General features: G+C 71.9%; 48 protein-coding genes (2 of these 48 running past the window's edge). 27 read left to right on the top strand and 21 right to left on the bottom strand.

Annotated features, from left to right (window positions below; genetic code table 11):
* Positions 1-1,401, bottom strand: the 5' portion of a protein-coding gene (locus ACWDGI_RS08540) for a S1 family peptidase (protein WP_450756716.1). Its footprint begins 6 nt before the window's first position; the window shows 1,401 of its 1,407 coding nt (coding positions 1-1,401); it begins with the start codon at positions 1,399-1,401; the stop codon falls past the left edge of the window.
* 212 nt (positions 1,402-1,613) lie between these two features.
* On the opposite strand from ACWDGI_RS08540, the gene ACWDGI_RS08535 reads away from it, so the two are divergent.
* From ACWDGI_RS08535 to ACWDGI_RS08515, 5 genes are all read left to right on the top strand, one after another.
* On the top strand, positions 1,614-2,021 hold the full coding sequence (locus ACWDGI_RS08535; RefSeq protein ID WP_450756714.1) for a thioesterase: 408 nt from the start codon (positions 1,614-1,616) through the stop codon (positions 2,019-2,021).
* Between the two features lie 483 nt (positions 2,022-2,504).
* On the top strand, positions 2,505-2,720 hold the full coding sequence (locus ACWDGI_RS08530) for a type A2 lantipeptide (protein ID WP_450756712.1): 216 nt from the start codon (positions 2,505-2,507) through the stop codon (positions 2,718-2,720).
* 121 nt (positions 2,721-2,841) lie between these two features.
* Positions 2,842-3,648, top strand: a complete 807-nt coding sequence (locus tag ACWDGI_RS08525) for an HlyD family efflux transporter periplasmic adaptor subunit (protein ID WP_450756711.1) — start codon at positions 2,842-2,844, stop codon at positions 3,646-3,648.
* Positions 3,645-5,876, top strand: coding sequence for an NHLP family bacteriocin export ABC transporter peptidase/permease/ATPase subunit (locus ACWDGI_RS08520; protein ID WP_450756709.1), 2,232 nt, complete (start codon positions 3,645-3,647; stop codon positions 5,874-5,876). Before ACWDGI_RS08525 ends, ACWDGI_RS08520 begins: the two co-directional genes overlap by 4 nt.
* A gap of 1 nt (position 5,877) precedes the next feature.
* On the top strand, positions 5,878-8,694 hold the full coding sequence (locus ACWDGI_RS08515; protein WP_450756707.1) for an NHLP bacteriocin export ABC transporter permease/ATPase subunit: 2,817 nt from the start codon (positions 5,878-5,880) through the stop codon (positions 8,692-8,694).
* Between the two features lie 4 nt (positions 8,695-8,698).
* On the opposite strand, the gene ACWDGI_RS08510 is transcribed toward ACWDGI_RS08515, so the two are convergent.
* A complete protein-coding gene (locus ACWDGI_RS08510; protein ID WP_450756706.1) occupies positions 8,699-9,229 on the bottom strand; it encodes an SRPBCC family protein in 531 nt (176 codons plus the stop codon).
* A gap of 154 nt (positions 9,230-9,383) precedes the next feature.
* On the opposite strand from ACWDGI_RS08510, the gene ACWDGI_RS08505 reads away from it, so the two are divergent.
* Both ACWDGI_RS08505 and ACWDGI_RS08500 read left to right on the top strand, forming a co-directional pair.
* A complete protein-coding gene (locus ACWDGI_RS08505) occupies positions 9,384-10,142 on the top strand; it encodes an IclR family transcriptional regulator (protein ID WP_450756704.1) in 759 nt (252 codons plus the stop codon).
* A gap of 92 nt (positions 10,143-10,234) precedes the next feature.
* A complete protein-coding gene (locus ACWDGI_RS08500) occupies positions 10,235-11,416 on the top strand; it encodes a PP2C family protein-serine/threonine phosphatase (protein WP_450756702.1) in 1,182 nt (393 codons plus the stop codon).
* Positions 11,417-11,481: 65 nt separating this feature from the next.
* Here the strand turns inward: ACWDGI_RS08500 and ACWDGI_RS08495 are convergent, their stop codons facing one another.
* A complete protein-coding gene (locus tag ACWDGI_RS08495) occupies positions 11,482-11,916 on the bottom strand; it encodes an ATP-binding protein (RefSeq protein WP_450756700.1) in 435 nt (144 codons plus the stop codon).
* Positions 11,917-12,109: 193 nt separating this feature from the next.
* On the opposite strand from ACWDGI_RS08495, the gene ACWDGI_RS08490 reads away from it, so the two are divergent.
* From ACWDGI_RS08490 to ACWDGI_RS08470, 5 genes are all read left to right on the top strand, one after another.
* Entirely contained in the window at positions 12,110-12,877 is a 768-nt protein-coding gene (locus ACWDGI_RS08490) for an IclR family transcriptional regulator (RefSeq protein ID WP_450756698.1), read from the top strand.
* Between the two features lie 45 nt (positions 12,878-12,922).
* Positions 12,923-14,452 (top strand): glycerol kinase GlpK, encoded by a 1,530-nt coding sequence (gene glpK, locus ACWDGI_RS08485; protein ID WP_450756696.1) that lies wholly within the window; start codon positions 12,923-12,925, stop codon positions 14,450-14,452.
* A gap of 110 nt (positions 14,453-14,562) precedes the next feature.
* Positions 14,563-15,171 (top strand): flavin reductase family protein, encoded by a 609-nt coding sequence (locus ACWDGI_RS08480; RefSeq protein WP_450756694.1) that lies wholly within the window; start codon positions 14,563-14,565, stop codon positions 15,169-15,171.
* Between the two features lie 308 nt (positions 15,172-15,479).
* Complete coding sequence (locus ACWDGI_RS08475; RefSeq protein WP_450756692.1) at positions 15,480-16,985, top strand: MFS transporter; 1,506 nt, start codon at positions 15,480-15,482, stop codon at positions 16,983-16,985.
* A 214-nt stretch (positions 16,986-17,199) separates the two neighbouring features.
* Positions 17,200-17,583: an STAS domain-containing protein gene (locus ACWDGI_RS08470; RefSeq protein ID WP_450756690.1), complete on the top strand. Its 384-nt coding sequence runs from the start codon at positions 17,200-17,202 to the stop codon at positions 17,581-17,583.
* 133 nt (positions 17,584-17,716) lie between these two features.
* Here ACWDGI_RS08470 and ACWDGI_RS08465 read toward each other — a convergent pair whose 3' ends face one another.
* Positions 17,717-18,139 (bottom strand): subtilase-type protease inhibitor, encoded by a 423-nt coding sequence (locus ACWDGI_RS08465; RefSeq protein WP_450756688.1) that lies wholly within the window; start codon positions 18,137-18,139, stop codon positions 17,717-17,719.
* A gap of 323 nt (positions 18,140-18,462) precedes the next feature.
* On the opposite strand from ACWDGI_RS08465, the gene ACWDGI_RS08460 reads away from it, so the two are divergent.
* Positions 18,463-18,993 carry a hypothetical protein gene (locus ACWDGI_RS08460; RefSeq protein ID WP_450756686.1) on the top strand — a complete coding sequence of 177 codons (531 nt, stop codon included), beginning with the start codon at positions 18,463-18,465 and terminating at the stop codon, positions 18,991-18,993.
* Between the two features lie 292 nt (positions 18,994-19,285).
* Here the strand turns inward: ACWDGI_RS08460 and ACWDGI_RS08455 are convergent, their stop codons facing one another.
* From ACWDGI_RS08455 to ACWDGI_RS08440, 4 genes are all read right to left on the bottom strand, one after another.
* A complete protein-coding gene (locus tag ACWDGI_RS08455; RefSeq protein WP_450756684.1) occupies positions 19,286-20,917 on the bottom strand; it encodes an RICIN domain-containing protein in 1,632 nt (543 codons plus the stop codon).
* Between the two features lie 467 nt (positions 20,918-21,384).
* Positions 21,385-21,762 carry a toxin Doc gene (locus ACWDGI_RS08450; protein WP_365558782.1) on the bottom strand — a complete coding sequence of 126 codons (378 nt, stop codon included), beginning with the start codon at positions 21,760-21,762 and terminating at the stop codon, positions 21,385-21,387.
* 3 nt (positions 21,763-21,765) lie between these two features.
* Entirely contained in the window at positions 21,766-22,005 is a 240-nt protein-coding gene (locus ACWDGI_RS08445; protein WP_360494007.1) for a hypothetical protein, read from the bottom strand.
* A 121-nt stretch (positions 22,006-22,126) separates the two neighbouring features.
* A complete protein-coding gene (locus tag ACWDGI_RS08440; RefSeq protein ID WP_450756681.1) occupies positions 22,127-25,252 on the bottom strand; it encodes a glycoside hydrolase family 2 TIM barrel-domain containing protein in 3,126 nt (1,041 codons plus the stop codon).
* Between the two features lie 272 nt (positions 25,253-25,524).
* On the opposite strand from ACWDGI_RS08440, the gene ACWDGI_RS08435 reads away from it, so the two are divergent.
* A complete protein-coding gene (locus ACWDGI_RS08435; protein ID WP_450756679.1) occupies positions 25,525-27,906 on the top strand; it encodes a SpoIIE family protein phosphatase in 2,382 nt (793 codons plus the stop codon).
* Here the strand turns inward: ACWDGI_RS08435 and helR are convergent.
* From helR to ACWDGI_RS08420, 3 genes are all read right to left on the bottom strand, one after another.
* The gene (gene helR, locus ACWDGI_RS08430; protein WP_450756677.1) at positions 27,903-30,077 is read right to left on the bottom strand and encodes an RNA polymerase recycling motor ATPase HelR; all 2,175 of its coding nucleotides are present in this window, start codon (positions 30,075-30,077) and stop codon (positions 27,903-27,905) included. The genes ACWDGI_RS08435 and helR overlap by 4 nt on opposite strands.
* Before the next feature lie 69 nt (positions 30,078-30,146).
* The gene (locus tag ACWDGI_RS08425; protein ID WP_450756675.1) at positions 30,147-31,376 is read right to left on the bottom strand and encodes a glycosyltransferase; all 1,230 of its coding nucleotides are present in this window, start codon (positions 31,374-31,376) and stop codon (positions 30,147-30,149) included.
* A gap of 197 nt (positions 31,377-31,573) precedes the next feature.
* On the bottom strand, positions 31,574-32,122 hold the full coding sequence (locus tag ACWDGI_RS08420) for an RNA polymerase sigma factor (protein WP_450756673.1): 549 nt from the start codon (positions 32,120-32,122) through the stop codon (positions 31,574-31,576).
* 46 nt (positions 32,123-32,168) lie between these two features.
* Here ACWDGI_RS08420 and ACWDGI_RS08415 point away from each other — a divergent pair, with 46 nt between their 5' ends.
* The 5 genes from ACWDGI_RS08415 (at position 32,169) to ACWDGI_RS08395 (ending at position 37,700) form a co-directional block, all read left to right on the top strand.
* On the top strand, positions 32,169-33,566 hold the full coding sequence (locus tag ACWDGI_RS08415) for a serine/threonine-protein kinase (RefSeq protein ID WP_450756671.1): 1,398 nt from the start codon (positions 32,169-32,171) through the stop codon (positions 33,564-33,566).
* A 126-nt stretch (positions 33,567-33,692) separates the two neighbouring features.
* Entirely contained in the window at positions 33,693-34,403 is a 711-nt protein-coding gene (locus ACWDGI_RS08410; RefSeq protein ID WP_450756669.1) for a DUF4232 domain-containing protein, read from the top strand.
* A 221-nt stretch (positions 34,404-34,624) separates the two neighbouring features.
* A complete protein-coding gene (locus tag ACWDGI_RS08405; RefSeq protein WP_450756668.1) occupies positions 34,625-35,875 on the top strand; it encodes a hypothetical protein in 1,251 nt (416 codons plus the stop codon).
* Between the two features lie 58 nt (positions 35,876-35,933).
* Positions 35,934-37,193 carry an arsenic transporter gene (locus tag ACWDGI_RS08400; protein WP_450757451.1) on the top strand — a complete coding sequence of 420 codons (1,260 nt, stop codon included), beginning with the start codon at positions 35,934-35,936 and terminating at the stop codon, positions 37,191-37,193.
* A 15-nt stretch (positions 37,194-37,208) separates the two neighbouring features.
* A complete protein-coding gene (locus tag ACWDGI_RS08395; protein ID WP_450757449.1) occupies positions 37,209-37,700 on the top strand; it encodes a universal stress protein in 492 nt (163 codons plus the stop codon).
* Between the two features lie 12 nt (positions 37,701-37,712).
* On the opposite strand, the gene ACWDGI_RS08390 is transcribed toward ACWDGI_RS08395, so the two are convergent.
* The 4 genes from ACWDGI_RS08390 to ACWDGI_RS08375 all read right to left on the bottom strand — a co-directional run bounded on the left by ACWDGI_RS08390 (position 37,713) and on the right by ACWDGI_RS08375 (position 42,477).
* Positions 37,713-39,587: a ricin-type beta-trefoil lectin domain protein gene (locus ACWDGI_RS08390; RefSeq protein WP_450756666.1), complete on the bottom strand. Its 1,875-nt coding sequence runs from the start codon at positions 39,585-39,587 to the stop codon at positions 37,713-37,715.
* Positions 39,588-40,403: 816 nt separating this feature from the next.
* Positions 40,404-41,372 (bottom strand): aldo/keto reductase, encoded by a 969-nt coding sequence (locus ACWDGI_RS08385; RefSeq protein WP_450756664.1) that lies wholly within the window; start codon positions 41,370-41,372, stop codon positions 40,404-40,406.
* Positions 41,373-41,464: 92 nt separating this feature from the next.
* Complete coding sequence (locus tag ACWDGI_RS08380; protein WP_450756662.1) at positions 41,465-41,998, bottom strand: flavoprotein; 534 nt, start codon at positions 41,996-41,998, stop codon at positions 41,465-41,467.
* Positions 41,999-42,018: 20 nt separating this feature from the next.
* A complete protein-coding gene (locus ACWDGI_RS08375) occupies positions 42,019-42,477 on the bottom strand; it encodes a nuclear transport factor 2 family protein (protein WP_450756660.1) in 459 nt (152 codons plus the stop codon).
* Between the two features lie 94 nt (positions 42,478-42,571).
* On the opposite strand from ACWDGI_RS08375, the gene ACWDGI_RS08370 reads away from it, so the two are divergent.
* Positions 42,572-43,123: a TetR/AcrR family transcriptional regulator gene (locus ACWDGI_RS08370; protein ID WP_450756658.1), complete on the top strand. Its 552-nt coding sequence runs from the start codon at positions 42,572-42,574 to the stop codon at positions 43,121-43,123.
* A 215-nt stretch (positions 43,124-43,338) separates the two neighbouring features.
* Here ACWDGI_RS08370 and ACWDGI_RS08365 read toward each other — a convergent pair whose 3' ends face one another.
* The gene (locus tag ACWDGI_RS08365; protein ID WP_362579320.1) at positions 43,339-43,539 is read right to left on the bottom strand and encodes a ferredoxin; all 201 of its coding nucleotides are present in this window, start codon (positions 43,537-43,539) and stop codon (positions 43,339-43,341) included.
* A gap of 12 nt (positions 43,540-43,551) precedes the next feature.
* Positions 43,552-44,793: a cytochrome P450 gene (locus ACWDGI_RS08360; protein WP_450756656.1), complete on the bottom strand. Its 1,242-nt coding sequence runs from the start codon at positions 44,791-44,793 to the stop codon at positions 43,552-43,554.
* Positions 44,794-45,086: 293 nt separating this feature from the next.
* Between ACWDGI_RS08360 and ACWDGI_RS08355 the strand changes: the two genes are divergently transcribed.
* Positions 45,087-45,719 carry a LysE family transporter gene (locus ACWDGI_RS08355; protein WP_450756654.1) on the top strand — a complete coding sequence of 211 codons (633 nt, stop codon included), beginning with the start codon at positions 45,087-45,089 and terminating at the stop codon, positions 45,717-45,719.
* A gap of 314 nt (positions 45,720-46,033) precedes the next feature.
* Entirely contained in the window at positions 46,034-46,483 is a 450-nt protein-coding gene (locus ACWDGI_RS08350; protein ID WP_450756652.1) for a nitroreductase family deazaflavin-dependent oxidoreductase, read from the top strand.
* A gap of 95 nt (positions 46,484-46,578) precedes the next feature.
* Here ACWDGI_RS08350 and ACWDGI_RS08345 read toward each other — a convergent pair whose 3' ends face one another.
* Complete coding sequence (locus ACWDGI_RS08345; protein ID WP_450756650.1) at positions 46,579-47,592, bottom strand: cation diffusion facilitator family transporter; 1,014 nt, start codon at positions 47,590-47,592, stop codon at positions 46,579-46,581.
* A 225-nt stretch (positions 47,593-47,817) separates the two neighbouring features.
* Between ACWDGI_RS08345 and ACWDGI_RS08340 the strand changes: the two genes are divergently transcribed.
* Positions 47,818-48,834, top strand: coding sequence for a glutathione S-transferase family protein (locus tag ACWDGI_RS08340; RefSeq protein ID WP_450756648.1), 1,017 nt, complete (start codon positions 47,818-47,820; stop codon positions 48,832-48,834).
* 16 nt (positions 48,835-48,850) lie between these two features.
* Complete coding sequence (locus ACWDGI_RS08335; RefSeq protein ID WP_450756646.1) at positions 48,851-49,156, top strand: DUF4235 domain-containing protein; 306 nt, start codon at positions 48,851-48,853, stop codon at positions 49,154-49,156.
* A gap of 6 nt (positions 49,157-49,162) precedes the next feature.
* Here ACWDGI_RS08335 and ACWDGI_RS08330 read toward each other — a convergent pair whose 3' ends face one another.
* Positions 49,163-49,552, bottom strand: a complete 390-nt coding sequence (locus ACWDGI_RS08330) for a VOC family protein (protein ID WP_450756644.1) — start codon at positions 49,550-49,552, stop codon at positions 49,163-49,165.
* A 79-nt stretch (positions 49,553-49,631) separates the two neighbouring features.
* Positions 49,632-50,357, bottom strand: coding sequence for a TetR/AcrR family transcriptional regulator (locus tag ACWDGI_RS08325; RefSeq protein WP_450756642.1), 726 nt, complete (start codon positions 50,355-50,357; stop codon positions 49,632-49,634).
* 126 nt (positions 50,358-50,483) lie between these two features.
* On the opposite strand from ACWDGI_RS08325, the gene ACWDGI_RS08320 reads away from it, so the two are divergent.
* From ACWDGI_RS08320 to ACWDGI_RS08310, 3 genes are all read left to right on the top strand, one after another.
* Positions 50,484-51,977 carry an APC family permease gene (locus ACWDGI_RS08320; RefSeq protein WP_450756641.1) on the top strand — a complete coding sequence of 498 codons (1,494 nt, stop codon included), beginning with the start codon at positions 50,484-50,486 and terminating at the stop codon, positions 51,975-51,977.
* A 12-nt stretch (positions 51,978-51,989) separates the two neighbouring features.
* Positions 51,990-53,624: an amidohydrolase gene (locus ACWDGI_RS08315; protein ID WP_450756640.1), complete on the top strand. Its 1,635-nt coding sequence runs from the start codon at positions 51,990-51,992 to the stop codon at positions 53,622-53,624.
* 862 nt (positions 53,625-54,486) lie between these two features.
* On the top strand, positions 54,487-56,217 hold the full coding sequence (locus ACWDGI_RS08310) for a hypothetical protein (RefSeq protein ID WP_450756638.1): 1,731 nt from the start codon (positions 54,487-54,489) through the stop codon (positions 56,215-56,217).
* A 70-nt stretch (positions 56,218-56,287) separates the two neighbouring features.
* Here ACWDGI_RS08310 and ACWDGI_RS08305 read toward each other — a convergent pair whose 3' ends face one another.
* Positions 56,288-56,745: the 3' end of a cytochrome P450 gene (locus ACWDGI_RS08305; RefSeq protein ID WP_450756636.1), read on the bottom strand. It continues 790 nt past the right edge of the window; 458 of the gene's 1,248 nt are visible here — the last part of the coding sequence; the start codon falls outside the window, past its right edge; it ends in the stop codon at positions 56,288-56,290.

Genomic DNA, 56,745 nt, shown 5'->3' with positions numbered 1-56,745 from the left:
GGACGACGAACCGTCGTTGACCGACGAGCCGTCGTTCGCACCGGTCCCGGACTGGTCACCGGTGCCGGTCTCGTCGCCGGTGCCCGTCTGGTCGCCCGTGCCGGTCTGGTCGCCCACGCCGCTCTGGTCACCGGCCGTCGCGGACGGGTCGGCGGTGCCGCCGACCTGGTCGCCGCCGGCCTGGTCGCCGGCGCCGGCCGTGGCGGACGGGTCGGCGGTGGCACCGGCGTCACCGGCGCCCGCGCCCGCGCCCGCGTCACCGAGGGTCGCGCCGGTCGCCTGGAGGGCGGTGGTCACCGGCTGGAAGAAGGTCTCGCCGCCGGAGGTGCAGTCGCCGCTGCCGCCGGAGGTCATGCCGACCGCGCCGCCGTCCTGGGTGAACAGCGAGCCGCCGCTGTCGCCGGCCTCGGCGCAGACGTTGGTCTGGATGAGACCGGTGACGGTGTCGACGCCGTTGGGGTCGGTCTCGCTCTGGAAGTTCACGGTGGCGTCGAGGCCGGTGACCTGACCGTCGTGCAGACCGGTCGTGGAGCCCATCCGGAACACGGTCTCGCCGACGGTGGCGTCGACGGCCTGGTTGATGGCGACGGTCTGGCCGTTGCCGACGTTGACCTCGCTCGGCGCCTGGGTGGTGGCGTCGTTGTACTTGACGAGCGAGAAGTCGCCGTTGCCGGGGAACTGGGCCTGGTCCACGGTGGCGATCGGCTGGCCGGTCTCGGAGTCGGACCAGTCCTTGGCCGCGACACCGCAGTGACCGGCCGTCAGGAAGGCGGGACTGCCGTCCGAGGCGGTCACGTTGAAGCCGAGGGAGCAGCGCACGGTGCCGTCGGCGACCTGGGAGAAGATGGCGTCGCCGCCGGAGACGAGGGGCTTGAAGGTGCCCGACGACTTCTTGAGGGTCGCCATGTTCGAGCCGAGGCTCTGCACCGTCGACTCCAGCGTGTCCCACTTGGTGCCGGTGACGGTGCTGTCGGCGGTGACCACGACCTTGTTGGTCTTCGGGTCGACGGCCCAGGCGGTGCCCGGGATGGTCGCCTTGGTCTTCAGGGTGCCGGCGACCGCCGCCAGCTCGGAGTTGCTGTTCTGCACCTGGCGGACGACCGCGCCGGCCTTCTCCGCCTGGACGGCTATGTTGTCGTCGCCGTTGACGACGTTGACGACGAGCTGCTGCTTGCCACTGTCGTAGTAGGAACCGGCGAAGGCCTGACCGAGCAGGCCCTTGAGCTGCGTGGCAAGATCCGAGGCGTCGGTCGCCGACTTGAGCGTCTTGGGAGCGGTGGCGCCGGAGGCGTTGTCCTGGGACGCGTTGGCCATCGGCAGCAGAAAGGCCGCGGCTCCGAGCGCCGCGACACCGCCCACCGCGATAGCGGCCTTGCGCTTCGGAATTCGCTTGTGACTCAAACTTCTCGACCTCCAAGGACGGAGTGTCTGCCCTGTTCGGGCAGTCGTTCGTGAGCGGCGCCTGGATGGCCATAGGTACGGGCGGGTCACGTGGTGCGTTCAATTCCGTTTCTTGACTTCCTTTGACCGAAGGCGAATCGGCCACGCCGCGCGGGTCCCGGGCCGGTGGCGCGTGCCGTGCCGCGGGCCCGGGAACAATCCCTCATACGGCGATGACCACCACCGAAGCCGACAGGATCCTCTCCGTCGGCTTCGCCCCCCGGGTGTTCGGTCCGGGGCTGTTCGTCGAGGCGGTGGGCGAGGACCGGGCAGTACTGCGTCTGCCCTGGTCGGACCGGTTGTCCCGGGAGGGCGGCGGCCTGTCGGGGCAGGCGCTGACGGCGGCGGCCGACACGGCGACGGCGATCGCGGCCCCGGTGAACCGGTGCGACTCCGTGCCGGTGACGACGGTTCAGCAGTCGACGTCGTTCCAGCGCGCGGTGACCGGTTCGGATGTCCTGATCGAAGCGGTGCTCGCCGAACCCGGGCACCGGACGGCGTTCGCCGGCATCACGATGAGCGACGGGCGGTCGGGGGCGCCGGCGGTCCGGGCGAGCACGGTCTACGCACTCCTGGGGTGAACACCCGCACCCCGAACCGACACGATCGGCGTTCGATCACTCACGGTCCGTAGCGATCACGTACCGGAATCCTTGCTTCAGGGAATCTGCACATCCAATACCCAAGCAAGTCACGGGGAGCGGCATATCTGCACAATCCCGCGCCCCCTACCGTGCCTTTGGGGCGGAGTGCCGGATTCGCCGCCGACCGGGCAAGCCGTGCGGCAGCGGTGAAGTCGTGCGGTGTGTGAAGGAGTCGCCGACAAGACGTGCCCGCGCCTGCACGGATAAGCCCCTGTGGGACACAAGTGCCCAGGTGAGACGCATGGTTGATTGGATGCGTGGACCGCGGGCGTGCTTTGATCCATCGCACCGCGGGGTCGCCACGGTCTCCCGGAGACGGGCGCCCGGCGCCTGCGGTCGCGGCCATCCGTACTGTCCCCATAGGGCCGTTGGGGGGCCGCTCTCCCCCTTGTGAATATCCATATGAAGGGAAGTTCCATCATGAACTCCACCCCCCAGGTTGAGACCGTCGAGATCTCCGACGCCGAGCTCGACAACGTCTCCGGCGGTCTGGCCCTGAACGCCGTCGGCACCGTCACCGGCCTGGTGGACGGCGTTGCCCCGGTTTCCGGCCTGGTCAACACGGTTGTCGGCACCGTCGAGGGTGTCACCGGCCTCAACACCCAGCCGGTCACCAACCTGGTCGCCGGTCTCTGACCGCACCTCGTTGCCGCTGAGTCCCGGAGCCGTACCCCGGCCCCGGGGCTCTCGGGTGTTTTGAGGCACCCCCCGAGACACCCCTTTCACCAGCGTCTCTCCCACAGGTGAGGGAAGTTCCGTGCAGTTCCGCCAACAGGCCCTCGCCAAGCTCCAGTCGCCGGAGGAGCTCGATCTTCCGGTGCGTTTCGCCCGTCCGCAGGGCTGGCTCGCGCTGTCCGTCTCGGTCGTCGTGATGGCGGCCGCCTCGGTGTGGGCGGTGACCGGTTCGGTCGCCTCCACGGTGAGCGCGCAGGCCATCCTGACCCATGGTCAGGGCAGCTACATCCTGCAGAGCCCGGTCGCCGGGCAGGTCACGGCCGTCCTCGCACGACAGGGCGAACGCCTGCCGGCCGACGCCCCCGTCCTGAAGGTCCACACCAGCCAGGGCGACTCGGTGGTGCGCACCGTCGCCGCGGGCCGCATCAGCGCACTCGCGGCCACCATCGGGCAGATCATCCAGACCGGCGCGAACGTCGCCGCCGTGGAGAAGATCGCACACACCTCGGACCCGCTCTACGCGACGGTCTACGTCCCCGCCGAGAACGCCTCCGCCATCCCCGCGAACGCCCCGGTCGACCTGACCGTGTCCTCGGTGTCGACACAGGAGTACGGAGTGCTGCGCGGCCATGTGAAGTCGGTGGACCGCGCCGCCCAGTCGGCCCAGTCGATCTCCGCGTTCCTCGGCGACAGCCAGCTCGGCGAACAGTTCAGCAAGAAGGGCCGCCCGGTGGCGGTCCTGGTCCGGCTGGACCCGTCGAGGAAGACGAAGAGCGGCTACAAGTGGTCCTCGGCGGACGGACCGCCGTTCACGCTCGACTCCATGACCCTGGCCTCGGGTGCGATCCGGCTGGCCGACCAGCACCCCGTCGATTGGCTGCTCCCGTGACCACCGCCCAGGAGACCCAGGAGACCCGCGGCCGCCGGCGCGCCGCGCCGCCCAAGCGACCGGTGCCCAAGGGCCGCGGCCGCACGGTCCGCACCCCCAGCGTGCTGCAGATGGAGGCCGTCGAGTGCGGCGCCGCCTCTCTCGCCATGGTCCTCGGCCACTACGGCCGCCATGTCCCGCTGGAGGAGCTGCGGATCGCCTGCGGTGTCTCCCGCGACGGCTCGCGCGCCAGCAACCTGCTGAAGGCGGCGCGCAGTTACGGCCTCACCGCCAAGGGCATGCAGATGGACCTGGCCGCCCTCGCCGACGTGCAGGCCCCGGCGATCCTGTTCTGGGAGTTCAACCACTACGTCGTCTACGACGGCATGGGCCGCCGCTTCGGCCGCCGCGGCGTCTTCGTCAACGACCCCGCCAAGGGCCGCCGGTTCGTGCCCATGGAGGAGTTCGACGGCAGCTTCACCGGCGTCGTGCTGGTCCTGGAGCCGGGCGACGGCTTCGAGCGGGGCGGCCGCAAGCCCGGTGTCCTCGGCGCGATGCCGGCCCGGCTGCGCGGCACCGCGGGCACCATGCCGGCGGCGGTGCTGGCCAGCCTGCTGCTGGTGGTCGTGGGCGCGGCGGTGCCCGCGCTCAGCCGCCAGTACATCGACATGTTCCTCATCGGCGGCCAGACCTCGCTGCTCGGCGTGCTGTTCGCCGCGATGGGCACCTGTGTCCTGCTCACCCTGGCCCTGACCTGGCTGCAACAGGCGAACCTGCTGCACGGCCGGATCGTCTCCTCCACCCTGTCCAGCGCCCGCTTCCTGCGCCATCTGCTGCGGCTGCCGGTGACCTTCTTCTCCCAGCGCAGCCCGGCCGACCTGGTCCAGCGCCTGCAGTCCAACGACCAGGTCGCCGAGACCCTGGCCCGTGACCTCGCGGCGGCCGGCGTGGACGCGGTGGTCGTCATCCTCTACGCGGTGCTCCTCTACACCTACGACGCCCAGCTCACCTACCTCGGCATCGGTGTGGCCCTGCTGAACATCGTGGCGATGCGGTTCGTCGTACGGCTGCGCGCGACCCGGACCGCCAAGCTGCGCGCGGACACCGCCCGGCTCACCAACACCTCCTACACCGGCCTCCAGCTGATCGAGACGATGAAGGCGACCGGCGGCGAGGACGGCTACTTCCGCAAGTGGGCCGGGCAGCACGCGAGCACGCTGGAGGAACAGCAGCGGCTCGGGGTGCCCAGCGCCTGGCTCGGGGTGGTGGCCCCGACGCTCGCCACCCTCAACAGCGCGCTGATCCTGTGGATCGGCGGCATGCGCGCGGTCGAGGGCGGTATCTCGGTCGGCCTCCTGGTCGCCTTCCAGTCCCTGGTCACCCGCTTCACCGCACCGCTCACCCGGCTGAACGGCGTCGCGGGCCGGATCCAGGACTTCGCGGCGGACGTGGCCCGTCTGAAGGACGTGGAGAGCTTCCAGGCCGACCCGATCTACGCCCGTCCCGGCGCCGGCGACTCCACCCGGCGGCTGCACGGCCACGTCGAGCTGGAGAACATCACCTTCGGCTACAGCCCACTCGACAAGCCGCTGCTCACCGGCTTCGACCTGACCGTCGGCCCCGGCCGCCAGGTGGCCCTGGTGGGCGGCTCGGGCAGCGGCAAGTCGACGGTCTCCCGGCTGATCTCGGGCCTGTACGCCCCCTGGGAGGGCGTGATCCGCATCGACGGGCAGCGCCTGGAGGACATCCCGCGCGGCGCGCTCGCCGCCTCCGTCTCCTTCGTCGACCAGGACGTCTTCCTCTTCGAGGGCTCGGTGCGCGACAACGTGGCGCTGTGGGACCCGTCGATCCCGGACGAGGCGGTGGTGGAGGCGCTGCGGGACGCGGCCCTGTACGACGTGGTGACGCGCCGGCCCGGCGGCATCCACAGCAGGGTCGAGCAGGACGGCCGTAACTTCTCCGGCGGCCAGCGCCAACGCCTGGAGATCGCGCGGGCGCTGGTGCGCAGGCCCAGCATCCTCGTGCTCGACGAGGTGACCAGCGCGCTGGACGCGGAGACCGAGCTGACCGTCATGGACAACCTGCGCCGGCGCGGCTGTGCCTGTGTGGTGATCGCGCACCGGCTGAGCACGGTCCGCGACAGCGACGAGATCGTCGTGCTCCAGCACGGCACGATCGTGGAGCGCGGGCGGCACGACGCGTTGGTGGCACACGGCGGGGCGTACGCCGCGCTGGTCAGGGAGCGATGAGATGACGACCGCAGACGACGGCGACCTCGTGCTCGGCGCGCTCGGCTCACTGGGCGCCCGGATCGACTGCACCGGTTTCAACCGGCTGGACCTCGAAGGGCCGCAGGTGCTGTGGCTGGTGGTGTCCGGCGCCCTGGACCTGTTCGCGGTGGACGCCGAACAGCAGGGCCAGTGGCACCACCTGGGCCGGCTGGAGGCGGGCGCGCTGCTGCTCGGTCCGGTCGCCGGACCCCAGCACACCCTGGTGGCCCGCCCGTTGCGGGACTGCGTGGTCCACCGCATCGGCCTGCGCGAGCTGTACCAGCCCGCCGCCACCCAGACCTGGTCCTACGACGAGTACGGCAACCCGCAGTACGTGCCGCCGACCACCAGCCCCCTGGAGTACGCGCTGGCACTGGGCGTCGGCCGCGGCCTGTCGATCCTCTTCCAGGCCCCGATGGCCGCCGGCGAGCGCGCCGCGGCCCCCACCGACGACGACGTCTTCTGGATGCAGGTGCCGCCGGGCAGCGTGCAGTACGGATCGCAGTACGGCGCGGAGGCGGCCGCCGACCTGCTGATGGACCCCGCCCTGTGGCAGAGCATGGTCGACCAGCAGTACCGGCTGCTCACCACCCTTGACCGGTGGATCGAGCAGCTGGAGCGCACCCACGAGACCCGCACCGCGGCCGGCATCAAGGCCGGTGAGGCGGTCCGCGCCCAGGCCGACCGGACGCTGCTGGCCTCCATCGGCAAGGCGGCCAAGCGTACGACCGCCGCCGATGCCGACGCTTCCTACGCGGCCTGCAGGCTCGTCGCCCAGGCGGCGGGCATCACCCTCGCCGAGCCCGCGCAGAGCGGCACCGAGAGCGACCGTGTCGATCCGGTCGAGCGGGTGGCCCTGGCGTCCCGGGTGCGTGTCCGGGCGGTACGCCTGGACGGTCGCTGGTGGCGGGAGAACGTGGGACCGCTCGTCGGTCATCGCGCGCTGTCCGGCGCCCCGGTCGCGTTGCTGTGGCGGCGCGGCGGCTATGTCGCCGTGCATCCGGCGACCGGCCGGGAGACGCCGATCGAGAAGGCGAACGCGGCGGAGTTCGAGCCGCGCGCGGTGATGTTCTACCGCCCGCTGCCCGACAAGGCGCTCACCCCGCTCGGCCTGCTCCGGTTCAGCCTGCGCGGCACCCGCGGCGACCTCGGCGGTCTGCTCCTGGCGGGGCTGGTGACCGTCGCGATCGGCTCACTGGTGCCGATCGCGACCGGCAAGGTGCTGGGCGAGTACGTACCGAAGGCCCAGACGAACCTGATCGTGCAGGTCTGTCTGGCGGTGATGATCAGCGCGGTGGTGTCGGCCGCGTTCACGCTTCTGGAGAACCTCACCATCCTCCGCCTGGAGGGCCGGATCGAGGCGACCCTCCAGCCGGCCGTGTGGGACCGGCTGCTGCGGCTGCCCACGAAGTTCTTCACCCAGCGCTCGACCGGTGAGCTGGCCAGCGCGGCGATGGGTATCAGCGCGATCCGCCGGCTGCTGGCGGGCGTCGGCCCGGTGGTCGCCCAGTCGGTGACGGTCGGCGCGATGAACCTGGGCCTGCTGTTCTGGTTCAGCGTCCCGATGGCGCTGGCGGCGCTCGGCATGCTCGTCGTCATCGGCGCGCTGTTCCTCGGGCTCGGGCTGTGGCAGGTGCGCTGGCAGCGCAAGCTCGTGGTGCTCGGCAACAAGCTGAACAACCAGGCCTTCCAGACCCTGCGGGGCCTGCCCAAGCTGCGGGTGGCGGCGGCCGAGAACTACGCGTACGCGGCCTGGGCGGGCGAGTTCGCGCGCAGTCGTGAGCTCCAGCAGAAGGTGGGAAGGATCAAGAACCTCACCAGCGTGCTGGGTTCGGTCTACCTCCCGGTCTGCACCCTGCTGATGTTCATGCTGCTCGCGGGCCCGGCGAAGGGCGCCATGGACGCGGCGGCCTTCCTCACCTTCAACACGTCGGTGACGATGCTGCTCACCGCGGTCACCCAGCTGACCGGTTCCTTCGTGTCGGCGGTGGCCGCGCTGCCGCTGTTCGAGGAGATCAAGCCGGTCCTGGAGGCCGCCCCCGAGGTGCGCACCGCCAGCACCCGCCCCGGCCCGCTGTCCGGCGGCATCGAGGCCCGCCGGCTCTCGTTCCGGTACTCCGACGACGGTCCGCTCGTCCTCGACGACGTCTCCTTCGAGGTACGGCCGGGCGAGTTCGTGGCGGTCGTCGGCCCCAGCGGCTGCGGCAAGTCGACGCTGCTGCGGCTGCTGATCGGCTTCGACAAGCCGGTCTCGGGGAGCGTGCTGTACGACGGCCAGGACCTGGGCGCGCTCGACCAGTCCGCGGTGCGCCGGCAGTGCGGGGTGGTGCTCCAGCACGCGCAGCCGTTCACCGGCTCGATCCTGGACGTCATCTGCGGCACCGAGCCGTACACGCCCGAGGAGGCGATGGCGGCGGCCGAGATGGCGGGCCTCGCCGAGGACATCAAGCGGATGCCGATGGGGCTGCACACGATCGTCGCCGGGAGCGGGGCGATCTCGGGCGGCCAGCGGCAGCGGCTGATGATCGCCCAGGCGCTGATCCGGCGGCCCCGCATCCTCTTCTTCGACGAGGCCACCAGCGCCCTGGACAACGACACCCAGCGCACGGTCATCGAGAGCACTCGCAAGCTGAACGCCACCCGGATCGTGATCGCCCACCGGTTGTCGACGGTCATGGACGCCGACCGGGTGGTCGTGATGGAGGACGGCAAGGTCGCCCAGCAGGGCCCGCCGGCCCAGCTGCTCGCCGACACCGGCGGGCGGCTGCACGAGCTGGTGCGGCGGCAGCTGGCGTGACCGGTCAGGCGTCGAGGCCGGGGATGGGGGCGCCGGAGGGGATCCCGGCGTCCAGATAGGCGTCGTAGAACTCCCGCCAGTCGGCGGCGTCCTCGGAGTGCGGACCCGCGTGTCCCTCGCCGCGGGCCAGGGCGTCCAGGGCGAGCAGGCACACCTCCCAGCCGGCGCCGTTGCGGGCGGCCGCGTTCTCCTCGGCCAGCACCTGGGTCAGGGTGAAGCGGGTGCGCTTCTCGTCCAGCGCCTTCAGGTCGAAGCGCAGCTCGTCGCCGCCCCAGGTGAAGGACAGGTGCCGCGGCTGGTCGGCGGCGAGCACCGTGCCCGTGGCGTTCGCCTGGCGGGGGTCGCCGCTGAACCGGACGGTGCCGCCGTCGCGCGGCTCGATGTCCAGGCGCGACGGGAACCAGTGGGCGGACTCGTCCGGGTCGGTGACGAACCACCAGACGCGCTCGGCGGGGTGGTCGTAGGTACGGGTGAATCGGACGGCGGGCCTGCCGTCGTCGAGGGTGACATAGGTGCCGGTGAGTTCGGCGGCCATGGGGATCAGTCCTTCGAGGAGTGTGCGCTCGCTTCCGTATTCCCGCTCTGACCTGCGGGTAACATCCCCGGTCCGGACCGCGTGCGGGGCCTCGCCGCCGCCGCGTGGGAATCCCTGCCTTGCCCGTGCCACGTGCCCGGCGCAGTCTGGTCCCATGGGCGCTCAGGACGGCCCCACTCTCATCGCGTCCGTGCAGCGGGCTCTGCGCCTGCTGGAGGCGGTGAGTGCGCACGAGAACGGCGCGCCGGCGAAACAGCTGGCACGCGAGACGGAGCTGCCCCTGGCCACCGCCTACCACCTGCTGCGCACGCTGGTGCACGACGGGTATGTGCGGAAACTGGACGACGGCGGCTTCATCCTGGGCGACAAGGTGGAGTCCCTGTATTCGGCGGGCCACGTGCAGACGCTGCTGAGCCGGGTCCGTCCGGCGCTCGCCGCCCTGCGGGACGAGCTGTCCGCCGCCGCCTATCTCACCTTCTACGAGGACGGTGAGATCCGGGTCGCCGAGATCGTGGACGGCCCCCGTACTCCGCGGGTGGATCTGTGGGTGGGGTTCGAGGACGCCGGACATGCCACCGCGCTCGGCAAGTCCGTGCTGCGCGAGCTGGGCACGGACGCCCGCCGGGACTATCTGGCCCGGCACCATCTCCCCGATCTCACACCGCGCACGATCACCAGTGTTCCGGAGCTGCTGCGCCGGATCGAGTCGTCCCCCTCGGCGCCGGCCGTCACGGACCTCGAGGAGTACGCGCTGGGCACGGTGTGCGTCGCCGTGCCCGTGTACTGCGGGGACATACTGGGTTCGCTCGGCGTCTCTCTGCCGGTGGAGCGGCAGGCCCAGCTGCGGGAGATTCCGGCACGCCTGCTCCCGATCGCGAGCCGTGTGACCAGAAGTCTCTCGCTCACTATCTGAAATTCCGCTCCTTGTGGCTGCCACGCCCAGCCCGTTTGCTTGATGAAACGGACATTCCGGATGTAACTCAGGCGAGGACTGCGGACGAAAACATGAGCCAGCCCCCCCATCACGACGGCGAACACACGTCGAGGCGGCTGTTCGGGAACCGTGTGCCCGGTGCCCGGCGACCGGGGCGCCGATGTGCCACCGGGCAGCCGGTCCCGGGACTGTCCCTGCTGCCGGTTCTGGTCGTCGCGCTCGTCGTGCTCGTCGACAACACCGGAGGGGCGGGGATGATCTGGCTGCCCCTGCTGGCGGCGGGACCTGCGCTGGCCGCCGCCACCAACGGGCCGAGCGGTGTGCTCGGCGTCGGGTTCCTCGCCGTGGCACTGGGCTCGACGCTGGGCATGGAGCAGGACGTTCCGGCTGGTGAGGTGGCTGCCGTACTGTCCGCCCTGCTGGCCGTCACCGCGGCGAGCGCCCTGGCCAGCGGGCTGCGTCGCCGTCGGGAGCGCGTGCTCGCCGCCGTACGCTCGGTCGCCGAGGCCGCCCAGCACGCACTGCTCCAGCCCGTCCCGGAGACCGTCGGTCCGTTCCAGGTGGCGGTCCGGTACAGTGCCGCGGCCGCGGAGGCCCGGATCGGCGGGGACCTCTACGCCCTGGTGTCCACCCCGCACGGCATCAGGCTGATCGTCGGCGACGTGCGCGGCAAGGGGCTGCCCGCGGTGGGGACCGCCGCACTCGTGCTCGGGGTGTTCCGCGAGGCCGCCTACGACGAGCCCGACCTGCTGGCCGTCGTCGGCAGGATCGAGCGCAGCCTGGCCCGCAACCTCGGCCCGGACGACTTCGTCACCGCCGTGGTCGCCGGATGCCCCGGGTCGGGCGACCTGGAGGTCGTCAACTGCGGACACGCTCCTCCGCTGCTGATATCCGCCGCCGGAGACGTCGCGGCGGTGGAACCCGCTCATCCCGCGCCGCCGCTCGGGCTGCGCGCCCTTTCGGGTGAGGCGCCCCGCCTCCAGCACCTGTCCTTCACGGTGGGAGACCAGCTGCTGCTCTACACCGACGGGGTCACCGAGGCCCGCGATCACGCTCGCGAGTTCTATCCGCTGGCCGAAGGCGTGGCGCGCCATGTGTCGGAGGACCCGGCGCACATGCTCACGGCGCTCCACAACGAGCTGCTGACCCACGTGGGCGGCCGCCTGCACGACGATGCCGCCCTGCTTCTGCTCCGAAAGCAGACCGCGGACGGCCAGATTTCCGTGCCGGCCCCGGTGGAGGCCGCGCTCTAGAGGCCCTGCCGGGGGCGATGTCGGTGCAGGCCCTGCCCGGGGGCGATGTCGGTGGAGGCCGCGGTCTAGAGGCCCTGCCCGGGGGCGATGTCGGCCCACCGGGTGATCCCGCCGGGGTGGACATGTATCCCGTGACGGGCCGCCAGGGCGTGGACGATCGTCTCGCCCCGGCCGTGCTCGTCCGGGTCGATCCCGGCAGGGCACCACCCCGAGGGGAGCGCGGGCCCCGCGTCGGACACCTCGATACGCAGGGTGCGCTCACCGTCACCGGGTACCCAGGACAGCCGCAGCACGGCCGGGGGGCAGGCGTGGATGATCGCGTTGGTCACCAGTTCGGACACCACGAGCAGTGCGTCCTCGACGATCTCGGCGGACACGTTCCAGTCGGCGAGTACGGCCGCCGCGCGTCGGCGCACGGTCGAGACGGCCCCGGCGACGGGCGGTACCGGACACACGTGTTCGTATACCGGCCGAAGGGGCGCCTTGAGTTGTACCGCCATGGTCTCTCCCGGTGGTCTGTCTACCGGTACGGCGTCATATGTCACGCATTCCGGCCTCATTGCAAGCTAAGGACTCAAACCAGGGCGGTCAATGAACGGCGGTCGCCATTACCGAACGCGGATCTTCCCGATGCCTCGGCGGCGGCCTCCCGCACGTGAAGCGAAGCGTCCGTGACGGTAATAGGCTCGCTTCATGGCCGGCCCAGTCCAGTCGATCGAACGGGCGGCGGCGATTCTGCGCCTGCTCGCCGGTGGGCCCCGTCGACTGGGGCTCGGCGAGGTGGCGGCCTCGCTCGGACTGGCCAAGGGCACAGCCCACGGCATTCTGCGCACGCTCCAGCACGTCGACTTCGTCGAGCAGGACGCGGCGACCGGGAAATACCAGCTCGGAGCCGCCCTGCTGCACCTCGGCACCAGCTATCTGGACATCAACGAGCTGCGCTCCCGCTCCCTGAACTGGGCCGATGCGCTCGCCGCCCGCAGCGGGGAGTCGGTTCGCCTGGGGACGCCCCTGGAAGGCAGCGTGCTCGTCGTGCACCACGTGTTCCGGCCGGACGACACCTTCCAGACCCTGGACGTGGGCTCTCTGCTGCCCCTGCACGCCTCCTCCCTCGGCAAGGTGCTGCTGGCCTACGGGACGGCGACGATCGACCCCGACCGGCATCCGGAGCTGGAGACCTACACCCGGCACACCCTGGCCGATCGCGAGCAGCTCGGCCGCGCTCTCGCCGAGGTCCGGGAACTCGGCTGGGCCGCCGAGGTCCAGGAGATGACCATGGGCGAGGCCGGACTCGCCGCGCCGATCCGGGGGCACGGCGGCCTCGTCGTCGGCGCCATCGGGCTGTCCGGGCCGGTCGATCGGATCTGCGACAGCCAGGGCCGGCCCCGGCAGAGCCTGATCAACCTGACCCGTGATGCCGCGCGGGCGATCTCCAAGGATCTGGGAGCCGCCCGCTGGTAGGCCTGGCCGGCCGCCCCATCGCCCCGTCGGAAGGCAGACCCGATCATGGCTGAACGGTATGTAATGTCCATCGATCAGGGCACCAACTCGACCCGATGCATTCTGTTCGACCACCGCGGCCGACTGGTCTCGGTCGCGCAGAAGGAGCATCAGCAGCATTTCCCCAGGCCCGGCTGGGTCGAGCACGACGCCGTCGAGATCTGGCAGAACCTGCGGCGCATCGGGCCCGAGGCGCTGGGCGGCGCGGGTGTCGACACGGGACAGATCGCCGCCATCGGCCTGGCCAACCAGCGTGAGACGACCGTGCTCTGGGACCGGCGGACCGGGGCCCCGCTCGGCCGGGCGATCGTCTGGCAGGACACCCGCACGGCGTCACTGGTCGAGGAGCTGAGACAGCGCCCCGGCGAGGAGTTCTTCCTGGAACGGTGCGGTCTGCCGCCGTCGACCTACTTCTCCGCGCTGCGCATCCGCTGGCTGTTCGACCATGTCAAGGGTCTCGAGCAGCGCGCCGCGAACGGCGAGGTGCTGTGCGGAACGATGGAGAGCTGGCTGATCTGGAACCTCACCGGAGGGGCCGACGGCGGCCTGCACATCACCGACGTCACCAATGCCAGCCGCACGATGCTGATGAACATCCGCACGCTCACCTGGGACGACGAGCTGCTGGCCTTCTTCGGGGTGCCCCGCTCGATGCTGCCCGAGATCAGGTCTTCCGCCGAGACCTACGGCGAAGCCCGCTCGCTCTTCCCGGGTGTCGCCATCACGGCCACGCTCGGCGACCAGCAGGCCGCGCTCTTCGGCCAGACCTGCTTCTCCCCGGGCGAGGCGAAGTGCACGTACGGTACGGGCAGCTTCCTGCTGCTCAACACCGGCAGCGACATCGTGCGGTCCCGGCACGGACTCCTCACCACCGTCGCCTACAAGATCGACGACCAGCAGCCGGCCTACGCCCTGGAAGGGTCGATCGCCGTCACCGGAGCACTCGTCCAGTGGTTCCGTGACCGCCTGGGTCTGATCAGCAGCGCTCCGGAGATCGAGACCCTGGCGCGGACGGTCGAGGACAACGGCGGCTGCTACATCGTCCCCGCCTTCTCAGGCCTGTTCGCGCCGCACTGGCGCAGCGACGCGCGCGGGGTCATCGTCGGACTCACCTCGTACATCACCAAGGGACACCTGGCGCGCGCGGTCCTGGAGGCCACCGGATGGCAGACACGGGAGGTCGTCGACGCCATGAACGCCGACTTCCCGGTCCCCCTCCGGCAGCTCAAGGTGGACGGCGGCATGACCGCGGACAACCTGCTCATGCAGTTCGTGGCGGACGTGCTCGACGTGCCCGTGGTGAGGCCCATGGTCGCCGAGACGGTCTCCCTGGGCGCGGCCTACGCCGCCGGGCTCGCCGCGGGCTACTGGCCGGACCTGGAAGTCCTGCGCCGCAACTGGCACCGGGCCGCGCAGTGGCTGCCCGACATGGACCCCGAGCGGCGGGAGGCGGAGTACGCCGACTGGCTGCGGGCCGTCGAACGGTCCCTGGGGTGGGCCCGGCCGCCGCGATCCGCCGACCCGGACCCGCCGTGAGCGCCGGTCCCGGCGTGCTGTCGCCACGCGACCCGGTAGCCGTCGTATGTCCCGCGACACGCGCATCCCGGCTGCGCCGCCCCCGGGCCCGCCGGTTCGATACTCGCTGCATGCGCGTGGAATACACCCCCGAGGCGATGAGCAGCGCGGAGTTCTACAGGTTCCTGACTTCGGTCGTCATCCCGCGGCCGATCGCCTGGGTGTCCACGATCACACCGGACGGAAGCACCGAGAACCTGGCCCCGCACTCCTTCTTCAGCATCGCCAGCACCGATCCCCCGATCGTCCAGTTCACCTCGATCGGCCGGAAGGACTCCCTGCGAAACGTCGAGGACACCGGGGAGTTCGTCGTCAACTTCTCGTCCGAACCGCTCCTGCCGCTGATCAACGCCACCGCCACCGACTTCCCCCGCTCCGTCAGCGAATTCGACACGGTCGGCATCGAGCGCGAGGCCAGCAGGTATGTGCGTCCGCCGAGAGTGGCAGCGGCCCATGTGGCTCTGGAGTGCCGTTCGCACACCACCCTGCGCATGGGCAACTGCACCCTGGTCTTCGGCCGGGTGCTGCATGCCGCGGTGGACGAGGACTATCTCGCCGACGGCCGCCCCAGCAGTGAGTTGCTGCGCCCGCTGACCAAACTCGGCGGCGACGAATGGGGCACCCTCGGCGAGGTCCTGCACCGGAACCGCATCCCCTACGAGGAGCCCGGCACCGACTGAGCGGGGGGACGACGAACGGAGCCGGGTGGCGCGGGGGCGCCGTCCCGGCCGGTGCTTCCGCGCGCGTCGCCGGTCATGAGCAGCGCCGGGCCGACGCCCCCTTGCCTCGCGGGACAGCTCCACGGCGGCCATCGCGAGCCTGCCGCAATCCATGATCGACTTGCGCCCCCAACGAAACGTTGCCGTTTCGCTGGAACTGGTCTAGTCTCGATGTGTACGAAACCGTTTCGTTCGCGGCCGGGGGACGGTCGTCGCGCCGAAGCGCTTTCCCGGTAGATCCCGAACGACTTCCCTGGAGTGGTTCCCCCATGTCTGAGAAGACCCTGACCGACGACGTCCGCGTCGGTGCCCCGGCGGCACCGCCCGCCGACGCCTCCTCCAAGCGGTGGTGGATCCTCGCGGTCATCGCCGTCGCCCAGCTGATGGTGGTGCTCGACGCCACCATCGTGAACATCGCCCTGCCGTCCGCCCAGGCCGACCTCGGGTTCTCCGACGGCAACCGGCAGTGGATCGTCACCGCGTACGCCCTCAGCTTCGCCTCCCTGCTGCTGCTCGGCGGACGCATCGCCGACCTGTTCGGCCGCAAGACCGCCTTCCTCGTGGGAGTCGTCGGCTTCGCCGCCGTGTCGGCGCTGGGCGGTGCCGCGAACGGCTTCGGCATGCTGGTCACCGCCCGCGCCCTGCAGGGCGCATTCGGCGCGCTGCTCGCCCCGACCGCCCTCTCCCTGCTCAACACCACGTTCACCGACGCCCGCGAGCGGGCCCGGGCGTTCAGCGTCTACGGCGCCATCGCCGGCGCCGGCGGCGCGGTGGGCCTGCTGCTCGGCGGTGTCCTGACCGACACGTTCGACTGGCGCTCGACGCTGTACGTGAACGTCGCGATCGCCGTCGTCGCCTTCGCGGGCGGCATGGCACTGCTCCACAACCACCGCGACGCCGGGAACTCCAAGCTGGACGTGCCGGGCACGGTCCTGGTCGCCGCCGGTCTGTTCTCGCTGGTCTACGGCTTCTCCAACGCCGAGACGCATGACTGGGGTTCGCCGCTGACCTGGGGCTTCCTGCTCGCCGGTGTCATACTCCTGGCGGCCTTCGCCTGGTGGCAGACCAAGGCCAAGTACCCGCTGCTGCCGCTGGGCATCCTGCTGGAGCGCAACCGGGCCGCCTCGTTCCTCGCCGTGCTGATCTCCGCGGGCGGCATGTTCGGCGTGTTCCTCTTCCTCACCTACTACCTGCAGCTGAACCTCGGCTTCAGCCCGACGAAGACCGGTCTGGCGTTCCTGCCGATGATCGGCGCCCTGATGGTGACCGCGCAGGTCGGCACCCAGGTGCTGGTGCCGCGGATCGGCCCGAAGGCCGTCGTCCCGCTGGGCTTCGCGGTCTCCGCGCTCGGCATGGCCTGGCTGACCGGGATCGGCGTCGGCTCCAGCTACGTCAGCGCGGTACTGCCGCAGCTGATCGTAACCGGCCTCGGTCTCGGCCTGGTGATGCCGGCGTCCATGCAGCTGGCCACGGGCGGGGTGACGGCCGACGAGGCGGGCGTCGCCTCCGCGACGGTCAACGCCATGCAGCAGGTGGGCGGTTCGATCGGTACGGCGCTGCTCAACACGCTCGCAGCGAGCGCGGCGACGGACTACCTGGCCGGGCGGGACGCGACCAGTAAGCTGGTACAGGCCCGGGCGACGATCGAGAGCTACACGACCGCGTTCTGGTGGTCGGCCGGCATGTTCGCGGCGGGCGCGGTGATCGCCTTCCTGCTGTTCCGCAAGGGAGTACCGCAGCAGGACGCGGACGCGGCACCGGTCGTTCACATGTGACGTGAACTTCGCGCAGCCGCCGAAGACCGAGGGGTCGCCGTCAGCAGGGAGACGGCGGCCCTTCGCTTTGCATGAAGTGCTTCCAGTCAAGTCATTTGAGAGAAATTCACCGGGTCGAGTGAACCTGATCTTGCGCCGCCCGCATCAGGGATGGCAGGCGTCCCCGACGGGTACCAACCGGTCCCGTACGCGCCCTGTGCCAGGGGGAGCAGAGATGACGCCGGAAGCGGACGAACCCGGGCTGCCCGCCGCCAACTCCTGCGCGCGGAGCCGTCGGTACGGGAGGTATCTGGTCGTCGAGGTCTTCGGCGAGGTGGACATCGCCACCGAGGATCTGGTCGCCGAGCATCTGCTCGCGGCCACCGCCGGGGCCGAGCCGGATGTCCTCGTCGATCTGCGGCGGCTGGGCTTTCTCGACTGCTCGGGGCTGCGGGTGCTGTGCCGGGCCGAGGCGCGGGCCAGGGAGCGGGGCGGGCGGCTGCGGCTGGTGTGCGAGGGGCCCCGCGTTCCGCGGCTGCTCAGGGCCTCGGGTCTGCTGGGGCGATTTCCGCCGCTCCCCGGGCTTCCCCGGGACGGGAGCGCCGGGGAGCGGCGGTGATGCCGGGGGTCGGCGGGCAGCCCCACACTGCCCGCCGGCCCCCGGTGCGAGATCGCAGGTTCCCCGTTCCAGGGGCCGCACTCCCCAGTTGCGGACCTGTTCCGGCAGTCACGAGGACCGTGCGATCCCGGGCTCAGAAGGAGAAGACGCTGACGCCGTAGGCGTCCCTCATGCACTGGTTGCCGAAGGTGCGTTCGTAGGAGACGCGCTTGCCCTGCCAGACACCCTCGACCGTGACCACGACGGGGTCGTAGAGCTTGGTACACCACACGTCGGTCCTGGGCGCCAGGGCGTCGAAGTCGCCGCCGGCGCCGCTCAGTTCGGCGCAGGCCTGGGCGGCCGCCGGGTGGGTGCCGGACGCGGCGGGGGCGCAGTTCAGGGTGACGGCGCGCTCGGGCGTGGCGGTGGCCGCGTCAGTGCCGTGGCCGGTGGTGAGCACCAGGGCCGAGGGCGCGTAGAGCGAGCTCGGGGCGGCGACGGCGGCCCCCGTCAGGGGTCCGCAGACGGCGGCGGCCGTGAGGCCGAGGGTCGCTGCCCAGCGCGCGGTGGTTCGCATTGTGTGCATCCTTCCGCTTGATTCGACGGGTGCCGCCCACGACCCGGTGGGTGCCGGGGCGGCGGGCGCCACTCTGCCGAGTCCGTCGGCGAAACACACATCGACCCCACAGGTTTCAGTAACCTTGCGTATTGAATCAGTGGCGTGAAGTCACGGAGTTCACGCGCGTCGACCGCCCAACGGAGCGGTTCTTGATCGCTCGAAACGGCCCGATGGCCGGTTCTCAGCGCCTCGTTAATCGTCCTGAAACATTCCGCTTCCGCTGTCGGCGGACTTCTCCGCAAGCCCTTGCCTTTGCGATGCAACGGAGTAATGGTCATTACATGATTACTCAGGAGCAACGAGAGAAGCTGCGCGGCTGGTTCGCCGGCCGGCTGCCCGACGACCTGTTCGAGGAACTGATCGAGGTGACGGTGGACCGCGAGGAGATCACCGTCGTCGGGCGCATCCCCGGACCCAAGCTGGCGGAGGGCGTCTCGGACGCCGAACGGGACGCCGCCGTGGAGGGCCGGATCCAGGAGTTCCGGGAGCGCACCCGGGAGACCCGGATCGGGGTGGCCCAGGAGGCCGAGCACCAGTTCCGCCGCAAGGTGGCCTGGGGCGTGGAGTGCGCCGGGCAGCGGGCGCTGTTCACGCACGTGGCCGCGCCGGTGATGACCCGGCTGCGCCAGCCCGAGCGCCAGGTACTGGACACGCTGATCGCCGGGGGTGTGGCACGCAGCCGCAGCGAGGCACTGGCCTGGTGCGTACGGCTGGTCCAGAAGCACACCGACGACTGGCTGGCCGAGCTCCGCGACTCCCTGGAGCACGTCGAACGGGTCCGGGCCCAGGGGCCGGACGCCGATCAGGACTGAGACCGTCCGGCGATGGCCGAATCATCCACGGCGGCCGCGAAAGCCGGACGAACAGCCCGCCGGCCCGGCCCGGCGCGGCCCGGGCTCCGGCATCGGCGTCGGCGTCGGCGGAACCCCTCGGGGACGGCCTCCGGTCCGTCGCCCACCCCGCGCCACGGAACCGCCGGCCGCCCCGCGTTCCACCGCCGTCCCCCGTCGCAGCCCTCTCGTCCTCGCGGCACACGCGGCCCGCCTCGCCGCGCCACCGGGCGGTCGGGGCCGCGTTCCGCTCACGGATCCCGGCGCGAGGCGTCTAGTTGCCGGACAGTTGCGCCGGCCGGGCCGAAGGACCGCCGGTTCCGGCGATGGAGAGGGAGCCGGTGCTCTGGGACGGGGCGGGCGGGTCGGTGAGCCAGTGCTGGGCGCTGGAGCGGTCGCGGACCTTCACGACGATGTCGGCGCCCGCGTCCTCGCCGGCCGTGGCGAGGGCGAGGGTCCGGTCCCAGCGGGGCAGCAGCTCGCCCTGGACGGTGAGGTCGTAGCGCACGTCGTCACCGCGCCCGGTACCGGCGTCCGCGCAGGTGCCGAGGATGACCACCCCGCCGTCCGCGTGCGAGTCCAGGCACAGCCCGCGGTCGGCCACGCTGCGCAGCTCGCCGTCGTTCTGGTAGGTCCACTCCTGGGTCGAGGAGGAGGAGCACACCGCCAGCACGACACTCGCCCCGGCCTTCGGCGCGCCGTTGATGTCCAGGCACAGCTGGGCGGCGACGTTGCGCAGTCTGGTCTCGTGGTCGGCGGCGGGCAGCCCGGCGGCCGTACCGGAGGTGGGCGTCGCCTCGGGGTCGGAGTCGCCGGGCACCAGGCCGGCGGAGGCCACGGCGTCGCTGCCGTCGCCGCCGCCCGACAGCGCGCTGACCGCGAGGACGGAGGCCAGCAGGCCCGCCCCGGCGACGCCGACGCTGGTCAGCAGCGTCTTCGACGACCAGGACCCCGGTGGACGGCGTACCGGCACGGTGATGCGGGCCAGGATCCGGTTCCGCGCCGTCGCGCGGCGGCGGCCGCCTCCGGAGCGCCGGGAGGAGGAACGGCTCCGGGACTCTCCCCCGCCGCCATTGCGTCCCGGACGGGAGTCGAGGTAGCGGCGGGCTCCCCAGCCGAGCACCGCTTCGACGAGCAACGCCCCCAGACCACCCTCGACCTGGCCCAGTTGTTCGGCGGCGGCCCGGCAGTACGGGCACTCCGCGAGATGCTGCTGGACATCCGGCAGCAGCGCGCCGCCCCGGCGCAGCGGAACGTCCAGCAGCCGGTTGTAGTAGCGGCACTCCTGGGACGGCGCGAGTTCCCGGTGGGCGCGGACACAGCCCTCCCGGAATTTCTCCCGGGCGTCTTCGAGCGCGGCACCCGCGGTTGCCGTGTCCATGCCCAACAGACCGGCCGGTACGGTTATCGGTTCCGCCTCGACCTCGATGTGCCACAGCAGACTCTGGGCGAGCGCCGGAAGACCCAGGAATGAACGCTCCGCGAGGGTGCGGTTTTCCGGTGTCATGGACTTCGCGGCGCGCATACCGCGGCCGCCGGCCGGTTTCCCGAGGTCGGGAAGAACCTCGGATATTCGGTCCTCGGCGGACCAGTTGGCGACCGTGTCACGGACCGATACGAGCAGCCGGGGCCGGAGCGCGTCGGCACTCTCCCCGAGGGCCACCCGGTCGAGAACCTGGTGGAAGGCGGCGGCCGCGACCATGTGGGCGACGGGCCCGGAGGCGGCCAGACAGATGACCGCGTATTCCTGTACCGGGCGCCAGTGCCGGGCCATGAGCAGCGCGGCGGACCGGGAGGCCTCGATGTCGGATCCGGCGCGCAGCGGGGCGGCGAGGGACTCGTCCGACTCCCCGGCATCACCGCCCGGCGGCGGATAGGGGGGTCGAGGCGGGTGGGGGGTGGGCACTGAGCGGATTCCTTTGGTGCGGTGGTGCGTACCTCTTCGGTGCGCGTACGGGGAGCGGGAATTGACCGGTATGGCGTCGGTCGCGTTCCCCAACTGCGGAATAGTTCCTGGCCATTACCCCCCGCGGGGATGTTTCACCCTCGCACAAGTCTCACACAAGCAACAAGGCGCCCGTACAACATCGACAGCATTGACAGAATGTCAGAAAGGCGGCCGCGGCCATTGTCCTGTCACGGCCGTATTCACTTTTACGCACACCCCGTGTGAACGGTGCACCCACTCCGGTCCCGCGCGCACGCTCCCGCCCCGTCGTTACGGGTAGTCCACTGGGGACCGGCCCACCTCGTACGGCCCCGCGCGGAACGGCGGCTCTTCTGCGCGAAACAGGTCGCCGGCCCCGTTCCTCCCGCCCGTGGCCGGCGACCCCCGAGGCGCCGGAGGCAGCCTTGCCCGCAGGTCCGGGCGGGTCAGAGCTGCCAGGAACGGAGCCGGTCCGCCGCGGCGTAGACGTCGGCCTTGCCGTCGATCAGGTCGCGGGCGAGGTCGACGAGGGCTCCGTAGGGCGGGTCGATACCCACGCCGCTGACGAACATGTAGGCCACCGCGGTCGCGCAGGCGAACCGGGCGTTGGCCGTGGGCAGCGGCTTGAGCAGGGCGAGAGTGTGCAGCAGGGCGGCGGCCCGCCAGGCCGGGTCGGAGTCCACACCGAGCCGGGGCGGGTCGACGCGGTGCCGGGCGACGGCGGCGACCAGTGCGGAGAAGTCGTCGACGGTGGGCTGGTCCGGCAGCACTTCCTCATGGCGCTGCAGGAGCCAGGGCACGTCGATGTGGATGACCGGCGGCATGGCTCAGGCGGCCTCGCCCTTCGCTGACGGCTCGTCGTCCGGGAACGCGGCCGCGAACTCGGCCGCGTGCGCGGCGAAGAACCGGCGGAACTCCTCCGCCCCCTCCTGCAACGCCCGGTGCCGGGCGATGTCGGCGGCGGCCGCCTCACGGACGAGGGCCTTCATGGACGTACCGCGCTCCTTGGCGATCTGCCGCAGATCCTCTAGCTCGCGGTCGCTGAACTCCACGTTGAGAGCTGGCATGCCCTTCACGGTACCGCGCGGGTACTCGCCCGTAAATACGCGCTGGTCAGAGCGGTATCCTGCGGTACCTCCGGGCACGGTTCGGCGGCCGGGGTCCGAACCGCGCCCGTCGGGTTCGGAGTCAGATGTCGAGCCTGCTGATCCGCAGCGCCCCCGAGGCCTCCCCCGGGCGGGCGCTGGTCAGGGTCAGCCGGAGCCGCGAGCCGTGTACCTGGGTGAAGCTGATGACGGTCGGGGCGTCCGAGGCGGTGGCCCAGTCCACCGTCGTACCGTCCACCGCGCGGTACGCCCTGCCGTCCCAGACCGCCACCTCGACCGACGCGGGCAGCGCATGGGTGGCGTCCACGGTGAAGGAGACGTCCGCCCGGTCGAAGGTGCGGGTGCGTCCGAAGTCGACCGACACCCAGTCCTCGGTCCGGGCGCCGCCGAACGCGGGCAGCAGGGCGGTGGCCGACTTGGCGAAGGCGTTGGACCAGCCGGTGGCCGGGTCACCGTCCAGCATGGCGGCCGGAAGGGTGTCCGGACGGCCCGAGTAACTGGCGTCCGCGTGGGGGTGGGCGGGCGGGGCCGGATGGTCCGGGCCGAAGTCGGGGGCGGGGGTGCGGGCCGCCGAGCGGGCGGGCGTGGTGTGGACGGTGACGGTGCCCTTGCGCAGGCCGTCCACCCGAGCGGTCACCCTGAGGGCGCCCGGCTCCGTGCCGGCGCGGACGATGGCGAGCGCCTTGCCGTGGAAGGCGGTCCGGGTGCTGGCCTGGTAGCGCTCGGCGCTCTCCTCGCGACCGTTGTCGAGCCCGGCGAGCGAGCCGCCGGAAACCGCGAAGGAGACGAGGTGCTCGGCGTCGGGCACCACCACACCGTGCGCGTCGACGATCTCGGCGGTCACGAAGACCAGTGACCGCCCGTCGGCGGCCAGGGAGCTCCGGTCGGCGGTGAGGCGGACGGTGTGCGGGGCGCCGGCGGTGCGCAGGACGTCGGTCGCGACCACCTTGCCGTCGCGCCGGGCCACCGCCTTCAGCTCGCCCGGCCGGTAGGGCACTTTCCAGGTCAGGTGCAGTTTCCCCGCACTGCCGTTCGGGCTGGTGTAACTGCCCGTGTAGGGGCCGGTGGTGAAGGTCTTGTCGTCGCCGGTGGCCTCGGTGGTCTCCAGATAGCTACGGCCGTCCGTCGTCGTCTTGGCGTCGAACTCCCGCACCCCCAGGGACTTCCCGTTCAGGAACAGCTCGACCGCGGGCACATTGGCGTACGCCCAGACCTCGACCGTGTCGCCCGCCTCGTGGTTCCAGCTCATCGGCAGCAGATGCACCATGGGCTCGCTCACCCACTGGCTGCGGAAGAGGTGGTACATGTCCTTCGGGAAGCCGGCCGTGTCGACCGCGCCGAAGAAGGACGCCTTGACCGGGAAGACGTTGTACGGCGTCGGCTCGCCGATGTAGTCGATGCCCGACCAGAGGAACTGGCCGGCGAACCACTTCCGGTCCCGGTCCTTCTTGTGGCCGTACTCGCCGCTCATCGTCCAGGAGGCCAGGTTGTTGTCGTACGACGAGGTCGCACGGCGGCCGGGCGTGTGGTTCTCCCCCGTGTTGAGGTGTTCCGGCTCCTGGTACGCGCCGCGGGTCGAGGTCTCCGAGGAGGACTCGGACTCGAAGAGGAAGAGGTGCGGGTAGGCCGCGTGCAGCGCGTCCACCGACTTGGCGGTGTTGTAGTTGAGGCCGAGTCCGTCGAGCTTGGCGAGCATCAGGTCGGCGGCGGAGCCCTGCTTCGGCACCCCGCGGTACTTGTCGGAGCCGATGACCAGGGGGCGGGTGTCGTCGGCGGCTCTGACGGCGGCGATGATCCGGTCGGCCATGGCGAGGCCGGCGGTGGAGGTGGAGTCGGGGATCTCGTTGCCGATGGACCACAGGACGACGGCGGGCGAGTTGCGGGCGGCGAGGACCATCTCGGTGGCGTCGCTCTCGCACCACTCGTCGAAGAACCGCCCGTAGTCGTACTTGGTCTTGCCGGTCCGCCAGCAGTCGAAGGCCTCCACCATCATCACGATCCCCAGCTCCTCGCAGATCTCGATCATCTGCGGCGAGGGCGGGTTGTGCGAGGTGCGGAAGGCGTTGACGCCCATCGACTTCATGAGGGTCATCTGTCTGCGCACCGCGTCGGCGCTGATCGCCGCGCCGAGGGCGCCCTGGTCGTGATGGAGGTCGACGCCCTTGATCTTGGTGTGCACGCCGTTGAGGGTGAAGCCCTCGTCCGGGTCGAAGCGGTAGCCGCGGATGCCGAAGACCGTGCGGTAGGTGTCGGTGGTGGTGCCGCCGACCCGGAGTTCGGTGTGCAGGGTGTAGCGGTGCGGGGCCTCGATGGACCACAACTTCGGTCTCGCGACGGTCAGTTCATGGGTCGCGACGGTCTCACCGGAGCCGGAGCCGGAGCCGGAGCCGGTGACGGTGACGGTGACCGTGGAGGACGTACGGGCGACCGTACGGCCGTCGGGTCCGACGACCCGGGAGACGACCGTGACGTCCGCGCCCTCACCGGACTCGTCGACGACCGCCGTCCGCACCCGCACCACGGCCCGCTCGGCGGTGATGTCCGGGGTGGTGACGTACGTCCCCCAGCGGGCCACGTGCACGCGGTCGGTCACCACCAGGCGGGCCTCGCGGTAGATGCCGCTGCCCGAGTACCAGCGGCTGCTGGGCAACTGGTTCTGCACCTTGACCGCGAGGACGTTCTCGGTGCTGCCGTCGGTGTGCAGCAGCCCGGTGAGGTCGAGGGCGAACCCGGTGTAGCCGTACGGGTGGCGGCCCACCTGGGTGCCGTTGCAGTAGACGTACGAGTCCATGTAGACGCCGTCGAACTCCACCGAGATCCGCTTGCCGGCGCAGCCGGGCGGCAGGGTGAAGGCGAGCCGGTACCAGCCGAGGCCGCCCGGGAAGAAGCCGGTGCCGCTGGTGGTGCCGTGCTCGGTGGTGGGGGTCTGCTCGATGCTCCAGTCGTGCGGTACGGCGACCTGGCGCCAGGCCGAGTCGTCGTACCCGGGGTCGGCGGCGTCCGCGTAGGCGCCGGTCGGGTCGGTGATCCCGCCCGGGTCGACCAGCGCGAACCGCCAGCCGTCCCGCAGGGCGACCGTGCGGCGGCCGGTGACCTGCGTGGCCGTATCCGGCTCGGGGACCGCCCAGGCGCCCGGGGCGCCCAGCAGGGCGCCGGCCGTCGGGGCTGCCGTGGCGGCTGCCAGAACCGATCTGCGAGTGACCGTCATGGTGCGGCTCTCCCTCATCAGGGCCCAGAACTACTCACAACTGATCGTGAACAAACAGATTCTGACGGTGCGCCACTCGCCGTAGTCAAGGGTCCGGAAGCGGTCGGCCCCGGCTTTCGTCCCGTCGACCGGTCCCCGTTCGACCCCCCGGACGGGGGCCGGTCCTGCCCGAACGGCCGCCGGCGCCTGGCGGTCACGGGCGGTCCCGACGCACTAGGCTGAACACCTGTGGTGCACCTGTTGACTGTGAGTGTGCGCTTGGGAGTGGCGAGATGAGCCGGGTCTATCCGTTCGACGATGCGGCGACGGCCCGGGCTGTCATCGACGAGAACGGCACACTGGTCGAGTGGAACGAGGGCGCACGGCGGCTCCTCGGCCACCCGGCCGAGGATGTCGTGGGCAGGCCCGCGGCGCTGCTGCTGGCCGGGGACCCGCCGCCCGTGCCCGTGGGCATCCGCTGGGACGGCACCCTGGAACTCCGCCACCGGGACGGCCGTACGGTCCCGGTCTGGCTGGTCGCCCACCACCGCACGGCACACGACGAGCGTGCCGGACGCTGGCTCGTCTTCTCCCCGGTGACCGACGGCGCCTCGCCCGCCCCGGACGATCCGCTGGCCACGGCCGCGCTGATCCAGTCGCCGTGCGCGATCGCGGTCTACGACGGGCGACTGCGGCTGCGCCGGGTGAACGACGCGATGGCCGAGGTCATCGGGCTGCCCGAGGAGCGGATCCGGGGGCTCCGGATCACCGAGATCGGCGGCAAGCCGCAGAGCGAGGAGCTGGAGCGGAACATGCTCCGGGTGCTGACCACCGGCCGCCCGCTGGACGTCCAGACCTATATGCGCACCGGCGGCGAGGAGCGGGCGCACGCCTGGCTGGCCCGGATGGCACCGGTCACCGACGCCGCCGGACGCGTGCTGGGGGTGAGCCTGGCCGCCCACGACATCACCGAGAACTACCTGGCCAGGGAGCGGCTCCAGCTGGTCAACGAGGCGAGCGTGCGCATCGGCACCACCCTGGACGTCACCCGTACGGCGCAGGAGCTGGCGGACGTCTGCGTGCCGGCCCTCGCCGACTTCGTCACCGTCGACCTGCTGGACCCGCCGGAGAACGGCGGCGACCTCCCGACCCGGCTGACGGCGCCGGTGACGCTGCGCCGGGTCGCGCACCAGTCCGTACTGCCCGGCGTCCCCGAGGCGGTGCTCAAGCCCGGTCACAGCGAGTCCTACCCGGCCTCCTCCCCGCAGGCCGACTCGCTGACGGCGGGGCACACCATCGTGGCCCAGGTGGCGTCCGGCGAGATGACCCAGTGGCTGACCTGGCACAAGACGCGCGGAGAGCGGGTGCGCGAGTTCGGCATCCACTCCTCGATGGCCGTGCCGATCCAGGCCCGCGGCACGACGCTGGGAGTCGCGGTGCTGACCCGGCACCGCCGGGCCGACCCGTTCGGCCCGGACGACGTGCTGCTGGCCGAGGAGATCACGGCCCGGGCCGCCGTCTGCGTCGACAACGCCCGCCGCTACTCCCGCGAGCGCGAGACCGCCCTGGCCCTGCAGCGCAGCCTGCTGCCCCGGACGCTGCCGCACACCGCGGCCCTGCAGGCCGCCTCCCGCTACCTGCCGGCCGCCCGGGCCGGGGTGGGCGGCGACTGGTTCGACGTGATCCCGCTGTCCGGGCTGCGGGTCGCCATGGTCGTCGGGGACGTCGTCGGCCACGGTGTGCAGGCCTCGGCGACCATGGGCCGGCTGCGCACCGCGGTACGCACCCTGGCCGACATCGACCTGGCCCCGGACGAGCTGCTCACCCACCTCGACGACCTGGTGGTCCGGCTGTCGGAGGAGCTGGGCGGCGAGGGCAGCCCCGGTGAGCTCGGCGCGACCTGTCTGTACGCCGTCTACGACCCGGTGTCGCGGCACTGCACCATGGCCCGCGCCGGCCATCCGCCGCCCGTCGTACTGCGCCCGGGCCACCGCCTCCACGAGGTGGACCTGCCCGCCGGTCCCCCGCTGGGCCTGGGCGGGCTGCCGTTCGAGTCCACCGAGATCGAACTGCCCGAGGGCACCGTGCTGGCCATGTTCACGGACGGCCTGATCACCTCCCCGCACCGTGACCCGGACACCGGTCGCCGGCTCCTCCACGAGGCGCTGGCGGCCTACAGCGACTCGCTGGACGAGACCTGCGACCGGATCCTGCACGCCCTGCTGCCGTCGGGCGGCGCGGCCGACGACGTGGCCCTGCTGCTGGCCCGTACCCAGGGTCTGCCGCCGTCCCGGGTGGCGACCTGGGACGTCCCCGCCGACCCCGCCCTGGTCGCGCCGATCCGCAAGCAGGTGGTGGAGCAGCTGGACGTGTGGGACCTGACCATGGCCGCCTTCACGGCGGAGCTGGTGGTCAGCGAACTGGTCACCAACGCCATCCGCTACGGCGCCCGCCCCATCCGGCTCCGCCTGATCCACGACACGACCAGGCTGATCTGCGAGGTCTCCGACACCAATCACACCGCCCCGCACCTGCGCCGGGCCAAGACCTGGGACGAGGGCGGCCGGGGCCTGCTGCTGGTGGCGCAGCTGACCCAGCGCTGGGGCACCCGGCACACCGGCGAGGGCAAGACGATCTGGGCCGAGCTGTCCCTGTTCCCGGAGGACGTTCCCTAGGGAGTGCTGGTCAGGACGACCAGCTGCCGGGTGGCCCGGGTCATCGCGACATAGCGGTCGACGGCGCCCTCGACGCCCGTGCCGAAGTCCTCCGGGTCGACGAGGACGACCAGGTCGAACTCGAGCCCCTTCGACAGCTCCGGGGTGAGCGAGCGGACCCGGGATGTCGCGGTGAAGGCGGGATCGCCGATCACGCAGGCGATGCCCTCGGGGTGCGCGTCGAGCCAGCCGTCGAGGATCGGGGCCAGCCGGTCGGCGGATCCGTGGACGACGGGCAGGCCGCTGCCGCGGATCGAGGTCGGCACGTTGGCGTCCGGGAGCGCGGCCCGGATGACCGGCTCGGCCTCCGCCATGATCTCCTCGGGGGTGCGGTAGTTGATGCTGAGCGAGGCCAGGGTGATCCGGTCGAATCCGACCCGCTCCAGGCGTTCCCGCCACGACTCCGCGAACCCGTGCCTGGCCTGGGCCCGGTCCCCGACGATGGTGAAGCTCCGGGACGGGCAGCGCAGCAACAGCATCTGCCATTCGGCGTCGGTCAGTTCCTGGGCCTCGTCGACGACGATGTGCGCGAACGGGCCGGCCAGCAGGTCCGGGGTGAGGGTGGGCAGTTCGGACTCGTCGACCAGGCTGACCGCGGCGTCCTCGCCGCGCAGCATCCGCACCAGGCCCTCGCCGTCGTCCCCGTCGGCGCCGGAGTCGACGGCGGCCCCGATCAGGTTGTCGACGACCTGTGCCATGCGCTCGCGCTGGGCGGCGAGCGCGGCCTCCTGCCGCTGCCTGTGCCGGGCCGCCGCCGGGTCGCCGAGCCGCTGCCGGGCCGCGTCCAGGAGCGGCAGGTCGGACACGGTCCAGGCCTGGGCGTCGGCGCGCTGGAGCAGCCGTACGTCGTCGCGGCCGAGCCAGGGGGCGCACATCCGCAGGTAGGCGGGCACCGACCACAGGTCGCCGACCAGGTCGCCGGCCTCCAGCAGCGGCCAGGCGCCGTTCAGGGTGTCGGTCAGCTCCCTGTCCTGCTGGAGCGACCTGCGGAACCGCTCGGGCGGGACGTCTTCGCCGGTGTGCTTGTCCAGCAGGATGGTCGCGAGTTCCTCCCAGATCTGTTCACGGCCCTCGTTGTGCGGTGTGCCCGGCCCCGGCGCCCGGAACGCGTCGGCCCAGTCGTCGGCGCTCAGCCACAGGTCGCCCCAGTCGGTGGCGACCGTCATGCCCGTGGCGGGCGGCTCCTCGTAGAAGCGGACGGCCGTCTCGATCGCCCGCACCATGTCCGCGGTCGACTTCAGGCGGGCCACCTCCGGGTCGGCCTCGGGCGTCGCGGCGGCTCCCTCGTCGACGAGGTCGGCCAGGACGCAGGTCTGGACGCCCTCCTCGCCGAGGCTGGGCAGCACGTCGGAGACGTAGTTCAGGTAGGGCCGGTGCGGGCCGACGAACAGGACACCGCCCCGCCGGTGGCCGAGGCGCGGGTCGGAGTACAGGAGATGGGCGGTGCGGTGCAGGGCGACGACCGTCTTGCCGGTGCCCGGGCCGCCGTCGACCACGAGGGCGCCGCGGGATCCGGCGCGGATGATCGCGTCCTGGTCGGCCTGGATGGTGGCGAGCACGTCGCGCATCCGCTCCGACCGGTCGGCGCCGAGGCTCGCGATGAAGGCGGACTGGTCGTCGAGCGCGGCGTGCCCTTCGAGCCCGTCCGCGGTGAACACCTCGTCCCAGTAGTCGCTGATCCGGCCGTCCGTCCAGCGGTATCTGCGGCGGCTGCGCAGCCCCATCGGGCCGGCGTGGGTCGCCGCGAAGAACGGCTCGGCCGCGGGTGACCGCCAGTCGAGCAGCAGCCGGCGGCCCTCGCTGTCGGTGAGGCCCAGCCGGCCGATGTACACGGGCTCGGGGTGGTCCGCGCCCACGACGCGCCCCAGGCACAGGTCCAGGCCGAAACGGCGCAGGGTGCGCAGCCGTCCGGTCAGCCGGTGGACCTCGATGTCCCGGTCCATCGCGGCCCGGCCGGTACCGCCGGGCGCCTTGAGTTCGGTGTCGAGCCGGTCGGAAAGCTCGGCGATCGTCTCGCCGAGACACCGCGCGATGGCCGTGAAGTGCCGCTCGTCGTCGGCGATCAGGGCCGGGTCGGCCTTGCCTGACAACTGCTCGGGGAGATCGAAGACACGGGTGGTCAGGGGGTTCACTGCATCAGCTCCGTCAGGGGGCGTCGGACACGACGGCGGGTGGTACGGGCGGCTCTGCTTCCGCACGGTTCACGCGGAGACGGGCGGCGTCTCGCGGTCGGCCTCTTCGAGCAGGAGCTTCGCGGCCGTCGTCGCGCCGTCGGTGCGGATGTCGGCGGCCACGGCCGTCGCCCGGGCCCGGGTCGCGGGGGCGAGGGCGGTCGTGAGCGCGGCGGAGAGGGAGCCGGCGGTCGGGGTCGGGCCGTCGTGGGCCGCGCCGATGCCCAGCTCGGCCACCCGGGCGGCCCAGTGCGGCTGGTCCACGATCTGCGGGACGATCACCTGGGGCACGCCGGCCAGGGCGGCGGTCGTCGTGGTGCCCGCCCCGCCGTGGTGGACGACGGCGGCCACCCTGCGGAACAGCGCCTGGTGGTTGACCTCGCCGATCGCGAGGCAGTCGGCCCGGCCGTCGACGGGGGCGAGGTCGGCCCAGCCGCGTCCGACGAGCACCCGGCGGCCCTGGGCGCGCACCGCCTCGACGGCCGTCCGGGCGGCGTCCGGCGCGCCGCGCATCGCCATGCTGCCGAAGCCGACGTACACCGGCGGCTCACCGGCCGCCAGGAAGGCCGCCAGCTCGTCCGGAAGCGGGCGTTCGTCCGGCAGCAGCCACGCGCCCGTCTGCACCAGGTCGAGGTCCGTCAGGTCCTGCCACGGTCCCAGGACCGGGTCCGCCGCCAGCCACGGCCGGCCGGTGAGGACGTGGGCACGGACGTCGGCCACCGGAGGCAGCCCGATCGCCGCCCGATGGGTGTTCAGGGCCTCGCCGTACAGCGCGTCCACCCGCTCGGCGTCCACCTTCCACAGCGTCCGCAGGTCGGCGTCGGGCGGTGCCGGGCGGCCCGGGCGGCCGGCCGGCGGGAAGTGCGGGGACGGCATCCCGAACGGATGGGGGCACGCGAACACGTACCGGATGCCCAGCTTCTCGGTCACGGACCGCACACCGGCCGGCATCAGGCCGCTCGCCACCACCGCGTCGCACCCCTCGGCCGCCGCGGCGACCGCGTCGAAGTGCGCGGCGACCAGCTCGGCGGCGAGCCGGAACGCGTCCGACGGCTGCGGATCCGGCCTGGTGACCACCGAGCGCACCGACGGCCCGAACGGCACATGCGTCACGCCCGCCCGGTCCAGCAGTTCCGCGAACTCCTGGTCCGGCGGGGCACACACCCGCACCTCGGCGCCGAGTTCCCGCAGCGCCAGCGCGAGTCCCGCCATCGGTTCGACGTCCCCGCGCGACCCGTATCCCATCAACAACACACGCACGTGGTGAATCCCCCAAATACCGCTGGTCCTGGCTTCGGCCTGCGATTTTGCGGGACGAGGGGGGCCTTGCCGCAAGCCCCCCTGTGCGCTATAAGTTAAGAGTGGCGAGGAGCGACTGGACTCCTTGCCCTATTTTTTTTGCCGCTTCCGTCACGACGCGCCTGCCGTTCCCGCTCCCGGCGCGCCCGCCGCTCCCGTCACGGCGCGCTCAGCCAGGGCCGGACCTGCTTGCGCGCCTCGTGCAGCCGCGACTTCAGCGTCCCCAGCGGAATCCCGACCCGTTCGGCGACCTCGGCGTAGTCCAGCTGGCAGATGTCCCGGTAGACCAGCGGCGCGACCAGCTGCGGATGCTCCCGCTCCAGCCGGTCCAGCGCCTCCAGCAGATCGATCCGGGAGCCGGCGATCACGCTGGTGGTGCGCGGATCCACGTGCTCGGCCGGTTCGATGTCCGCCGGCTGCTCCGCCGCCCGTCGCTTCAGGTCCCGGTACTTCTGCCGGGAGCAGTTGGCGACGACCGTGTACAGCCAGGTGCTGAAGCGGCTGCGGCCCTCGAAGGTGGAGATCTTCCGGGAGATCTGGAGCAGCACGTCCTGGGCCGCCTCCTCGGCGTCTTCCCGGCACGGCAGGAACCGTGCGCAGCGTCGTACGACGTCGGGCCAGACCTCGGTCAGCAGCTGGTTCAGGGCCAGCTGGTCGCCGGCGGCGGCCCGCCGGGCGAGGTCTTCGGTCAGCGCGGCGTCCGGCACGGGAGGTCCCCCTCGAAGTCGATCTCAGGCCAGGCATGATAGTCGTATGCAACCCCTGGAGCGGATCGGCCGCTATCGCCTCGAACGGCGCCTGGGCACCGGTGCCTTCGGGACGGTCTGGCTCGCCCACGACGACCAGTTGGACGCCTCGGTGGCGGTGAAGGTGCTCGCCGACAACTGGTCCCACCGTCTCGACATCCACGACCGCTTCCTGTCCGAGGCGCGGCTGCTGCGCCGGGCCGACTCGAAGCGGGTGGTGCAGGTCTACGACATCGGCGAACTCCCCGACGGACGGCCGTACTTCGTGATGGAGTACGCCGACGCGGGCACCCTCGCCGATCTGCTCGGGGCGGGCCCGCTGCCGATCCCCGACGCACTGCTGCTGACCGCGCTGGCGGCACGCGGCGCGGCGGACCTGCACGGGGCGGGGATCGTGCACCGGGACATCAAGCCGACCAATGTGCTGCTGCGCACCGCGCAGGACGGCACCCGGCGGGTGCTGCTGGCCGACCTGGGGCTGGCGAAGAGCCTGGCGCAGGCCTCGGGGCTGACCCTGGCCGCCGGTTCGGCGGGCTACCAGCCGCCGGAGCAGGCCCAGCCGGGCGAGGGCATCGACGCCCGGGCCGACGTGTACGCGCTGGGTGCGGTGGGCTACGAGCTGGTCACCGGCACCGTGCCGGCGGCCCCCGGGCAGGTCGTCCGGCCGGAGCGGTTGCGTCCGGACCTAGGGGACGACGTCCAGCGGGCGCTGATGCGGGCCCTGGAGCCGGACCGGCAGCGGCGCTGGCCGTCCGCGCAGGCCTTCGCGGACGAGCTGGACCGGCTGGCGGCGGCCGCGGCGGCGCGCCGGCCGCGGCGCCTGGACGGCGTCCGCAGACGGCTCAACGTCATCACGCTGACGGTCGCCGCGGTCCTCGCGGCCGGGGGTACGGCCCTCGCGGTCACGCTGGTCGACCTGAACGGCTCGGCGGCCGAGGAGACGAAGGTCACCGACTCCACCGGACGGGTGGTGGCCGAGGTGCCGTCCGGGTGGGCGGGCGAGCTGCGGAACTCCGGCTGGAATCCGAAGGCGCTGGGACTGGCCTCGGGGCACGAGCCGGGGCTGGAGGTCGCCGACGACGTGTCGGAGTGGCAGGACCTCACCACGGCGGTGAACGGCGTGTTCATCGGCCTGAGCGAGCACGGCGACGTCACGGCGAAGGTCAACGCCCTGTCCCATGCGCAGTGCCACTACGACGGCAGCCGTGCGTTCACGAGCGGCACCTGGAAGGGCCGGGTCCGGACCTGGAGCGACTGTTCCGGCGCCGGCGGCTCGGTCCAGGAGGCGGCCCTCGCCCCGGCCGGCGGGGACGACCAGCCCCAGGTGTATGTGCAGGTACGGCAGAAGGGAGCCGCCGACGACACCGCCACGGACGGCATACTCCGGTCGATCCGGGTCACCTGACTCGACGAATCACGGCGTGCCCCCGAACTTTTCCGCCGTTTCTCGCATCGGATGGGAGTGACGGCGCACGGAGCGCCTCGGGCACGCCTCGCAGCGTGCCGCGAACATCCAGGAGTGTGGAGAGACATGGCGTACACGTCCCAGTCCTTGCGGCGCGGGGCGGCCCTGCTCGCGAGCACGGTCGCCGCCCTGGGCCTCCTGACCGCCTGCGGCAACGGCAGCCCGGGCAAGTCGCCGGAGTCGGTGTCGGGCACGGCCGCGCCCGCGACCGGCGACTCGGCGGGTTCGAGCGCGTCGGACACCGGTTCCGCGTCGTCCGGCACGGCATCCTCCCCGGCGTCCCAGAGCACCGGCTCGTCGACGGGCGGCGGCTCCTCGACGGGCGGCGGCACGACGACCGCCAGTGCCGCGTCCGGCAGCCGCTGTCACACCTCCGAGCTGACCGCCTCGGTGGGCGGCAACGACCCGGGGGCCGGCCAGGAGAACTTCCCGATCGTGTTCACCAACAAGTCGGGCCGCACCTGCACCGTCCGCGGCTTCCCCGGCGCGGCCTTCGTGAACGCATCCGGCACCCAGCTCGGTCCGGACCCCAAGCGGGAGTCCGGCAGCACCCCCGCGACGGTCACCCTCAAGCCCGGCCAGAGCGCCTGGGCCGGGCTGACCTTCTCCAACCCGGAGATCAGCGGCGCCAAGACGGCGACCCCGGCCGCGCTGGAGGTCACCCCGCCGGACGAGCGTGACTCGCTGAAGGTCACCTGGAAGGGCGGCACGGTCCCGGTCTCCGGGAACGCCTCCTCGGTACGGCTGACCGTGCTCAGCGCCGGCACCGGTGCCTGACCTGCCGGAACGCCGGTCGCCCGGGGCCTGATCCCCCGCACCCGGACCCCGCCGCCCACTCCCCCGGGCGGCGGGGTTCGTCATGTCCGGGCCACGACTGTCACAGGCGTGCAACACGCGCCTCCGGCTCCGATCTTTTTCGCCGGGCCGCCCATCGAACCCGTCGACCACACAGGAAGAAGGCCCCGCGAGGGGCCGGGACGACGGAATCGGGGACGGACATGAGCGGCATCTCCCGCAGGCGGATCCTGACGGCGGGCGCGACGGCGGGCGCCCTGGGTGCACTGGGCGCGGTGTCGGGGTGCTCGAACGGCGAGTGGACGGTGGGCGGCGGTTCCGCCGGCAACGGCAAGAGCAGCGGTGTACCGACCAAGCCGCTGAAGCTCATCGGGGACGGTTCCACCGCCGACACCGGCGCCCAGCCGCACCAGCCGAAGGCGACGCGCCTGGCGGCCGGCGCCAAGCCGCCGCAGTTCGTGGTGTTCTCCTGGGACGGCGCCGGCGAGCTCAGCAACCAGCTGTTCTCCCGGTTCCGCAGGGTGGCCGCCGACCACGGCGCGAAGATGACCTTCTTCCTGTCCGGCATCTACACCCTGCCCGAGGCCAAGAAGGACCTCTACCGGCCGCCGCAGCACGAGGTCGGCGCCTCCGCGATCGGTTACCTCTCCGACCGGCACATCCACAACACGCTCCAGCAGGTGCGGGCCGCCTGGCTGGAGGGCCACGAGATCGGCACCCACTTCAACGGACACTTCTGCGGCAGCGACGGCGTGCGCAACTGGTCTTCGGCCGAGTGGCGCAGCGAGATCGACCAGGCGATCGACTTCGTCACCAAGTGGAAGACGAACACCGGCTTCACCGACCTGGACCCGCTGCCGTTCGACTACCGCAAGGAGCTGATCGGCGGCCGCACCCCGTGCCTGGAGGGTCAGACCAACCTGCTGCCCACGGCGGCCGCGCTCGGCTGGAAGTACGACGCCAGCTCCCCCGGCGGCCTGCAGATCTGGCCGGGCAAGGTGCAGGGCAACCGCATCTGGGACTTCCCGCTGCAGTCCATACCGTTCTCCGGGCACTCCTTCCAGGTCCTGTCGATGGACTACAACATGATGTTCAACCAGTCGGCCGGCAACCCGCTGGGCGACAAGTCCCAGTACGACGCCTGGCGCACCCAGGCCCGCGACACCTATCTGGCCGGCTTCGAGCGGGCGTACTCCACCAACCGGGCGCCGTTCTTCATCGGCAACCACTTCGAGCGCTGGAACGGCGGCATCTACATGGACGCCGTCGAGGAGGCGATCGGCAAGATGGCCGAGTACGACGACGTGCGCTTCGTGTCGTTCAAGCAGCTGGTGGCGTGGCTGGAGGCGCAGGACCCGGCGGTGCTGCGCACCCTGCGCACCCTGAACCCGGGCCAGGAGCCGACCGGCGGATGGGCTGAGTTCCTGGGCACGGCGGGTACCCGGTCCTCGTAAACGGGTCCGTCTGCTTTCATGGGCGGGCCGCACTTGATCACGCCCCGAGGAACGCGCCCTGAACACCCCGCTCGCCGAGACCCTGTCCGTCCTGCTGCTCGCCGCCGTCCTCGCCTGGGCCGTGATCCGGCCCCGCGGCTGGCCGGAGGCGGTGCTCGCCGTACCCGCGGCGGGGGTGGTGATCGCCACCGGGGCGATCTCGCTGGACCACGCCCGGGAGGAGGCCGAACGGCTCGGGCCCGTCGTCGGTTTCCTCGCCGCCGTCCTGGTGCTCGCCCATTTCTGCGATGTGGAGGGGCTGTTCCAGGCCTGCGGGGCGTGGATGGCCCGCTGGGCGGCCGGGCGGCCGGTGCGGCTGCTGACCGCGGTGTTCGCGCTGGCCTCGGTGATCACCGCCGTGCTGAGCCTGGACGCGACGGTGGTGCTGCTGACGCCCGTGGTGTTCGCGACGGCGGCCCGGTCCGGGGTGCGGGCCAAGCCGCACGTCTACGCGTGCACGCATCTGTCGAACACCGCCTCGCTGCTGCTGCCGGTGTCCAATCTGACGAACCTGCTGGCGTTCGCGGCGAGCGGGCTGAGCTTCACCCGGTTCGCGGCGCTGATGGTGCTGCCCTGGCTGGTGGCGATCGGCGCCGAGTACCTGGTGTTCCGGCGGTTCTTCGCCCGGGACCTGTCCTCGGCGGCCCCGGGGGCGAAGGACACCGGCGAGCCGCCCCGGCTGCCGCTGTTCGCGGTGGTGACGGTGGCCTGCACGCTCGCCGGGTTCGTGGTCACCTCCGCGTTCGGGATCGACCCCGCGTGGGCCGCGTTCGCCGGCGCGCTGGTGCTCGCCGGGCGGGCGCTGGTACGACGGCGGGCGACCCCGCTGTCGGTCGTGAAGGCGGCCGCTCCGGCGTTCCTGGCGTTCGTGCTCGCGCTCGGGATCGTGGTGCGGGCGGTCGTCGACAACGGGCTGTCCGACGCCCTCGGGCATGTCCTGCCCGGCGGGACCGGGCTGCCGGCCCTGCTCGGCATCGCCGCGCTGGCCGCCGTGCTGGCGAATGTCGTCAACAACCTGCCGGCGGTGCTGGTGCTGCTGCCGCTGGCCGCGCAGACCGGGCCCGCCGCGGTGCTGGCGGTGCTGCTCGGGGTGAACATCGGCCCGAACCTCACCTACGCCGGTTCCCTGGCGACGCTGCTGTGGCGCAGGATCGTGCACCAGCACGATCACGGGGTGGACCTCGGGGAGTTCACCCGGCTGGGGCTGCTTGCCGTGCCGACCGCGCTGGCCGGTGCGGTGGTGGCACTGTGGGGGGCGCTCCAGGTGGTCGGGATCTAGAGGGAGGCCATGGACATGCGGGTGATCGTCTGGCTGGTCGAGGGGACCTGGCCCGCCTGTGTGGACGCGGCGCGTGGGTACGCGCGGGACGCGTCCGAGGTGGTGCTGCTGCACGTGACCGAGCCGGGGGTGGCCGGGCTGGCGCACGGCGCCTTCGCGGGGCTGCTGGGCCGGGCGGGTTCGGAACCGGACCCGGAACGGCGGCTGGTGGAGCTGGGCGGCACGTCGGCGGCGGAATTGCTGGACGCGGCCGAGGCACGGCTGGGGCGGCCGTGCACCCGGCTGGAGCGGACCGGGCGCGTCGAACGCGAGGTGGTGGCCGCCGCCGAGGGCGCCGGCCTGCTGATCGTGGCCCGGGACGGCGACCGGTCCCGGCTGGGGCCGCACAGCCTGGGCAAGGCGGTGCGGTTCGCCGTCGACCACGCGCCCTGCCCGGTGTTGCTGGTGTGGCCGGAGGGGGCGCCGGACCTGACGACGATCCCGCCCCCGCCTCCGCACCACCCCTGAGCCCGTACCGGCTCAGCGGCCGTGGTGACCACCACCGCCGCCACCGCCACCGCCGTAGCCGCCACCGCCCCCGTAGCCGCCGTCGCCGTACTGGCCACCGCCGTAGCAGTAGCCCGGGTACTCCTCGCACGGGTTGTAGCCGGGGGCGCTGCCCGACGGCGTGGGCTGCGCCGTCGTCCGCGACGCCGACGGGGTGGGCGTCGGCGTGGGGGTCTTCGCGGCCCTGGTCGTGGCGGTGGGCGAGGAGGACGGGGCCCGCGTCGGCGTCGGCGTGGTCTCGGCGTCCCAGTTGACGATCTGCATCTGCAGGTCGGGCTGGGAGGTGTCCATCACCCAGCGCTGGGAGGCGACGTTCGCCCGGGTCTTGACCACGAGGGAGCCGCCGCCGTCGGTGGCGGCCGGGGCGAGTGCCAGATCCTGGTCCCAGCGGGGCACCAGGGCTCCCTGGAGGGTGAAGTCGTAGCGGATGCTCCGGCCGCCGGTCCCGGAGGCGGCCGAGCACGGGGCGAGCTGGACGGAGTAGCCGAGGTGCGAGTCGAGGCACAGGCCGGGGTCGGCGCCGTTGCGCAGCAGCCCGTCGTTCTCGTACGTCCACTGCTGGCCGGGGGCCGAGGAGCACTCGGCGAGCTCGGTCTCCGCGCCCTTGGCGGGCTTCTTGCCGACCACGCCGATGCACAGGCCGGAGGCGATGTTGTGCAGGCGTCCGCGCAGGGTGCCCTGGGTGGTCTGGCTGGTGCCGATCCAGGACGGCCCCGAGCTGGCGGTGCCGGTGCCGGGCGTGGCGGAGGGCTTGCCCGAGGCGGCCGAGCCGGAGCCGTCGCCGGAGCCGAGCACCGACCACAGCACCAGGGGCAGCACGACCAGCCCGCTCACCGTGCCCACGGCCACGGTGAGGTTGCGGCGGCGCACCCGGCGGGCGGCCCGCTGCTTGGCGCGGCGGGAGAGGGCGGGATGCACCACCAGGTCCTTGCCCGACGCGGCCGTCGCCGGTCCGAAGGCCTCGCCGCCCGCGGGGTGGCCGCCGGGCGTGGCCTCCTGCTCTGCGGGCTGCTCGGTGCGGCCGGCCCGCGACTCCAGATAGGCACGGGCGCCCCAGCCGAGCACGGCCTCGGCGAGGGCGAGGCCGAGCCCGCGGCCGCCGTTGAACTGGTGGAGCTGGTCGGCGGTGTACCGGCAGTGGATGCAGCCGTTGAGGTGCTGCTGGAGGTCCCGGTCGACGTCGACGCCGCCGCGCCGGAAGGTCACGTCGATCATCCGGACGTACCGCTGGCACTCGTCCTCGTGGGCGAGTTCGCGGTGCACCTGGAGGCACTCCTCGCGCAGCCGCTCGCGGGCCCGGCCCAGTTCGACCCGCGTGTCCTGCTCGTCGAGGCCCAGCAGTCCGGCGGGTGTCGACAGCGGCTCCGACTCGACCTCGGTGTGCCACAGCACGGTCCGCGAGGACTGGGTCAGGCGCTGGAAGGCGCGGGAGAGCAGCCGCCGGTTGGCGGGCGGGAGCAGCCGGGTGGCGGCCCGCTCCCCCTTGCCGGCGCGGAGTTCGGGGTGCAGCAGTTCGCCGCGGCCGTCGTTGTCCCATTCGGCGGCGATACGGCGGACGGTGACAAGGAGTTGGGGGCGCCAGGCAGCGGTGGGGCCGGTCTGGCGGAGGGATTCACCGAAAAGCCGGGTGAATGCGGCGGTGGTGAGCATTCCCGCGCCGCGGGTCCCGTCGGTGCACAGACGGGCGTAGGTGAAGGCCGCTTCCCAGTGCCGGTCGAGGAGTTCACCGACGGGGTGCAGCGCGGGGGCGGCGCCCGTCCATTGCTTGAGCTCGGCACTGAGCTGCTCGTCGGTGACGTCGAACGGCCGGTCGGGGGTAGGGGAATTCCCCAGGCCTGCGTCATTCACGGCGGCATTCCTTCCAGACGCAACGCGGAATCTGATACATACCAGCCGGTATGTGACCGGTACACGACCCGGCCGATGCCATGATCGGATGGGCCCGTTGGGGGTTCGGCGCCCGAACGTCCGCCGTCGGCAGCTCTTTTGAAGCGTGGGGGGCGAACGGGAGCGGCCTCGCGCATGCGGGGAAAACAATTCTCCGCACGCCGACACGGCACACCTTTGCACAGGCCAGCAGGGCAGAACAAGGGATCTCGGGGTTTTGCGCATTGCCCAAAGCCTGCGCTAATTTGACGCTTCGTCAATGAGCGCGTTCAGGGTTTGTCGTTGTATCGACATCGCAATTGGCGCCAGGATTCGGGTCGGACCACCACGACCTCCGCCCCAACCATTGAACCACGGCCCGACCTGCACGAGCCGCCCGGCCGACAGTCTCCGTGAACCAATAGCCGCAGGTATTAAGGGCGTTTCACCGGAACGGTGGCCGCCGGGCGGGACACCGTGTCTTTCGCGGAAAACCCGGCAGAAATGGAACGGGCTGGGAAATCCGGACGCGGCCGCGACACGCGCGGCGGGCGAGTCGACGATGTGCGGGGCGCCCGGGCCGGCGGCGATCAGCTCCTCGGCGCGGCCTGCGCGTCCGGATCCTGGAGGGGTCGTCCGGGGAGGAGGCGCCGGCGGCGCCGGGCATGTTCTCCTTCGGGCCGCCGGGGCCCGGCGGCGGGCGCCATACCAGGACAACGCACCGCCCAAGATGCCGGGGCGGTGCGGATCGGCGAGTACAGCCGGACGTCGACCACCCGCGCCCCCCCAACCGGGCCCTCAGTGACCGGAGATGGGATGGGGGCCGTAGGACTGCTCCAGTTCCTCCAGTTCCTTGCCGCTGAGCTCCAGGTCGACGGCCGCCACCGCGTCCGCGATGTGGTTCGGCTTCGACGCTCCGATGATCGGGGCCGTCACCGTGTTCTGGTGCAGGAGCCAGGACAGGGCCACCTGGGCTCGGGGGACGCCCCGGTCGCCGGCGATGCGGGTGACCGCCTCGACGATCGCGCGGTCGCCGTCCTGGTAGAGGCGGTTGCCGAAGTTGTCGGTGGCGCTGCGCTCGGTGACCGTGCCCCAGTCGCGGGTGAGGCGGCCCCGGGCCAGCGGGCTCCACGGCAGCACGCCCACGCCCTGGTCGGCGCAGAGCGGCAGCATCTCACGCTCCTCCTCGCGGTAGAGGAGGTTGTAGTGGTTCTGCATGGAGACGAACTTGGTCCAGCCGTTGCGCTCGGCCGTGTACTGGGCCTTGGAGAACTCCCAGGCGTACATCGAACTCGCCCCGATGTAGCGTGCCTTGCCCGCCTTGACGACGTCGTGCAGCGCCTCCATCGTCTCCTCGATCGGGGTGTCGTGGTCGAAGCGGTGGATCTGGTAGAGGTCGACGTAGTCGGTGCCGAGCCGGCCGAGGCTGTGGTCGATCTCCGTGAGGATCGCCTTGCGGGACAGACCGCCGCCGTTGGGACCGGGGCGCATCCGGCCGTGCACCTTGGTGGCGAGGACGATCTCGTCGCGCTGGGCGAAGTCGCGGAGCGCCTTGCCGACGATCTCCTCGCTGGTGCCGTCCGAGTAGACGTTGGCGGTGTCGAAGAAATTGACGCCCGCCTCCAGCGCCTGCCGGATCAGCGGGCGGGACGCCTCCTCGTCGAGGGTCCACTCGTGGGTGCCGCGGTCGGGCAGGCCGTAGGTCATGCAGCCGAGGCAGATCCGGGACACGTCCAGACCGGTGCGGCCGAGCTTCACGTACTCCATCGTTGTCTCCCACCGTCGAGATCACGTCGTACAGAGCCGAGCGTACGTCGGTCCGCTGTCCGGTTCCGGGTGACGGCGGCGAATCGGGCGGGTCAGCCCTGCTCCAGCAGGTCAAGGGCCCGTTCCCAGGCGAACTCGGGGCGCCGGCCGTCCACTTCGGTCCCGCCGGTGTGCGGGTCGCCGAAGCGGACGCCCAGCCCGCGCAGCCGGCTCAGGCTCTCCTGGTAGGCGGGGTGGGCGGCCAGCGCGTCCGCGACGCAGGGCAGGACGGCGATCGGCACGCCCAGGCCGAGGGCCTCGCAGAGGGTGCCGACGGCGAGGGTGTCGGCGAGCCCGGCGGCCCACTTGTTGACGGTGTTGAAGGTCGCGGGGGCGACGGCCACCGCGTCCGGCGCCGGGAAGGGGCGCGGGTCGGAGGGGCGCCGCCAGGCCGACCGGACGGGACGGCCGGTGCGTGCCTCGGCCTCGGCGGTGTCGAAGAAGCCGTTCATGGCGATCGGGGTGGCGATGACCCCGACCTCCCAGCCGCGGTCCTGGGCCGCGGTGATCAGCCCGCCGACGCCCGCGGCGATGCCGGCCCCGCAGACGACGAGGTAGAGGAAGGGCTTCGAGGGCGCATCGGTCATCCGGGAACCCTATGCGGGTGCTACCGGAGCGGGAACGTCAGGCCCCGCTCGGACTCCGGGCGCGGACCGTGGAGCCGGCGTTCGCGCTCCTCGATCCGGACGTCGTTGATGCTGGCCTCGCGCCGGGTCATCAGCCCGTGCTGGTCGAACTCCCACAGTTCGTTGCCGTACGACCGCCACCACTGGCCGGCCGCGTCGTGGCACTCGTACTGGAAGCGGACCGCGATGCGGTCGCCGTCGAAGGCCCACAGGTCCTTGCGGAGCGCGTAGTCGAGCTCCCGGTCCCACTTCGCGGTGAGGAACTCGACGATCGCGGCGCGGCCGGTGACGAAGGTGTCCCGGTTGCGCCAGACGGAGTCCTCGGAGTAGGCGAGCGCCACGCGCCGCGGGTCGCGGGTGTTCCAGGCGTCCTCGGCGGCCTGGACCTTCTGGACGGCGGTCTCACGGGTGAACGGCGGCAGGGGCGGGCGGTCGGCCATGGTCTCCTCCTCAAGTGGAGAACGTGCGTTCTCCAGGTCGCTGCTAACGTAGGAGAACGCACGTTCTCTCGTCAAGGAGCCATCGGGAGTGGTCATGGACAGCGCGGTCGCGCGGGAGCAGGCCCTGGACGCCGCCGAGCGGCTGTTCTACGGCCGGGGGGTGCAGTCCGTCGGCATGGACGACATACGCGGCGCCTCCGGGGTCTCCCTCAAGCGGCTCTACCAGCTCTTCCCCGCCAAGGAACAGCTCGTGGTGGCCTACCTGGAGCGCCGGGACGTCCGCTGGCGGCAGCGGCTCTCCGCGCATGTCGAGGGGCAGCCGGACCCCCGGGAGCGGCTGCTCGCCGTCTTCGACTGGCTGGCGGGCTGGTTCGGCGAGGCGGACTTCCGGGGGTGCGCGTGGATCAACGCGTACGGCGAGCTGGGTGCCACCTCCGAGCGGGTGGTGGCCCAGGTACGGGGCCACAAGCAGGCGTTCCGGGACTACCTCGCGGACCTGGTGGCGGACGCCGGGCTGGACGCCGCGCTCACCGGGCCGCTGTTCCTGCTGGCCGAGGGGGCGATGGTGACCGCGGGCATCACCGGGAGCACGCGGCCCGCGGCCGAGGCGCGCGAGGCGGCCCGGGCGCTGCTGCGCGACCGGTGAGGTCAGGCCGCGGCCGGCGCCGAGAGCGCGGCCCGGGCCTGTGGGAGCGAGGCGGCCGCCGCCTCCCGGCCGGCCGGACGGGGCAACACGTCGACGCGGGTCGGCTCGGCGGCCGCGGGATGCAGCCGACCGGGTGGCGACCTACGAGGTGATCGCCGACCCGGCGCGGCTGCGCGGGCTGGAACCGGCGGTGGTGGGGGCACCGCCGGTCGTCGCTATCCCGTCGGCTCCTTGACGGTGATGGCGTGCACCGGGCAGGCCCGGGCCGCCTCCCGGACCAGCGGGTCGCCGCCGCCGTCCTCCTTGCCGGGGAGCAGGGTGCTGAAGCCGTCGTCGTCCTGGGTGAAGACGTTCGGGGCCGTCATGGCGCACTGGCCGGCTCCGATGCAGACGTCCGTATCGATCTCGATGTGCATGGCAGGAGCCTCTTACCAGGTCACGGGGAGTTCCAGCATCCCCTGGATCGTGTCGCCGGGTTTGAAGGGAATCTTCTCCGGCGGCGCGGCCAGCCGCAGGCCCGGGAGCCGCTCCCACAGGGTGCGCAGGGCGATCTCCAGCTCGGTGCGGGCCAGGTTCTGGCCCAGGCACTGGTGGATGCCGAAGCCGAAGGCCACGTGGTGGCGGGTCGGGCGGTGCCAGTCGATGCTGTCGGGGTCGTCGTACACGGACTCGTCGCGGTTGATGACCGAGGTCGCGAAGAGCACGCCGTCGCCCTTGCGGATGATGGTGCCGGCCACCTCGATGTCCTCCAGGGCGACGCGCAGCAGCCCGTCGGCGATGGACAGCATCCGCATCAGTTCCTCGACGGCGGCGGGCACCAGCGCGGGGTCGGCGCGCAGTTCGGCCAGCCGCTCGGGCTGCTGGAGCAGGGTGAAGGTACCGAGCGAGATCATGTTGGCCGTGGTCTCGTGCCCGGCGACCAGCAGGATGAGGGCCAGCGCGACGACCTCGTCGCGGTCCAGGGCGCCCTCGCGCAGCCGCTCGTGGACGAGGTCGTCCAGGACACCCTCGCCGGGCGCCCCGTCCCGGCTCTTGCGGTCGGCCAGGTCGCCGAGATAGGCCTCCAGCTGGTCGCGCGCGTCCAGGGAGTCCGCGGGCTCCGGACCGCGCAGCAACCGCCGGGACTGCGCCTCGAAGAACTCGTGGTCGGCGTACGGCACACCGAGCAGGTCGCAGATGACCATGGACGGCACGGGCAGGGCGAAGGCGCTCACCAGGTCGGCCGGCGGCCCCTGGGCGATCATCCGGTCGAGCAGTTCGTCGACGATCCGTTGGATGGCCGGCCGCATCCCGGTCGCCCGTTTGAGGGTGAAGTCCGGGATCAGCATCCGGCGCTGGGTCTGGTGCTCGGGGTCGTCGAGGCCGAGCAGGGCGACCTTGCGGCGCTCCCGGGCCGCCGCGAACCGGGCGTTCGGCATCGGGAAGTCGTCGCGTCGGCGGTCGCTGGAGAGCCGGGGGTCGGAGAGCAGCGCCCGGGCCGTGCCGTGGCCGGTCACCGCCCAGGCGGTGCGGCCGTCGTAGAGAGTGACGCGGGACAGCGGGGTGCCGTCGCGCAGGGGGTCGTAGCCGGTGGGCGGGTGGTAGGGGCACGTGCGGTCCTGCGGCCAGGCCACGGGGTCGGCCGGGTGGGCCGGAACAGTGGGTTCCGTCAGGTCCGTCAGTTCGTTCATGGAAGACCTCGCAGACGAATGTCGTACGTCGTGCCGATCTTCATTAGATGCCCGGGGCATCTATGGGACGACCGCAAGTTCAGCCAGATCGGTGAATCGGGTGATCTGGCCGAACCCCACGTGGTCGGGGGACGATTCCGCGCCGAAATTCGCTTGCCGGGGAGACGAGGCGGACCACAGGATCTGCGCATGAACACTCCTGACGCCGTGGTGCCGCTGACCTTCGCGACCGTCGGTCGGGGGCGGGTCCAGCAGCAGCCGAGGCGCCCCTGGAGGCCCGAGCCCGCACGCCCGTGACGGCCGCGCTCGTCGCCGGCCTGCTCGCCGGGTACGGGATCGCCGTCCCGGTCGGTGCGGTCGGCACATACCTAGTGTCCCTCACGGCCCGTACGTCCCTGCGGACCGGCGCCTGCGCCGCGCTCGGCGTCGCGAGCGCGGACGGCCTCTACGCTCTGCTCGCCGCGGTCGGCGGCGCCGCGCTGGCGACCGCGCTGCTGCCGGTGCTCGGGCCGCTGCGCCTGGTCTCGGCCCTGGTCCTGGTGGCCCTCGCGGTACGCGGTGCGGCGGTGGCGCTGCGCCAGTACCGGGAGCGGCGTCTTTCGGCCCGGGCCGAGCGGCCGGTACCCGGTCCCGGACGGGCGTATCTCGGCCTGCTCGGGATCACGCTGCTCAACCCCACGACGGTGATCTACTTCGCCGCTCTGGTGGTCGGCACGCGTTCCGCCGAGCCGGTACGGCCGCTGGAGCAGGGCGTCTTCGTCCTGGCGGCCTTCGCCGCCTCCGCGAGCTGGCAACTGCTTCTGGCGGGCGGCGGCGCGCTGCTCGGCCGGGGCCTGACCGGCCACCGGGGACGCCTGGTCACAGCGCTGCTGTCGAGCTGCGTGATGCTGGGGCTGGCGGCCCGGATGGTCCTGTCGCCGGGCTGAGACCCCGCCCGCGGCCAGGGCACGAAGGCCCCGGCCAGGGCGAGGCCGTTCTCGCAGACGTGGTGCCGGACGACCCGACCGCGCCGGACGGTGCGGTGCGGTGCGGGGCGAACCTGGCGTGATACGAGCGTCCCGTGGGGCGACCTGCCTCGGGCGCCGGCCGGACGGGGTGTGTGCACGACCGTGCCCACGGCGTGCGGTACGTGCGATCACCCGTGGGGCAAGGAGGGCCCGGTGTCGTGAGGATGATCCGGGGCGCCCGCGGTGTTGAATCGTGGCGTCAGTCTTGGAAGCGATGAGGGGACGGACCTCACATGCCTCTTGAGGGCGAGTACGAGCCCAGCCCGACAGGCTGGGTGCGCGAGCAGGTCGAGCTGTACGAGAGCTCCGGCGGGACGAAGGGCACCACCCTGATGGACACCGGGATGCCCGTCATCCTGCTGACCACCCTGGGGGTGAAGAGCGGGAAGATCCGCAAGACGCCGCTGATGCGGGTGGAGCACGACGGGAAGTACGCCGTGGTCGCCTCGCAGGGCGGCGCGCCCAAGCACCCCGTCTGGTACTTCAACATCAAGTCGCAGCCGCATGTCGAGCTCCAGGACGGGCCGGTCAAGCAGGACATGACCGCCCGTGAGATCACCGGCGCGGAGAAGGCCGAGTGGTGGGAGCGCGCGGTCGCCGCGTATCCGCCGTACGCCGACTACCAGAAGAAGACCAGCCGGGAGATCCCGGTGTTCGTGCTGGAGCCGCACCAGGGGAACTGACGGTTCCGGGAATCCTTTCCGGCCGGGGAACGTCGGAATTTAGAAAAATCTGTTTCCCGGAGGCATGAACCGGCATCGGGCCGGGCAGCCGAATGTCAGGCCCCGCCGCGTTCCCCCGTCGCGGCGGGGCTTTCTCCTGCCTCCCGCGCCGAGCGGTCGGTCACGTCCAGGAAGATCTGGTCGGTCTCGCCGAACTCCCCGTCCAGGGACCGCTTGATGCGCACCAGGACCTCCTCGACCTCCTCGCTGTCCAGGCCGGGCACCAGGTCGATGCGGGCCGCGACCAGCGTCGCGTCGAGGCCGAGCTTCATCGTGAACAGCGCTTCCACGCTGTCGATCTCGGGCTCCTCCGCCAGCCGCTCGCGGATCGTGCGGCTCAGCTCCGGGTCCGCGGCCTCCCCGATCAGCTGGGCGCGGGCCTCGGCGCCCAGCCGGTAGGCCACGAACACCAGCAGGACGCCGATGGCCAGCGAGGCGGAGGCCTCCCACACGACCTGTCCGGTGACCATGTGCAGCACCATGCCGGCCATCGCGAGCAGCACCCCGAGCACCGCGGTGCCGTCCTCGGCGACGACCGTGCGCAGCGCCGGATCCCGCAGCCCCCGGTCCTCCCGGCGGGCCTGGTGCAGCGCCCGGACCAGCGAGGCGCCCTCCGCGAGCAGGGCGACACCCAGCACGATCAGGCCCGCGACATAGCCGCTGAGCTTCTCGTCCGCACCGTTGCGCAGCGCCTCCACGCCCTGGAAGACGGAGAAGCAGCCGCCCATGACGAAGATCCCGACGGCCGCCAGCAGCGACCAGAAGAAACGCTCCTTGCCGTAGCCGAAGGGGTGCCGTTCGTCGGGCGGGCGGCGGCTGCGGCGCAGGGCGGCCAGCAGGAACACCTCGTTGAGGCTGTCGGCGACGGAGTGCGCGGCCTCGGACAGCAGCGCGGGCGAGCCGGCGACGACTCCGCCGACGGCCTTGGCCGCGGCGATCACCAGGTTGGCGGCGAGCGCCACGAAGACGGTCAGCCGGGTCCTGCGGTCGGCGTTCGACCGCTCCGCATGCCCCTGCGACTGCGCCTCCGGCCGCTCGTCGGGCTTCGTTTCCGGCTGCTCGTCCGGCATCTCTTCCCGCTTCTCCTCCGATGGCCCTTCCGACTGTTCTCGCCGCTGTTCCCGCAGCTGTTCTCGCGACTGTCCTTGCGACTGACCTTGCGACTGACCTTGCGACGAAGTCCCACTCACGACGGCCGACTGCCCCGGCACGGGCTGATCACACCGTACGGGAGGAGCGAATCGGGCAGCATCGGGGAACACGGTCCATCGGGCGCGTATCGGCAAGGAGGCACCATGAGCGGTGACAGCGGCAACACCTCGCTCGGGCACAAGGCGTTCAAACGGTCCCCCAGTCACTTCGCGGACCGGATCACGGCGGACGGGCGGGACGGCTGGCCGGTGGCGGCCGGGCGTTACCGTCTGGTGGTCAGCCGCGCCTGTCCATGGGCGAGCCGGGCGCTGGTGTCACGGCGGCTGCTCGGCCTGGAGGACGCCCTGTCGCTGGCCGTCACCGACCCGATCCAGGACGACCGCAGCTGGCGCTTCACCCTCGACCCCGACGACCGTGACCCGGTGCTCGGCATCCGGTTCCTCAGCGAGGCCTACGACCGCCGGGAGACCGGTTACCCGGGCGGGGTGAGCGTGCCCGCGATCGTGGACGTACCGAGCGGCCGGCTGGTCACCAACGACTACCAGCAGCTGACCCTCGACCTGGCCACCGAGTGGACGGCACTGCACCGGGAGGGGGCGCCGGACCTGTATCCCGTCGGGCACCGGGACGAGATCGACACGGTGATGGCCGAGGTCTACCAGGACGTCAACAACGGCGTCTACCGGGCCGGGTTCGCGCACGAGCAGAAGGTGTACGAGGAGGCGTGCGCGACGGTGTTCCGGCGGCTCGGCCTGCTCGCCGAGCGGCTGGCCGGGCAGCGCTACCTGGTGGGCGACACGATCACGGAGGCGGACATCCGGCTGTTCACCACGCTGGTGCGGTTCGACGCCGTCTACCACGGCCACTTCAAGTGCAACCGCTGGAAGGTGACGGAGAACCCGGTGCTGTGGGCGTACGCCAGGGACCTCTACCAGACGCCGGGATTCGGTGACACCGTCGACTTCGACCACATCAAGCGGCACTACTACCAGGTGCACACGGGCATCAACCCCACCCGTATCGTTCCCCTCGGCCCGGATCCCGCCGGGTGGCTGACGCCCCATCACCGGGAGCAGCTGGGCGGCCGGCCCTTCGGGGACGGGACACCGCCCGGCCCGGTGCCGGCGGCCGAGGAGGTCTCGGTCGCGGGACGGCCCTGACAACGCGGAGGCAGGCATGGCCAAGAGCAGGAAGAAACAGAAGCTCCCTCTCGTCTACGCGCCGCTCGGCTTCCTGCTGAGCTGGGCCGGCGGGGCGCTGGGCGCACTGGTCTTCCGCCGGACCTGGATGGCGCTGCGCGGCGAGGAGGACGCGCCGGACGCCCTGGACCGGGACCGCGGCTGGGGCGAGGTGCTGCTGGCCGCGGCGCTCCAGGGCGCCGTCTTCGCGGTGGTGCGCAGTGCTGTGGACCGCACCGGCGCCACCGCCATAGAGCGCTCCACCGGGACATGGCCGGCGACCCGCAAAGGCGGCCGGGACTGAGCGGGTTCAGCCCTGCTTGGGTGCCGCGGGCGGTACCAGCCGCAGGGTGAAGGAGTGTCCGGCCGGGTCGGCGTACCCCCGCTCCTCGTACGGCCCGGCCGCGTCCTTCGTGTCGAGCGGCCGTCCGCCGAGGCCGACCACCCGCAGCTCGGCCTCGTCGAGGTCCTCGACCAGGAAGTCGAGGTGGGCCTGGAACGAGTTCTCGGGCCGTGGCCAGCTCGGCGGGGTCGCGGTGACGTCGCGCCGGAAGGCGATCCGGAAGCCGCCGGCACGGATCTCGACCAGGTTGGCCGATGCCTCGCCGTCCTCGGCCTCCAGCAACTCCCGGTAGAAAACCGCGAGTTTCTCGGGTTCGGCGCAGTCGAGCACCACGACGGCCGCATTCACCAGTGCCATGTTTCCTCCCTGGGAAGGTTCTTGCCGTCCGTCTGTCCCCCATCACCGGATTCAGTCGGCCCGGCCGCTGTCGGCACCGTCATGACCGTGCGTCCTCGGCGGCACGGATCCGGGTGAGGCGGGCCTCGGCCGCCGTCAGCAGCAGCTCCAGGGCGGCCGGGTAGGAGCTGCCCCGCATCGAGGCCACGAGGTGGCGGGCGGTGGCCGCGATGTTCGGGTGGGTGGCGGCGGGCAGCCGGGCGTAGGTCGCCTGCCACACGTCCGCCTCGGCCTCGCGGGCGGGTCTGGGCAGGGCGGTGTTGGCGGAGTCGAGGGCGCTGTAGGCGAGGGCCTGGTCGACGAAGGCGTGATAGACGCGGACCGCCTCCGGGTCCGGGAAACCCGCGCCCCGCAGCACCCCGAGGATGGTCTCGACGGCCTGGATCTCGTACCTCCGCCCGGTCACCCGGTGGGCGCTGAGCACCGCCGCCCGGGGATGGGCGAGGGCGCCGGCGTGCATACGCAGGCCCAGGTCGCGCAGGTCGTCCCGCCAGTCGCCGGTGGGCCGCCAGACCCGCAGGGTGCGGCCGATCAGCTCGTCGGCGACGGCCAGCATCAGGTCGTCGGTGTGCCGGAAGTAGCGGTAGAGGGAGCTGGGGTCTGCGCCCAGGGCCCGGCCGAGGCGGCGCACCGACAGGGCCTCGGCGCCGTGCTCCTCGATCAGCCGCAGCGCCGTCTCGACGATCAGCTCCTCGGAGAGGACCACACCCTGTTTGGTGGGGCGCATGCGCCGCCGGTCGGCGGACGGGACGACTCGTTCGCTCATGGGGCCTCCCTTCCTGGTGGCGCACCTTATGACAACACCGTTGACCTGTGAAGTGCGCGGGCAGTTTCATGTGCGGTCACCGGGGCCGACCAGGTCCGGCCCCCAGGTGCGAGCGGAGCGCTGGCCATGACCGACAAGCCCTACAGAGTCGACCCCCCTGAGTTGCGCAGGTCCCTCGGCGTCCTCGACGGCGTCGCGGTCGCCGCGTCCAGTACGGCCGCGACCACCAGCATCGGCATCGGTCTGGGGGTGACGGCCGGGGTGGTCGGGCTGCATCTGCCGGCCATCATGCTGCTGGCGTTCCTGCCGGTGCTCGGTATCGCGGGCGCCTACTCCCGGCTGAACCGGGTGGAGCCGAACGCGGGCAACGGCTACGTGTGGGTGGGCCGTTCGCTCAGTCCGTGGCTAGGGTTCATGGTCGGGTGGGTGAACATCGTGGCGACGGTGGCCTTTCTCGCGTACACCACGGCGGTCACCGGGTCGGCGATGCTGCAACTGGCGGGCGAGGCGGGGGTGCACCGCGTCGGCGGGCTCACCCTGGACCCGGGTTCGACGGCGCAGACCACGGCCGTCGGCATCGTCGTCCTGGTCGCCGTCACCCTCACGGCGGTGACCGGCATCCGCACCGCCGCCCGGCTCCAGACCGGTCTGCTGGTCTTCGAGTACGTGGTGCTGCTCGGGTTCTGCGGCTACGGCATCGTCACCGGCCCGCACCCGTTCAGTCTGAGCTGGTTCGATCCGTTCGCGATCCCCTCGGCCACCGCGCTCGCCCAGGGCCTGCTCCTCTCGGTGTTCTGCTACTGGGGTTTCGAGGCCGCGTTCAGTGTCAACGAGGAGGTCCGCGACCCACGGGACGCCTCCCGGGCCGGGCTGATCACGCTGGTGACCATGCTGGGGCTGTTCCTGCTGGGCTCGGTGGCCTTCCAACGGGTGCTGTCGGAGCCGGAGCTGGCCGGGCACGGGGCCGAGGGGCTGGCGTTCTTCGGCGACCGGCTCGCCGCCCAGCCGTGGGCCGCGCTGCCGCTGGTGGCGCTGATGTTCTCGGCGACGGCCTCGCTCCAGGCCGGGGTGATCCCGACGGCGCGGGGCATGTTCGCGATGAGCCGGGACCGTACCCTCGGGCTGGTGTGGGCGAGGGTCAGTCCCCGGTACGGCACCCCGGCGGCCGGGACGCTGCTGATCGGGGCGCTGGCCACGGCGGTCGCCGCGCTCGCCCTGGTGATCCCGAGGCTGGCCGACATGATCATGGCGACGGTGAACGCGGTCGGTGTCGTCGTCGCCCTGTCCTACGCGCTCACCGCGCTGGCCGCCGCGGTGCGCTTCCGGGCGCTGCTGCGCGAGGACTGGCGGCAGGGCGTCCGGGCGGTGGTGCTCCCGGCGCTGAGCGCCTGCGCACTGCTGGGGCTGGGCGGCTACCTCGGCTGGTCCTTCTACACCTCGACCGACCACTTCGAGATCAGCGCGGACAACGGCTGGTTCCTGCTGACCACCCCGCTGGTGATGATCGCCTCCGGGTTCGCCGCGGCCGGATGGGCGAAGTACGTGCGCCGCTCACCGTACTTCCGCACCGGCGAGGGCACCGACGCCGACGCACCCCGGCTGCTCACGACCCCCAACTAAGGAACAGGAACGATGCACGCAGATCTGCTCTTCACCGGTGGACCCGTCCTCACCCCCGAGGGCCCGACGGCCACCGCCGTCGCGGTCACCGGTGAGCGCATCACCGCCGTCGGCTCCGCCGAGGAACTGCGGGAGCTGGCCGGGCCGCGCACCGAGGTGGTCGACCTCGCCGGGCGGCTGCTGCTGCCCGGATTCCAGGACGCACACGTCCATCCGGTGCCGGCCGGGCTCGAGTTGAGCCAGTGCGACCTGACCGGAGTGCGGACCGCCGCGGAGTCCGTGGCCGCCGTACGTGCCTATGCCGAGGCGCATCCGGAGCGGGAGTGGATCCTGGGCGGCGGCTGGTCCATGGAGGCGTTCGAGGGCGGTACGCCGACCCGGGAGCTGCTGGACTCCGCCGTACCGGACCGGCCGGTGTACCTGCCGAACCGGGACCATCACGGGGCGTGGGTCAACAGCCGGGCCCTGGAGCTGGCCGGGATCGACCGCGACACGCCCGACCCGGCCGACGGGCGGATCGAGCGGGACGCGTCCGGCGCGCCGAGCGGCACCCTCCAGGAGGGGGCGATGCGGCTGGTCGGCCGGCTCGCGCCGCCCGCCACCCCGGCGGACCGGCTCGCGGCGCTGCTGCACGCCCAGCGGCATCTGCACGCACTGGGCATCACGGCCTGGCAGGACGCGCTGGTCGGGGACTTCCTCGGCATGGACGACCCGTCACAGGCGTACCTGGCGGCGGCCCGGGACGGTTCGCTGACCGCGCGGGTGGTGGGCGCGCTGTGGTGGGACCGGGAACGCGGTGCCGAGCAGATCCCGGAACTCGTCGAGAGGCGGGCCGCGTTGAGCCATGGCAGGTTCCGGGCGGGCACGGTGAAGCTGATGCTGGACGGGGTCGCCGAGAACGGCACGGCCGCACTCCTCGACCCGTACCTCGACAAGTGCGGCTGCGCCACGGCCAACCGGGGCAAGAGCTTCATCGACCCGGCGCGACTGCCCGCGTACGTGACGGAGTTGGACGCGCTCGGCTTCCAGTGCCACTTCCACGCGCTGGGCGACCGGGCCGTACGGGACGCGCTGGACGCCGTCGAGGCGGCGCGGACCGCCAACGGCCCCAGCGACACGCGGCCCCACCTGGCGCATCTCCAGGTCGTGCACCCCGCCGACGTACCGCGTTTCGCCCGGCTCGGCGCCACCGCCAACATCCAGGCGCTGTGGGCCGCGCACGAGCCGCAGATGGACGAGCTGACGATCCCCTTCCTGGGGTCCGAACGGGCCGGTCGGCAGTACCCGTTCGGGGCGCTGCTGCGCTCCGGGGCGCGGCTCGCGGCCGGCAGCGACTGGCCGGTGAGCAGCCCCGACCCGCTCCAGGGCATCCATGTCGCGGTGAACCGGGTCGAACCGGGCGGCGACGCGCCGGTGTTCCTGCCCGGGGAGCGGCTCGGGCTCCGGGACGCGATCACGGCGTACACGGCCGGATCGGCGTACGTGAACCACCTCGACGACACCGGCCGGGTGGCGGTGGGGGCGCTCGCGGACCTGGTGGTCCTGGACCGCGATCCGTTCGCCGGGGACCCCGGGCACATCGCGGAGACACGTGTCACGCACACGTACGTGGCGGGCGCGCGAGTGTACTCGACTCAGGAGGCGTGAGCAGTAACACACATCACGGTGAGGTCACGCGTAGATCATTTACGCTCTGGGCAGCCTCGTACCGCTTCACGGCTCAACTTTCGAGCCACGAAGGCCAGTTCGAGTGCACGGGTGGCCGACAGGCCACCCGCTCGCAGGGACGGGGGGACTCTGCGCACTGTCTGCCGAAAGGACACACATGCCCCAGGACGTCACCTTCGACCTGCCCTTCGAGACCCCCGTCAGTGAGCACCCGGAGTTCGCGCGCGCCCCGCATCCCTTCCGGATGCGGGACATGGACCCGGTGAACGGCGAAACCGGGTTCGAGGTGCACCCGTCGTGGCACCTGCCGCAGGCCGTGGCCGCCCTGCCCGATCGAAGCGAGGCGGCCCCCGACCGGGCACACGGAGCGGCCCGCGTCGGTTCCTCTGGCCTTCCCGGAGCGGCCACGGACCTCGGATCCGGGGGTCGCGCCACGCCTGCCGGGCCGCGAGTGCTTCCCGCTCGACACAGCTGAGACGGCGATGCAGGTGCTCGCCCTGTAGCGAGAGTGCCTCGACAGGGGCGGGCCGCTCATGGAGGGCCCGCGATGCCGAGGGTGAGTCCGCCATGGACGAGCGGCTCGCCGCGTGGGAGAAACCCGGGCGGGCGCGGGGCGGTTGGTCCTCGAGGGGCAGGTAGGCGACCCGCTCCGCTTCCCGGGCCGTCGACGCGGCAGTCGTACCCCTCGCGGTCGTTCGCAGCGGGAGTCGGAGCCGGTCGCGTGAGTCCGGCCGTTCGGCGAGGCCCTCGCGGAAGAACCAGAAGATTCCCGGACCCGACCGGCCGGCTACCACGGTCGGTCGATTCCGTTGCCCAGGACCACAGCTTGAAGGAGACCGGTGTGACATCTCAAGGCGTAGGTGCTGTTCAGAAGGCGTCCGCCGACAGCCTGCTCCCGGCGCAGCCGAGCGCCCAGCTCCAGCCCGGTGAGGCGGGGAACTCCCTCGCCGGCCTCTTCGTGAAACGCATCGATGGGAGCACCGAGCAGCACCGAAGGGCCCAGCACGCCGCTCAGCAGCGGCTGGACGCACTCGGATCCTCCCACGCCGGCACCACGCTGCATGTGGAGGGAGCCCTCCAACTGGCGCCACGCGCGTTCCTCCCGCCCGACGAGGAGGGCTACGCCAGGTTGAAACGACTCGACACCAGCCTGCGCATGATCGAAGCAGCCTTCCCCCAGGTCAGCACCGATGCCGAGGTCTGCCGACTGACCTGCACGATGCTGGAGGGGGCCTGGCGGAGCCGGGCACTCGTCCCGCCGCGCGAGGAGGAGCCGGCAACCGCCTGCACCTGCCCGTTGTGCCGTCGGCTGCCCACACCGCCCGCGCGGACGCTGGGAGACTACGGTTGGCGGCAGAGCGCCGGTCGTCCCCTCACGGTCAAGACCTGGCCGTACCGCGAGGAATTCGACAGCGTCCTGACCGGTGGCTGGTCCGTGGTCCGGCAGATGAACGACCTCGAACGAGACCTCGGCCTCCGCCACCGCTTCGAGGACGACATCCTCGTCTTCCACGAGTACAAACGCGTGATCGAGACCATCGACACCACGCACGTCGTCCAACTCGTCGAAGGCCGACTGGCCGAGAGTTTCAGCACCAACAGCGCACGCGCCCTGGTCTGCGGCCTCTACGCGGCCCACAAGCGATCCGTCGACGAGCACTGGCTCCGACAGCACCACGCGGGCAGCGTCACACTCCCCCAGACCAACCCGCTCAGCCAGAGCACCTACTCGGCCCTGCAGATGCTGGACTGCCTGTTCTGGCACGTCTCACCCGACACCGAACTCTGGCAGGAGGAACACCTCGCCTCCCTGCTGCTGTGCCGCGTCATCGACGACATGGCCGACGTACGGGTGGACTCCCTCACCGGCGAGATCAGCAACTTCTGGCTCGCCGACATACCCACCCACACCAAGGCCCTCTACGCCGCCTGCACCATCGCCCTCATCAAGTACGGCTGCATGCCCGAGGCGCATTCCACGATGTGGAACACCTGGCTGATGACCAGCACCATCGTCTGGCTGGGGCTCACGGGCCGCCACGCCCTGTGGTTCGACGGCATCACCCAGGGCCTCCCCCCGGCCGAGGAGTGCCCGCTCTGCGACCTGCAGCCCAACGCGTGCACCGGCATCCTCACCCACGGCACCACCCTCACCATCAGCCCGCGGCCCACCGCACCGGCACTGAGCAGCCGGACCGCCGAGCTGTCCGCACGCTGCCGGGCCCAGTACCCCCGGACATGGCCCCTCTTCGACGCCGAGCTCCATGCGTTCGAAGCACTGCACGGCCCCTGGCACGGCAACACCGACAGGACATGGGAGATCCTGCGCCGCACCTACATCGCCGCCGTGGAGGCATCCATGGCCGCACCGTCCCCGGACCGCGCTCGTCAGGTCCAACAGGACGCCGGCGCAGTCGGGTCCGAGTACTTCTACACCATGTACGACCCGCAGACCGGGAGGGAGGACACCGCGCTGATCGCCTACATGTTCGGCTGCGCGCACCCGCATTTCATCTGGAACGCCACGGGATACCGTCCCACGGACGTCACGGGCGACTGGCTCGACGGCTGACGCCTCGATCCTGTTGCGTGAGACGGCAACGCTGCTGCCCGGCCGGAAACCCGGCCGGGCAGCGGCGTACTCACGCCGGGAACTCGACCGGCAGGCTGTCCAGCCGGGACTCCCAGGTGGAGGCGGTCGAGGTGAGCTCATCCGCCGGCACGGCCAGCCGCAGGCCCGGCAGCCGGTGCAGCAGGACGTCCACCGCGATCTCGATCATGGACTGCCCGATGCTCTGCCCGGGGCACTCGTGAGGGCCCGCGCCGAACGCCAGGTGCGCGTGGTTGCCCTCCACCGAGACATTCGGGTCGGGCCGGACCTCGGGGTCGAGATTGCCCGGGGCGAGACCGAGGACGAGCAGGTCGCCCGCCTCGATGCGGTGCCCGCCCAGTTCGACATCGCTGGCGGCGAAGCGCCCCGGCAGAACGGTCAGCGGCGGAGAGTTCCACATGGCCTCCTCCACCACCGCCGAGATGTTCAGCTGCCCGCTGACCAGCTCGGAGAGCCGGGAGGCGTCGGTCAGGACCAGCCGCAGCACCC

This window comes from Streptomyces sp. NPDC001220 (assembly GCF_053597895.1).
This window is presented reverse-complemented; position numbering and strand designations above follow the sequence as displayed.

Bases quoted from the DNA above. Each gene is read 5' to 3' on its own strand.
- ACWDGI_RS08490 (WP_450756698.1), top strand. From the start codon at position 12,110: ATGGCCGGCCCAGTCCAGTCGATCGAACGGGCGGCGGCGATTCTGCGC.
- ACWDGI_RS08535 (WP_450756714.1), top strand. From the start codon at position 1,614: ATGACCACCACCGAAGCCGACAGGATCCTCTCCGTCGGCTTCGCCCCC.
- ACWDGI_RS08465 (WP_450756688.1), bottom strand. From the start codon at position 18,139: ATGCGAACCACCGCGCGCTGGGCAGCGACCCTCGGCCTCACGGCCGCC.
- ACWDGI_RS08405 (WP_450756668.1), top strand. From the start codon at position 34,625: ATGAGCGGCATCTCCCGCAGGCGGATCCTGACGGCGGGCGCGACGGCG.
- ACWDGI_RS08410 (WP_450756669.1), top strand. From the start codon at position 33,693: ATGGCGTACACGTCCCAGTCCTTGCGGCGCGGGGCGGCCCTGCTCGCG.
- ACWDGI_RS08460 (WP_450756686.1), top strand. From the start codon at position 18,463: ATGATTACTCAGGAGCAACGAGAGAAGCTGCGCGGCTGGTTCGCCGGC.
- ACWDGI_RS08380 (WP_450756662.1), bottom strand. From the start codon at position 41,998: ATGACCGATGCGCCCTCGAAGCCCTTCCTCTACCTCGTCGTCTGCGGG.
- ACWDGI_RS08500 (WP_450756702.1), top strand. From the start codon at position 10,235: ATGAGCCAGCCCCCCCATCACGACGGCGAACACACGTCGAGGCGGCTG.
- ACWDGI_RS08480 (WP_450756694.1), top strand. From the start codon at position 14,563: ATGCGCGTGGAATACACCCCCGAGGCGATGAGCAGCGCGGAGTTCTAC.
- ACWDGI_RS08515 (WP_450756707.1), top strand. From the start codon at position 5,878: ATGACGACCGCAGACGACGGCGACCTCGTGCTCGGCGCGCTCGGCTCA.
- ACWDGI_RS08350 (WP_450756652.1), top strand. From the start codon at position 46,034: ATGCCTCTTGAGGGCGAGTACGAGCCCAGCCCGACAGGCTGGGTGCGC.
- ACWDGI_RS08375 (WP_450756660.1), bottom strand. From the start codon at position 42,477: ATGGCCGACCGCCCGCCCCTGCCGCCGTTCACCCGTGAGACCGCCGTC.
- ACWDGI_RS08315 (WP_450756640.1), top strand. From the start codon at position 51,990: ATGCACGCAGATCTGCTCTTCACCGGTGGACCCGTCCTCACCCCCGAG.
- glpK (WP_450756696.1), top strand. From the start codon at position 12,923: ATGGCTGAACGGTATGTAATGTCCATCGATCAGGGCACCAACTCGACC.
- ACWDGI_RS08415 (WP_450756671.1), top strand. From the start codon at position 32,169: ATGCAACCCCTGGAGCGGATCGGCCGCTATCGCCTCGAACGGCGCCTG.
- ACWDGI_RS08530 (WP_450756712.1), top strand. From the start codon at position 2,505: ATGAACTCCACCCCCCAGGTTGAGACCGTCGAGATCTCCGACGCCGAG.
- ACWDGI_RS08340 (WP_450756648.1), top strand. From the start codon at position 47,818: ATGAGCGGTGACAGCGGCAACACCTCGCTCGGGCACAAGGCGTTCAAA.
- ACWDGI_RS08495 (WP_450756700.1), bottom strand. From the start codon at position 11,916: ATGGCGGTACAACTCAAGGCGCCCCTTCGGCCGGTATACGAACACGTG.
- ACWDGI_RS08505 (WP_450756704.1), top strand. From the start codon at position 9,384: ATGGGCGCTCAGGACGGCCCCACTCTCATCGCGTCCGTGCAGCGGGCT.
- ACWDGI_RS08320 (WP_450756641.1), top strand. From the start codon at position 50,484: ATGACCGACAAGCCCTACAGAGTCGACCCCCCTGAGTTGCGCAGGTCC.
- ACWDGI_RS08325 (WP_450756642.1), bottom strand. From the start codon at position 50,357: ATGAGCGAACGAGTCGTCCCGTCCGCCGACCGGCGGCGCATGCGCCCC.
- ACWDGI_RS08470 (WP_450756690.1), top strand. From the start codon at position 17,200: ATGACGCCGGAAGCGGACGAACCCGGGCTGCCCGCCGCCAACTCCTGC.
- ACWDGI_RS08445 (WP_360494007.1), bottom strand. From the start codon at position 22,005: ATGCCAGCTCTCAACGTGGAGTTCAGCGACCGCGAGCTAGAGGATCTG.
- ACWDGI_RS08435 (WP_450756679.1), top strand. From the start codon at position 25,525: ATGAGCCGGGTCTATCCGTTCGACGATGCGGCGACGGCCCGGGCTGTC.
- ACWDGI_RS08450 (WP_365558782.1), bottom strand. From the start codon at position 21,762: ATGCCGCCGGTCATCCACATCGACGTGCCCTGGCTCCTGCAGCGCCAT.
- ACWDGI_RS08395 (WP_450757449.1), top strand. From the start codon at position 37,209: ATGCGGGTGATCGTCTGGCTGGTCGAGGGGACCTGGCCCGCCTGTGTG.
- ACWDGI_RS08365 (WP_362579320.1), bottom strand. From the start codon at position 43,539: ATGCACATCGAGATCGATACGGACGTCTGCATCGGAGCCGGCCAGTGC.
- ACWDGI_RS08440 (WP_450756681.1), bottom strand. From the start codon at position 25,252: ATGACGGTCACTCGCAGATCGGTTCTGGCAGCCGCCACGGCAGCCCCG.
- ACWDGI_RS08385 (WP_450756664.1), bottom strand. From the start codon at position 41,372: ATGGAGTACGTGAAGCTCGGCCGCACCGGTCTGGACGTGTCCCGGATC.
- ACWDGI_RS08475 (WP_450756692.1), top strand. From the start codon at position 15,480: ATGTCTGAGAAGACCCTGACCGACGACGTCCGCGTCGGTGCCCCGGCG.
- ACWDGI_RS08360 (WP_450756656.1), bottom strand. From the start codon at position 44,793: ATGAACGAACTGACGGACCTGACGGAACCCACTGTTCCGGCCCACCCG.
- ACWDGI_RS08510 (WP_450756706.1), bottom strand. From the start codon at position 9,229: ATGGCCGCCGAACTCACCGGCACCTATGTCACCCTCGACGACGGCAGG.
- ACWDGI_RS08345 (WP_450756650.1), bottom strand. From the start codon at position 47,592: ATGCCGGACGAGCAGCCGGAAACGAAGCCCGACGAGCGGCCGGAGGCG.
- ACWDGI_RS08370 (WP_450756658.1), top strand. From the start codon at position 42,572: ATGGACAGCGCGGTCGCGCGGGAGCAGGCCCTGGACGCCGCCGAGCGG.
- ACWDGI_RS08330 (WP_450756644.1), bottom strand. From the start codon at position 49,552: ATGGCACTGGTGAATGCGGCCGTCGTGGTGCTCGACTGCGCCGAACCC.
- ACWDGI_RS08335 (WP_450756646.1), top strand. From the start codon at position 48,851: ATGGCCAAGAGCAGGAAGAAACAGAAGCTCCCTCTCGTCTACGCGCCG.